The 55356-nt window shown below is 66.9% G+C and carries 59 protein-coding genes (1 of these 59 only partly in view); 33 read left to right on the top strand and 26 right to left on the bottom strand.

The annotated features are described in order from the left end of the window. Positions 1-1456: the 5' portion of a coiled-coil domain-containing protein gene (locus tag BM204_RS17890; RefSeq protein WP_091116229.1), read on the bottom strand. Its footprint begins 1589 nt before the window's first position; 1456 of the gene's 3045 nt are visible here — the first part of the coding sequence; it begins with the start codon at positions 1454-1456; its stop codon lies off the left edge, out of view. A gap of 100 nt (positions 1457-1556) precedes the next feature. Next, on the bottom strand, positions 1557-1934 hold the full coding sequence (locus tag BM204_RS17885) for a DsrE family protein (protein ID WP_091116226.1): 378 nt from the start codon (positions 1932-1934) through the stop codon (positions 1557-1559). A 22-nt stretch (positions 1935-1956) separates the two neighbouring features. Between BM204_RS17885 and BM204_RS17880 the strand changes: the two genes are divergently transcribed. The 3 genes from BM204_RS17880 to ygfZ are packed head-to-tail and all read left to right on the top strand — an operon-like array spanning position 1957 to position 3869. Next, complete coding sequence (locus BM204_RS17880; protein WP_091116224.1) at positions 1957-2451, top strand: heme-binding beta-barrel domain-containing protein; 495 nt, start codon at positions 1957-1959, stop codon at positions 2449-2451. Positions 2452-2454: 3 nt separating this feature from the next. After that, positions 2455-2922 carry a Fur family transcriptional regulator gene (locus BM204_RS17875; RefSeq protein ID WP_091116221.1) on the top strand — a complete coding sequence of 156 codons (468 nt, stop codon included), beginning with the start codon at positions 2455-2457 and terminating at the stop codon, positions 2920-2922. Further along, entirely contained in the window at positions 2919-3869 is a 951-nt protein-coding gene (ygfZ, locus tag BM204_RS17870) for a CAF17-like 4Fe-4S cluster assembly/insertion protein YgfZ (protein ID WP_091116219.1), read from the top strand. The genes BM204_RS17875 and ygfZ overlap by 4 nt, the downstream gene beginning before the upstream one ends. Positions 3870-3960: 91 nt before the next feature. Here the strand turns inward: ygfZ and BM204_RS17865 are convergent, their stop codons facing one another. The 4 genes from BM204_RS17865 to BM204_RS17850 all read right to left on the bottom strand — a co-directional run bounded on the left by BM204_RS17865 (position 3961) and on the right by BM204_RS17850 (position 7371). Then, positions 3961-4425 (bottom strand): hypothetical protein, encoded by a 465-nt coding sequence (locus BM204_RS17865; RefSeq protein WP_091116217.1) that lies wholly within the window; start codon positions 4423-4425, stop codon positions 3961-3963. 315 nt (positions 4426-4740) lie between these two features. Further along, entirely contained in the window at positions 4741-5565 is an 825-nt protein-coding gene (gene mshD / locus BM204_RS17860) for a mycothiol synthase (RefSeq protein WP_091116215.1), read from the bottom strand. 35 nt (positions 5566-5600) lie between these two features. Beyond that, a complete protein-coding gene (locus BM204_RS17855) occupies positions 5601-6569 on the bottom strand; it encodes a putative endonuclease domain-containing protein (protein ID WP_091116213.1) in 969 nt (322 codons plus the stop codon). 61 nt (positions 6570-6630) lie between these two features. Next, positions 6631-7371 carry a response regulator transcription factor gene (locus BM204_RS17850; RefSeq protein ID WP_091116211.1) on the bottom strand — a complete coding sequence of 247 codons (741 nt, stop codon included), beginning with the start codon at positions 7369-7371 and terminating at the stop codon, positions 6631-6633. A gap of 260 nt (positions 7372-7631) precedes the next feature. Here BM204_RS17850 and BM204_RS23325 point away from each other — a divergent pair, with 260 nt between their 5' ends. Both BM204_RS23325 and BM204_RS17840 read left to right on the top strand, forming a co-directional pair. After that, complete coding sequence (locus BM204_RS23325) at positions 7632-7757, top strand: ubiquitin family protein (RefSeq protein ID WP_256215778.1); 126 nt, start codon at positions 7632-7634, stop codon at positions 7755-7757. A 70-nt stretch (positions 7758-7827) separates the two neighbouring features. Further along, a complete protein-coding gene (locus BM204_RS17840; RefSeq protein WP_091116209.1) occupies positions 7828-8310 on the top strand; it encodes a thioredoxin family protein in 483 nt (160 codons plus the stop codon). Here BM204_RS17840 and BM204_RS17835 read toward each other — a convergent pair. Then, entirely contained in the window at positions 8292-9272 is a 981-nt protein-coding gene (locus BM204_RS17835; RefSeq protein WP_091116207.1) for a GDP-mannose 4,6-dehydratase, read from the bottom strand. The genes BM204_RS17840 and BM204_RS17835 overlap by 19 nt on opposite strands. Further along, on the bottom strand, positions 9272-10285 hold the full coding sequence (gene gmd, locus BM204_RS17830) for a GDP-mannose 4,6-dehydratase (RefSeq protein ID WP_091116204.1): 1014 nt from the start codon (positions 10283-10285) through the stop codon (positions 9272-9274). Before gmd ends, BM204_RS17835 begins: the two co-directional genes overlap by 1 nt. A gap of 418 nt (positions 10286-10703) precedes the next feature. Here gmd and BM204_RS17825 point away from each other — a divergent pair, with 418 nt between their 5' ends. The 3 genes from BM204_RS17825 to BM204_RS17815 are packed head-to-tail and all read left to right on the top strand — an operon-like array spanning position 10704 to position 12362. Then, entirely contained in the window at positions 10704-11168 is a 465-nt protein-coding gene (locus BM204_RS17825) for a DUF4395 domain-containing protein (RefSeq protein ID WP_091116202.1), read from the top strand. Between the two features lie 31 nt (positions 11169-11199). Further along, the gene (locus BM204_RS17820) at positions 11200-12063 is read left to right on the top strand and encodes a sulfurtransferase (protein ID WP_091116199.1); all 864 of its coding nucleotides are present in this window, start codon (positions 11200-11202) and stop codon (positions 12061-12063) included. Then, positions 12063-12362, top strand: coding sequence for a DUF1416 domain-containing protein (locus tag BM204_RS17815; protein ID WP_091116196.1), 300 nt, complete (start codon positions 12063-12065; stop codon positions 12360-12362). Before BM204_RS17820 ends, BM204_RS17815 begins: the two co-directional genes overlap by 1 nt. Positions 12363-12441: 79 nt before the next feature. On the opposite strand, the gene dtd is transcribed toward BM204_RS17815, so the two are convergent. Next, the gene (dtd, locus tag BM204_RS17810) at positions 12442-12867 is read right to left on the bottom strand and encodes a D-aminoacyl-tRNA deacylase (RefSeq protein ID WP_091116195.1); all 426 of its coding nucleotides are present in this window, start codon (positions 12865-12867) and stop codon (positions 12442-12444) included. A gap of 99 nt (positions 12868-12966) precedes the next feature. Here dtd and BM204_RS17805 point away from each other — a divergent pair, with 99 nt between their 5' ends. The 3 genes from BM204_RS17805 to BM204_RS17795 all read left to right on the top strand — a co-directional run bounded on the left by BM204_RS17805 (position 12967) and on the right by BM204_RS17795 (position 16282). Beyond that, positions 12967-13803 (top strand): beta-keto acid cleavage family enzyme, encoded by an 837-nt coding sequence (locus tag BM204_RS17805; RefSeq protein ID WP_091116192.1) that lies wholly within the window; start codon positions 12967-12969, stop codon positions 13801-13803. A gap of 230 nt (positions 13804-14033) precedes the next feature. Further along, positions 14034-14435: a hypothetical protein gene (locus BM204_RS17800; RefSeq protein ID WP_091116190.1), complete on the top strand. Its 402-nt coding sequence runs from the start codon at positions 14034-14036 to the stop codon at positions 14433-14435. 101 nt (positions 14436-14536) lie between these two features. Next, entirely contained in the window at positions 14537-16282 is a 1746-nt protein-coding gene (locus tag BM204_RS17795; protein ID WP_091116188.1) for a DUF4012 domain-containing protein, read from the top strand. A 15-nt stretch (positions 16283-16297) separates the two neighbouring features. Here BM204_RS17795 and BM204_RS17790 read toward each other — a convergent pair whose 3' ends face one another. After that, on the bottom strand, positions 16298-17737 hold the full coding sequence (locus BM204_RS17790) for a tyrosine-protein kinase domain-containing protein (protein WP_091116186.1): 1440 nt from the start codon (positions 17735-17737) through the stop codon (positions 16298-16300). A 380-nt stretch (positions 17738-18117) separates the two neighbouring features. Here BM204_RS17790 and BM204_RS17785 point away from each other — a divergent pair, with 380 nt between their 5' ends. From BM204_RS17785 to BM204_RS17750, 8 genes are read left to right on the top strand one after another with little or no spacing between them, the layout of a single operon-like run. Next, positions 18118-19254 carry a Gfo/Idh/MocA family protein gene (locus BM204_RS17785; protein WP_091116184.1) on the top strand — a complete coding sequence of 379 codons (1137 nt, stop codon included), beginning with the start codon at positions 18118-18120 and terminating at the stop codon, positions 19252-19254. Positions 19255-19256: 2 nt separating this feature from the next. Beyond that, complete coding sequence (locus BM204_RS17780; protein ID WP_218153748.1) at positions 19257-20129, top strand: hypothetical protein; 873 nt, start codon at positions 19257-19259, stop codon at positions 20127-20129. Next, positions 20108-21073, top strand: a complete 966-nt coding sequence (locus BM204_RS17775) for a glycosyltransferase family 2 protein (RefSeq protein ID WP_091116181.1) — start codon at positions 20108-20110, stop codon at positions 21071-21073. Before BM204_RS17780 ends, BM204_RS17775 begins: the two co-directional genes overlap by 22 nt. Positions 21074-21110: 37 nt before the next feature. Then, positions 21111-21776 (top strand): acylneuraminate cytidylyltransferase family protein, encoded by a 666-nt coding sequence (locus tag BM204_RS17770; RefSeq protein ID WP_218031331.1) that lies wholly within the window; start codon positions 21111-21113, stop codon positions 21774-21776. Positions 21777-21805: 29 nt separating this feature from the next. Further along, complete coding sequence (locus BM204_RS17765) at positions 21806-22711, top strand: phosphoglycerate dehydrogenase (RefSeq protein WP_218031330.1); 906 nt, start codon at positions 21806-21808, stop codon at positions 22709-22711. After that, complete coding sequence (locus tag BM204_RS17760; RefSeq protein WP_091116174.1) at positions 22708-23433, top strand: SDR family NAD(P)-dependent oxidoreductase; 726 nt, start codon at positions 22708-22710, stop codon at positions 23431-23433. The genes BM204_RS17765 and BM204_RS17760 overlap by 4 nt, the downstream gene beginning before the upstream one ends. Beyond that, a complete protein-coding gene (locus BM204_RS17755) occupies positions 23415-24257 on the top strand; it encodes an SMP-30/gluconolactonase/LRE family protein (RefSeq protein ID WP_091116171.1) in 843 nt (280 codons plus the stop codon). The genes BM204_RS17760 and BM204_RS17755 overlap by 19 nt, the downstream gene beginning before the upstream one ends. Further along, a complete protein-coding gene (locus BM204_RS17750) occupies positions 24254-25747 on the top strand; it encodes an O-antigen ligase family protein (protein WP_091116169.1) in 1494 nt (497 codons plus the stop codon). The genes BM204_RS17755 and BM204_RS17750 overlap by 4 nt, the downstream gene beginning before the upstream one ends. Positions 25748-25761: 14 nt before the next feature. Here the strand turns inward: BM204_RS17750 and BM204_RS17745 are convergent, their stop codons facing one another. Both BM204_RS17745 and BM204_RS17740 read right to left on the bottom strand, forming a co-directional pair. Beyond that, positions 25762-26598 (bottom strand): hypothetical protein, encoded by an 837-nt coding sequence (locus BM204_RS17745; protein ID WP_091116167.1) that lies wholly within the window; start codon positions 26596-26598, stop codon positions 25762-25764. Between the two features lie 590 nt (positions 26599-27188). Further along, on the bottom strand, positions 27189-28655 hold the full coding sequence (locus BM204_RS17740; protein ID WP_256215776.1) for a lipopolysaccharide biosynthesis protein: 1467 nt from the start codon (positions 28653-28655) through the stop codon (positions 27189-27191). Positions 28656-28958: 303 nt separating this feature from the next. Between BM204_RS17740 and BM204_RS17735 the strand changes: the two genes are divergently transcribed. Next, a complete protein-coding gene (locus BM204_RS17735) occupies positions 28959-30221 on the top strand; it encodes a glycosyltransferase (RefSeq protein WP_091116162.1) in 1263 nt (420 codons plus the stop codon). After that, positions 30203-31309 (top strand): glycosyltransferase family 4 protein, encoded by a 1107-nt coding sequence (locus BM204_RS17730; protein WP_091116159.1) that lies wholly within the window; start codon positions 30203-30205, stop codon positions 31307-31309. The genes BM204_RS17735 and BM204_RS17730 overlap by 19 nt, the downstream gene beginning before the upstream one ends. A gap of 21 nt (positions 31310-31330) precedes the next feature. On the opposite strand, the gene BM204_RS17725 is transcribed toward BM204_RS17730, so the two are convergent. The 6 genes from BM204_RS17725 to cysC form a co-directional block, all read right to left on the bottom strand. Continuing rightward, positions 31331-32461 (bottom strand): glycosyltransferase family 4 protein, encoded by a 1131-nt coding sequence (locus BM204_RS17725; protein ID WP_091116158.1) that lies wholly within the window; start codon positions 32459-32461, stop codon positions 31331-31333. 2 nt (positions 32462-32463) lie between these two features. Further along, positions 32464-33360 carry an SDR family oxidoreductase gene (locus BM204_RS17720; protein ID WP_091116156.1) on the bottom strand — a complete coding sequence of 299 codons (897 nt, stop codon included), beginning with the start codon at positions 33358-33360 and terminating at the stop codon, positions 32464-32466. A gap of 146 nt (positions 33361-33506) precedes the next feature. Further along, the gene (locus BM204_RS17715) at positions 33507-34757 is read right to left on the bottom strand and encodes a sulfate adenylyltransferase subunit 1 (RefSeq protein ID WP_091116153.1); all 1251 of its coding nucleotides are present in this window, start codon (positions 34755-34757) and stop codon (positions 33507-33509) included. Beyond that, the gene (gene cysD, locus BM204_RS17710; RefSeq protein WP_091116152.1) at positions 34757-35671 is read right to left on the bottom strand and encodes a sulfate adenylyltransferase subunit CysD; all 915 of its coding nucleotides are present in this window, start codon (positions 35669-35671) and stop codon (positions 34757-34759) included. Before cysD ends, BM204_RS17715 begins: the two co-directional genes overlap by 1 nt. Before the next feature lie 93 nt (positions 35672-35764). Further along, on the bottom strand, positions 35765-36775 hold the full coding sequence (locus tag BM204_RS17705; protein WP_091116149.1) for a sulfite exporter TauE/SafE family protein: 1011 nt from the start codon (positions 36773-36775) through the stop codon (positions 35765-35767). Continuing rightward, positions 36763-38529 carry an adenylyl-sulfate kinase gene (gene cysC, locus BM204_RS17700; RefSeq protein ID WP_246166593.1) on the bottom strand — a complete coding sequence of 589 codons (1767 nt, stop codon included), beginning with the start codon at positions 38527-38529 and terminating at the stop codon, positions 36763-36765. Before cysC ends, BM204_RS17705 begins: the two co-directional genes overlap by 13 nt. A 99-nt stretch (positions 38530-38628) precedes the next feature. Here cysC and BM204_RS17695 point away from each other — a divergent pair, with 99 nt between their 5' ends. The 6 genes from BM204_RS17695 to BM204_RS17670 all read left to right on the top strand — a co-directional run bounded on the left by BM204_RS17695 (position 38629) and on the right by BM204_RS17670 (position 41900). Beyond that, positions 38629-38997 carry a phosphomannose isomerase type II C-terminal cupin domain gene (locus tag BM204_RS17695; RefSeq protein ID WP_091116145.1) on the top strand — a complete coding sequence of 123 codons (369 nt, stop codon included), beginning with the start codon at positions 38629-38631 and terminating at the stop codon, positions 38995-38997. Beyond that, complete coding sequence (locus tag BM204_RS17690) at positions 38994-39953, top strand: asparaginase (protein ID WP_091116143.1); 960 nt, start codon at positions 38994-38996, stop codon at positions 39951-39953. Before BM204_RS17695 ends, BM204_RS17690 begins: the two co-directional genes overlap by 4 nt. Positions 39954-40030: 77 nt before the next feature. Continuing rightward, positions 40031-40408, top strand: coding sequence for a helix-turn-helix domain-containing protein (locus BM204_RS17685; RefSeq protein ID WP_091116141.1), 378 nt, complete (start codon positions 40031-40033; stop codon positions 40406-40408). A gap of 54 nt (positions 40409-40462) precedes the next feature. Continuing rightward, a complete protein-coding gene (locus tag BM204_RS22790; protein ID WP_091116138.1) occupies positions 40463-41074 on the top strand; it encodes a hypothetical protein in 612 nt (203 codons plus the stop codon). Positions 41075-41179: 105 nt separating this feature from the next. Beyond that, positions 41180-41452 carry a DUF2516 family protein gene (locus tag BM204_RS17675; protein ID WP_091116135.1) on the top strand — a complete coding sequence of 91 codons (273 nt, stop codon included), beginning with the start codon at positions 41180-41182 and terminating at the stop codon, positions 41450-41452. A gap of 94 nt (positions 41453-41546) precedes the next feature. After that, positions 41547-41900, top strand: coding sequence for a phosphomannose isomerase type II C-terminal cupin domain (locus BM204_RS17670; protein WP_091116132.1), 354 nt, complete (start codon positions 41547-41549; stop codon positions 41898-41900). Here BM204_RS17670 and BM204_RS17665 read toward each other — a convergent pair. Beyond that, positions 41879-43270, bottom strand: a complete 1392-nt coding sequence (locus BM204_RS17665; RefSeq protein ID WP_091116278.1) for a sugar nucleotide-binding protein — start codon at positions 43268-43270, stop codon at positions 41879-41881. The two genes, BM204_RS17670 and BM204_RS17665, sit on opposite strands and share 22 nt — an antisense overlap. Continuing rightward, positions 43270-44268, bottom strand: coding sequence for a dTDP-glucose 4,6-dehydratase (rfbB, locus tag BM204_RS17660; protein WP_091116130.1), 999 nt, complete (start codon positions 44266-44268; stop codon positions 43270-43272). Before rfbB ends, BM204_RS17665 begins: the two co-directional genes overlap by 1 nt. Positions 44269-44290: 22 nt before the next feature. On the opposite strand from rfbB, the gene rfbA reads away from it, so the two are divergent. Further along, positions 44291-45163, top strand: a complete 873-nt coding sequence (gene rfbA / locus BM204_RS17655; RefSeq protein ID WP_091116127.1) for a glucose-1-phosphate thymidylyltransferase RfbA — start codon at positions 44291-44293, stop codon at positions 45161-45163. On the opposite strand, the gene BM204_RS17650 is transcribed toward rfbA, so the two are convergent. Then, entirely contained in the window at positions 45157-46614 is a 1458-nt protein-coding gene (locus BM204_RS17650; RefSeq protein WP_091116126.1) for a sugar transferase, read from the bottom strand. The two genes, rfbA and BM204_RS17650, sit on opposite strands and share 7 nt — an antisense overlap. Before the next feature lie 335 nt (positions 46615-46949). Between BM204_RS17650 and BM204_RS22785 the strand changes: the two genes are divergently transcribed. From BM204_RS22785 to BM204_RS17630, 5 genes are all read left to right on the top strand, one after another. Beyond that, positions 46950-47102: a hypothetical protein gene (locus tag BM204_RS22785; protein WP_170259315.1), complete on the top strand. Its 153-nt coding sequence runs from the start codon at positions 46950-46952 to the stop codon at positions 47100-47102. 32 nt (positions 47103-47134) lie between these two features. Then, on the top strand, positions 47135-48139 hold the full coding sequence (gene galE / locus BM204_RS17645; RefSeq protein WP_091116124.1) for a UDP-glucose 4-epimerase GalE: 1005 nt from the start codon (positions 47135-47137) through the stop codon (positions 48137-48139). Next, entirely contained in the window at positions 48139-48912 is a 774-nt protein-coding gene (locus BM204_RS17640; protein WP_091116121.1) for an N-acetylmuramoyl-L-alanine amidase family protein, read from the top strand. The genes galE and BM204_RS17640 overlap by 1 nt, the downstream gene beginning before the upstream one ends. Before the next feature lie 9 nt (positions 48913-48921). Next, positions 48922-49836, top strand: a complete 915-nt coding sequence (locus BM204_RS17635) for an alpha/beta hydrolase (protein ID WP_091116119.1) — start codon at positions 48922-48924, stop codon at positions 49834-49836. Between the two features lie 122 nt (positions 49837-49958). Then, positions 49959-52070, top strand: coding sequence for an acyltransferase family protein (locus BM204_RS17630; RefSeq protein ID WP_170259316.1), 2112 nt, complete (start codon positions 49959-49961; stop codon positions 52068-52070). Positions 52071-52121: 51 nt separating this feature from the next. Here the strand turns inward: BM204_RS17630 and BM204_RS17625 are convergent, their stop codons facing one another. The 5 genes from BM204_RS17625 to BM204_RS23575 all read right to left on the bottom strand — a co-directional run bounded on the left by BM204_RS17625 (position 52122) and on the right by BM204_RS23575 (position 55185). Then, positions 52122-53693, bottom strand: coding sequence for a hypothetical protein (locus tag BM204_RS17625; protein WP_091116114.1), 1572 nt, complete (start codon positions 53691-53693; stop codon positions 52122-52124). Between the two features lie 249 nt (positions 53694-53942). Then, entirely contained in the window at positions 53943-54191 is a 249-nt protein-coding gene (locus tag BM204_RS17620; protein ID WP_143099823.1) for a hypothetical protein, read from the bottom strand. After that, on the bottom strand, positions 54181-54351 hold the full coding sequence (locus BM204_RS22780; RefSeq protein ID WP_170259317.1) for a hypothetical protein: 171 nt from the start codon (positions 54349-54351) through the stop codon (positions 54181-54183). The genes BM204_RS17620 and BM204_RS22780 overlap by 11 nt, the downstream gene beginning before the upstream one ends. Before the next feature lie 4 nt (positions 54352-54355). Then, the gene (locus tag BM204_RS17615) at positions 54356-54652 is read right to left on the bottom strand and encodes a hypothetical protein (RefSeq protein WP_143099822.1); all 297 of its coding nucleotides are present in this window, start codon (positions 54650-54652) and stop codon (positions 54356-54358) included. After that, on the bottom strand, positions 54616-55185 hold the full coding sequence (locus BM204_RS23575) for a tyrosine-type recombinase/integrase (RefSeq protein ID WP_369675206.1): 570 nt from the start codon (positions 55183-55185) through the stop codon (positions 54616-54618). The genes BM204_RS17615 and BM204_RS23575 overlap by 37 nt, the downstream gene beginning before the upstream one ends. Positions 55186-55356: the final 171 nt, after the last annotated feature.

The raw sequence follows: 55356 nt of genomic DNA, 5'->3' as shown, positions 1-55356 counted from the left end.
ACTCCGCAACGGTTTCAGCAGCCGATCGCGCCTCGGCAGAGGAGGCAGCAGCAGCCTCGGCCCCAGCTCGCGCCTCGTGCGCCGACGCGGCGAGCCGCGCGTGGTTCGCGGCCTCATCAGCCGACGCGGCAGCGCCGGAAGCAGCAGCAGCGGCAGATTCCGCCTGCAACCGCCCGGCCTCCTCGGCCGCCAGGCGTGCCTCGGCGGCGGCGGATGCCTGCTCGGCAGCCTCCTGCGCGAGCACCTCGGCCGCAGCTCTGTCACGTTGTGCGGACTCGGCGGTCGTCAGCGCGGCCTCGGCGGTCGACTCGGCGGTGGCACGGGCAGCAGCCTGCGACTCCGCAACAGCCTCAGCGGCCGACCTGGCCTCGGCCGAGCCGGCCGCAGCCGCCTCGGCCAGTGCCCGCGCCTCGTGGGCGGCCGCGGCGAGCCGCGCCTGCTCCGCAGCGATGTCGGAGGCAGCACGGGCATCGGCGGTCGCTGAGGAGGCGGCTTCCGCCTGGAGGCGGCCGGCGTCCTCGGCCGCCAGGCGTGCCTCGGCCGCGCCGGATGCCTGCTCGGCAGCCTCGTGCGCGAGCACCTCGGCCGCGGCCCGGTCACGTTGTGCGGACTCGGCAGCCGCCAGCGCCGCTTCAGCGGCCGACTCGGCCGCCGCACGTGCGGTCGCCTGGTCCTCCGCGAAGCTCTCCGCCGCCGACCGTGCGGAAGCTGACGACGCAGCGGCAACTTCCGCGGCCTCGTGAGCGGCGTGCGCCTCGGCGGCGGCGACCGCCAGCTCCTCGGCCTGGACCTCCGCGACCTGGCGTGCCGTGGCGGAGCCGGCGGCAGCGGCCTCGGCCAGCTCCCGCTCCGTCAACGCGGCAGCAGCAGCCTGCGCGGCCGACGCAGCAGCCTCCTCGGCACTCACCCGTGCTTCAGCCGCCTCGGCAGCAGCCCGAGTTGCAGCAGCAGCCACCACCTCGGCAGCCGATCGGTCGACCAGCGCCGCCGCCGCGGCCTCCTCCGCCTCCGAGCGGCCCGCGGAGGCGCGCTGGGCCGCCTCGGCGGTCAGCCGGGCAGCCTCCTCGGCCTCCCGACGTCTCACGACGGCAGCCGCGGCCGCTTCCTCGGCCGCCGCCAGTGCGGCCCCGTGACGCGCCGCAGCCGATTCGGCGACCTCACGGGCGGCGTAGGCCTCGGCAGCCAGCTCCGCGTGCTCCGCCGCGTCGGCCTCAGCGGTCTCGCGGGCCAGGATCGCGACAGCCGCGGACTCCTCCGCCACCAGCCGTTCGGCGGCCTGCTCGGCCCCGGCCAGCTCGGCGGCGTGGCGCAGCGAGGCGGCGTGCGCGGCCGACGCGGTCATCTCGGCGGCGCGTGCCTGGGCCTGCTCGAGGGTCTCGGTGGGGTCGCCACGATCACGGCGCCGCCACCGTCGGGGGCCGTCGCCTTCGGGGGGAGGCAGGTTGGCCGTGCTCATCGAGACGAGCCTAGTGGTTCGTCTCCCCTGATGAGGGGAGGCCTACAGGCGGAAGGCGGACCAGGCCACCCGCGTCGAGACCCAGCCGAGAAGCCACAGCTCAGTAGACGATCGCCTGCACGTCAGGCATCAGGATCTCCTCGGCGAACACCGCCGCACCGGCGACCCGCACCCCCGGCAGCAGGTCGGCCTGCCCGAGCCCCCGTCGTACGACGCACTGCGAGCACGCCGTCACCTCACCCGCTTCAGCCGCCAGCACCACCGCGAGCAGGTCGGCCACCGGCGTCGCGTGCTCGAGGCCCAGCGAGGGAGCACCCGGCACCCCCAGGAAGACGGCCTCACCGGTCAACCACAGCGACACCGCGACACCAGAAGCACACGCAGCAGCGGCGACCGTGAACGCCTGGTTGGCGCGCTCGGGGTCATCGGTGCCGCAGGTGACCTTGACGACCAGCTTGCGGGCGGGGGAGCGCGACATGCGCACAGACTAGGCTGGGGGAGTGGCTTTCCAGTTCCCTGACAACCTCCATCCCCAGTGCGGCCCCGTGGCGTGGATGCTCGGCACGTGGGCCGGCAACGGGCACGGCGACTACCCCACGATCGAGCCCTACCAGTTCGGCCAGGAGCTGATCTTCACCCACGACGGGCGCCCGTTCTTCCACTACATGGCGCGTGCGTGGATCATCGACGAGGCCGGCGAGAAGGTCCGCGACGGTGCGCTCGAGACCGGCTTCCTGCGCTGTCTGCCCGAGGGCCACGTCGAGCTGCTTCTGACGCACAACACGGGCTTCGTGGAGATCTACTACGGCACCGCCGAGTCCGGCAAGCTCGAGCTGAGCACCGACGCGGTGGTGCGCACGCACACCGCCAAGGAGTACGTCGCCGGCCACCGCCTCTACGGCAACGTCGACGGCGACCTCCTCTACGCCTACGACATGGCCGCCATGGGTGAGGCCCTCCAGCCGCACACCTGGGCCAAGCTGCAGCGACGGTGACCCGTGGCTGAGCCGAGCGAGCACGCCCACGAGACGGGGACCGGCACCGGCACCGGCACCGGCGACTGGCGCGAGCGCCTGCGCGAGAGCGGGCACCGCCTCACGCCGCAGCGCGAGCTGATCCTCGCCGCCGTCGAGCAGCTCGGTCACGCCACCGCCGACCAGGTCCTGGCCCAGGTCCGCAAGACCTCGGAAGCGGTCAACATCTCCACCATCTACCGCACCCTCGAGGTGCTCGAGACGCTCGGCCTGATCCGTCATGCCCACCTCAGCGACCGCGCCCCGACCTATCACTCGGTCAAGGACCACGAGCACTTTCACGTCGTCTGCCGGAATTGTGGGCGCGTCACCTCCGTTGGACCTACTGTGCTGACCACCCTGCGCGAGACCCTGCGCGACGACCACGACTTCAACGTGGACGTCGGCCACCTGACCGTCTTCGGCACCTGTGCCTCAGGCTGTGACGCATGACCAGCCAGCCGAGTGTCCAGCCGAGTGCCCTGCTCCACCTCCCCGGTGCCGTGTCGGGCGACGGCATCGACGCCCCCGTAGCCGCCCACTACGGCTCCTTCAACACCGAGCAGCGCTTCCTCGAGGCCGGCGAGGGCTTCGTCGACCTCTCCCACCGCGACGTCGTCCGGATCTCCGGGCCCGACCGGCTCACCTGGCTGCACAACCTCACCACCCAGCACTTCACCGACCTCCAGCCCGGCACCTGGACCCAGGCCCTCGTCCTCAGCCCCACCGGCCACGTCGAGCACGAGTTCCGCGGCGTCGACGACGGCGAGTCCTTCACCGCCCACACCGAGCCCGGCGCCAGCGGCCCGCTGATCGCCTTCCTCGAGCGGATGAAGTTCATGACCCGCGTCGAGGTCACCGACGAGACGTCGTCGTACGCCGTCACCTGGCGCCCCACCGCCGGCTACGCGTTCATCCCCCGCGACCAGCTCACCGCGTTCGCCGAGGCCGCAGGACCGCCCGCGGGGCTGTGGGCCTTCGAGGCGCTGCGCATCGCCCGCGGCGAGCCCCGCCTCGGCCTCGACACCGACCACCGCACGATCCCCAACGAGGTCGGTTGGATCGGGCCCGCCGTCCACCTTGACAAGGGCTGCTACCGCGGCCAGGAGACGGTCGCCCGCGTCCACACCCTCGGCCGCCCCCCGCGCCGCCTGGTCCTGCTCCACCTCGACGGCACCGAGAACCGCCTCCCCACCCGCGGCAGCGAGCTGCTGCTGGGCGAGAAGGTCGTCGGCGTCGTCGGCTCCTCCGCACGCCACCACGAGCTCGGCCCGATCGCCCTTGCCCTGGTCAAGCGCAACGTCGCGCTCGACGCCCAGCTGACCACGGACAACATGCCCGCCGCCCAAGAGGTCGTCGTCGACCCCGAGGTCGGCCTGCACGTCCGTCCGCGCACCTGAGCAGCCGCCGATGAAGCAGGACCACCGCGCCGTGGTCATCGGACTGGTGCCCGTCCTGACGGTCCTGACCCGACCTGCACTCAACCGCAGGTCAGAAGCTCAGCTCGACGGTCCCGCCGGGTGACGCGCTCGCGCCGGCGCCGATGTCATAGCCCAGCAGGGTGACGTTGTAGCCCTCGTTGGACGGCAGACCCTCGAAGGTGATCTCCCACGTGCATCCAGCTTCCTCGGACGAAGTGCCGCCGGTCTTGGGAACGGCCTGCATGTCGAGCTCCTCACCGCCCACCGTCGACACGGTGATGTCCATGGGCGTCGGCGACTCCCCGGCGGCGACCTCCTCCGACGGGTTGATGCTCGTGCAGGTCTGGTCCTCCAGCGGGAAGAGCGCCGTCGGCTCGTCGATGTCGCGCAGCACGACGGTCAGCGTCAGCGCCTCTGCCGTCGCCGGAGCAGACTGCTGCGGAGGAGTCGCCCCGCCGTTCGGCTGGTCGCTGTCGGAGTCTCCACTGCACGCGGTGAGAGTGAGCAGGAGGACGAGAGCACCAAGACGTCGCATTTCATGAGGATAGCGAGCGAGGTGCCGAGGCCACAGACGTTGCAAAGGGGCGAGCGCAAGGCTTGGGCGTTGTCGGGTCGCTGGTTCTGCGCCTGCCGAGCTTTCGCTGACAAGGTCTGGAAGAACCCGTAGCCCAAAGACATGGACGGCTGGGGCCGGGCTAGTCATGGAATTTCAGCGCAGCGCGCGGCGGGATACTCCCTCACATGAGAACTTTCCGACGTTGGAACCGCCGCTTCCGTTGTCACTTCAAGCACGGTTCTGCCTGCCCGCACATCAGACACTGAGCCTCAAGTCAGATCGGTGATGTGAGGCTCAGCTGGCCTGCCGCCTGTCCCGCGCATACTGCACGTGAGTGTCCGCGGAAGCGTGTGCGAACCCCAGCCCGCCGTAGACCGCGACTGCGGGTGCGTTGTCGGCCTCGACGTAGAGCAGCACCTCGTCCACGCCCAGCCCCGCGAGGTGATGCAGCCCGGCCAGTGTCAGCACCTTGCCGAGCCCGCGGCCCTGGGCAGCCGGATCGATCCCCACGACGTAGACCTCGCCCACTGCGGGGGAGTGCTGCTTGGTCCAGTGGAACCCCAGCAGCGACCCGTCGCCCGCGTCCGCGACGAGCAGGCCCGCGGGGTCGAACCACGGCTCCGCCATCCGCTCCGCCAGCTCGGCCTCGTCCATCGAGCCCTGCTCGGGGTGGTGCGCAAAGGCAGCGGCGTTGACCCGCAGCACCTCCGAGGCATCGCTCTCCACAAAGCCACGCACCATCACCCCGTCGGGGACCATCAGGACAGGCAGGGCGAGCGAGGACGGGCGCCGCATCACCCACAGCTCCCGCAGCCGCTCGAAGCCGTACGCCGCAGCGAGCGCGGCCGCCGCGGGATGGTCACCGTGCGACCACGCGAGCAGGCGGACCTCGCCGACCGCCTCGAGCGCCTGGACGAGTCGCGCGCGGCCGATGCCCTGTCCGCGGGCCCGTGGGGCGACGACCAGCGTCAGGTCCTGGCCGTCCACGAGCGCGACGAACCCGTCGTCACCTGCCCACGTCCGCACCCGCTCGGGGTGGTGCCGCAGCGCCCGCCAGGTCGCCTCATCCACGGCTGCCGCATCGTCGAACGCCTCGGCCTCGGCAGCGATCTCCTCCATGGACGTCACGGGAGCCACCCTAGAGATCGACTATCTCAGGGCGGAGGATCCGGCGTGTCAGGTGCGCCAGACCTTCCGAGCTGACACGCAGGACTGCAGCCGCGCGGGGTTCCGGTCCACCCACGCCGCTGCAGCACCTCCGCCACCCGCGCGGCGGTCCGGCAGGGGTGGTCGAAGACCTGCGCATAGCGCAGCCGCACGCTCGCCCGCCCCGCCGCGTGGTCATCGAGGTCCCGATCAGCGTCGCGTCCCGCCGCGTCCCAGGAGTCGTGCGCGAGCCTTCCGTCGAGCTCGATGACCAAGCCGAACTCCTCGTACTCGATGTCGCGGTACTCCCGCCCACCCTCGCTCTCCCGCACGACCTGGCGGCTGGCCGGCGGGAGGCCGTGCGCGCGCTCGACCCGGGTCAGGTAGCCGTGCTCGAGGACGGAGCCGGTGCCTGCCGCCACGTCGTCGAGCACCTGACGCACGAAGTCACGTCGGCGGAGGCGAGAGCGTCGATCGAGGGCCACGACCACCCGCTCGACCGTCGTACGCCGCCCGCAGATCTCCTCGGTGATCAGCCGCACCACGTCTGTCTCGGAGCCGGCTCGGCGCACGAGCGCCAGCAGGTTGTCCTCGGGGCGGACGCTCGGCGGCGACAGGTTCCATCGCACCTGCTCCGTCAGTGCCACGACCCGGTGCACGTGCATCCCGTCCGGAGCCAGCACTCGGCGGGCGCTGTCGACGGCGACATGGACGATCCCGCCCTGGCTGGGCTTCGTGCCAGCCGACTCCAGGTAGAGAGCAGCGGGGGCGGCGTAGAGCACGGCAGCCCACGCCCGTTGCCGCCAGGTGAGCGCGCCGGTGTGATTGACGTAGACACCGGTGTGGACCCGGGCCAGGTCGCGCCGACGCACCATCGCGTCGAGGTCGGGCTTCGTCGCCCTGGGTGCGAGCAGCTGTCGTCTGCTGACGACGCCGTCCTGGGCGGCGAGGGTGCGATCCAGGTCCTCCTGCTTCACGCAGGGACGTGCCCGGGCGTCCTACCGCTCAATCAGTGCAGGTCGGTGCCTGTGGAAACCCTCAGGCGTCTGCGTTCGACCGCTCGGCCAAGGTCGCCACGTCAGCAGCGCCTTCCTTCTCCTTAGACGGCAGCACGAACCGGTAGCCGACGTTGCGCACGGTGCCGATCAGCGTCTCGTTCTCGACACCCAGCTTGGCGCGCAGACGACGCACGTGGACGTCGACGGTGCGGGTGCCGCCGAAGTAGTCGTAGCCCCACACCTCCTGCAGCAGCTGCTGGCGGCTGAACACGCGACCCGGGTGCTGTGCGAGGAACTTGAGGAGCTCGAACTCCTTGAACGTCAGGTCGAGAGTGCGACCGCCCACCTTGGCGGTGTAGGTCGCGTCATCGACGACGACCTCGCCGGAGCGGATGACGTGGGCCTCGGGGTCCGCGGCCTCGCGGCGGGCGTTGAGACGACCGATGGCCAGCTTGATCCGCGCCTCGAGCTCGGCCGGGCCGCAGGTGTGCAGCACGACGTCGTCCATGCCCCAGTCGTGGGTGACGACCGACAGGCCGCCCTCGGTCACGATGAGCAGGACCGGCACGTCGGTGCCGGTGGTGCGGATCAGCCGGCTGAGGTCGCGCGCGCCGACCAGGTCCTGTCGAGCGTCGACGAGCAACAGGTCGGCCTCGGGGGCCTCGAGGAGGGCGCTTCCCTCGGCTGCGAGGATCTTCACGTGGTGGCCCAGCAACGACAGGCCCGGCAGGACCTCGGCTGATGGCTGAAGCGCGCTGGTCAACAGAAGCAGGGTGCTCACAGTGGTCTCCTCCCGATGGGGCGGGGACCGAAACGCAACACTGGGCTCCGGTCTGACGAACTCTGAGGGAAGAATACCGAAACGTGAGCGACATATCGGATCGATCCGAGTTAAATGAAACACAGGCGATCCACGTGAGGTATTGGGCTGCCGCCCGATCTGCAGCCGGTTGCGATGGGGACGACATCCCTGTTGCCGCTCCGATATCTCTCTCCGACGTTCTTCGGCAGGTCGCCAAGCTCCACCCCGACACCCGCCTGATGGCTGTCCTCGACACCTGCTCGATCCTCCTCGGCGACCGTCCCGTCGCTACCGAGGACCCCGACGAGCTGATGGTCCCGCCGGGCTCCGAGCTCCAGTTCCTCCCCCCCTTCGCAGGCGGCTGACAGCGGCTGACGGCGACCACCCGACCACACCCACCGGAATGCGCGTCAGCAAAGGATCGTTGACCACCCCGTGACACCCGGACAGCTCGTGCTCCTCATCGCCGTCGTGGCAGCCCTCGCCTTCGGCGGCTACCGCGCGCTCACCGACGGCCGCTTCCGCGGCACCCACCGGGTCCGTGCAGCTGAATCGTCACCGACGCCCCAGCCAGACCAGGCAACAGCACCCACCGAGACCCCTGCCTCCGTCCTCGCTGACACCCAGTGGTCCGGTCAGCTCGGCGACAAGGCGACGCTCCTGCAGTTCTCCAGCGCCTTCTGCGCCCCCTGCCGCGCCACCCGCCGGATCCTCACCGAGGTGGCCGAGGTCGTGCCGGGCGTCACCCACCTCGAGGTCGACGCCGAGCAACACCTCGAGCTCGTACGACGCGTCGGGGTCCTGCGCACCCCCACCACGCTGATCCTCGACGCGCACGGCGCCGAGGTCACCCGCGCCGCCGGCGCTCCTCGCAAGGAGCAGGTGCTCAACGCCCTCGCTCAGCTGGGCGACAGGTAGGCGGGGGACTCCTCCACGCCGGAGCGCAGCCGCTCCAGGTCGGTGCGCACCATGTGCCCGACCACCTGCTCGAAGCTCAGCGAGGGGGACCACCCCAGCACCCGCCGGGCGGGCTCGGTGTCCGCCACTAACGACGGCGCATCAGCGGGTCGCAGCAGCGCCCGGTCCTGCACGACGTACGACGCAGGGTCGCCGAGGCCGGCCGCCTCGAAGGCCACGTCCAGCAGGTCGCGCAGCGTGTGGCTGACGCCGGTCGCGATGACGAGGTCCTGCGGTGCGTCCAGCTCGAGCATCGCGACCATCGCCTGCACGTAGTCCTCGGCCGCGCCCCAGTCGCGCGACACCTCCAGGTTGCCCAACGACACCGAGTCCGCGAGACCGCACGCGATCGACGCCGCAGCCCGGGTGATCTTCCTTGTCACGAACCGCTGAGGCCGCAGCGGGCTCTCGTGGTTGTGCAGCGTCGCGGTGACGGCATGCAGCCCGAAGGCCTCACGGGCGACCGTGACGGCTGCCCGGGCTCGTGTCTTCGATGCGGCATACGGGCTGCTGGCCCCCGCGCCGGTTTCCTCGGCCGAGCCGGCCTGGAAGAACCGCACGTCGTCGCCGTGCCGGTCGCGCAGCTCCACGAGCGACGTCAGCATCCGCTCCACCGCCAGCCCGTTGACCTCCTCGACCAGGGACGCGTGGTCCCAGCTCGCGCCCACGGACGAGAAGCCGGCGAGGTTGAAGACCCGCGACGGCCGAACCTCGCCGACCAACGCCTCAAAACCTGAGGCGTCGCGCAGGTCGTGCGACACCACCTCGACCCCGGACAGGTAGACCGACATGGCGGCAACCGCAGAGTCCCCAGGACGCGTCGTCCCCACCACCCGCCAGCCCCGGGAGAGCAGCTCGCGGGCGAGGTAGACCCCGTCCTGGCCGGCGACCCCGGTCACCAGCGCAACCCGAGATGCGCCCATCAGGCGAGGCCGGCGGCCGGCCCTCCGAACGGCCCTCCGGACAATGCCGCGACGTCGGCGTCGACCATCAGCCGGGCCAGCGCGCCGATGTCGGTCTGCGCCTTCCAGCCGAGGACCTCGTGGGCCTTGGCCGGGTCGCCGATGAGCGCGTCCACCTCGGTCGGTCGCTCGTACTTCGCCTCGTTGAAGATCACGTAGTCGCGCCAGTCCATGCCGACGTGGGCGAAGGCCTGCTCGCAGAAGTCGCGCACGGTGGTGCCGACGCCGGTGGCGAGCACGTAGTCGCCTGGCTCGTCCTGCTGCAGCATCCGCCACATGCCCTCGACGTACTCCTTGGCGTAGCCCCAGTCGCGCACGGCGTCGATGTTGCCGAGCAGCAGGACGTCCTGGTGCCCGGCCTGGATCGCCGCGACGGCCATGGTGATCTTGCGGGTCACGAACGACTCGCCGCGCCGCGGTGACTCATGGTTGAAGAGGATCCCGGAGACGGCATACATGTCGTAGGCCTCGCGGTAGTTGATGGTCATCCAGTGCGCATAGAGCTTGGCGGCGGCGTAGGGGGAGCGCGGGTAGAAGAGGGTGTGCTCGTCCTGCGGGGGAGGCGTCGCGCCGAACATCTCCGAGGTCGACGCCTGGTAGAACCGGCAGTCGAGCTTGGCCGCGCGCAGCGCCTCCAGGAGCCGCACGGTCCCGATGCCGTCGGCCGACGCGGTGTATTCCGGGATCTCGAAAGACACCCGCACGTGGCTCTGGGCCGCGAGGTTGTAGACCTCGTCGGGCTTGATCTCGTGCACGAGGTTGACCAGGCTGACGCCGTCGGTCATGTCGCCGTAGTGCAGGAAGAGACGCTCACCGGCGGAGGCGTCGAGATAGATCGGGTCGATGCGTCCCCGGTTGAAGCTCGACGACCGCCGCACCAGGCCGTGGACCTCGTAGCCCTTCTCCAGGAGCAGCTCGGCGAGGTAGGAGCCGTCCTGGCCGGTGATCCCGGTGATGAATGCGCGCTTGGGCACGTCGATCCTGTCCTGGTCGAAGAGTGGGTCACGCGAGGATAGTGCGCAGGCTTCTGGGACGGTGGGCCCCGTGGACAAGCCAGGAGTACGCCGGGTGCTAGCCGTCGCGCTCGTCGGTTACCTCGTGGCCCCTGCTTACGACGTCCACATAATGGACCGCCTGTCCGATAGGTGAGACGTCGATGTGTGTCCACGAGCAGGCGTCCCTACTCTGGACGCATGTCCACGACCTGGTTGACCAAGCGACGCGCAGTGGACCACTGCCGCGTGCGCTCGTCCCTGTGTCGAATGTCCTGACGGGACCCCGTCTCCGACTCCGCTAAGTCGACTGGATCGCTCCAGTTAAGCCGAGTTGCCGCGTTCACACGAGCGCCCCCGGGTCCCTTGCCGTCGCCCACGACAGGACCCCAGGAGAGCCATGACCACCCAGATCGATTCACGCGGCCCGCAGTTCACCGCAGCCGTCACCAGCATCGTGCTGGCCGTCGTGCTGCTAACGGCGCCGAGCACCTTCGCCACGGTGCTCCTCGCCGCGCAGGCAGCGCTGTTCGCCGTGGGCGCCGGCCGCGGCATCCAGCACACCCCGTTGGCCTGGGTGTTCCGCACCGTCGTGCGTCCCCGGCTGACCAGGTCTCCCGAGTGGGAGGACGCTGCCCCGCCGCGCTTCGCCCAGGCCGTCGGTCTCGGCTTCGCCCTCGTGGGCGTCATCGGCTTCGCCAGTGGCGCCGGCGTCGTGGGCCTCGTCGCCACCGGCTTCGCCCTGGCGGCCGCCCTGCTCAACGCCGTCTTCAAGTTCTGCCTCGGCTGCGAGTTCTACCTGCTGTCCCTGCGGATCCTCAAGGGCTCGCGCAGCGACCGCCTCGAGACCCCCGCCACTTCCTGACTTCCGCACCACCCAACAGAAGGAGAACTCCATGACTCGCGAGAGCTCGCTCGTCACCGCCCAGTGGGTGGAGGACAACATCGACAACGCCGACATCGTCATCGTCGAGGTCGACGAGGACACCACGGCCTACGACAAGGGCCACATCAAGAATGCCATCAAGCTCGACTGGACCACCGACCTCCAGGACCAGGTCCGCCGCGACTTCGTCAGCAAGTCGCAGTTCGAGGCGCTCCTGAGCGACCGCGGCGTCTCCAACGACCACACCGTTGTCCTCTACGGCGGCAACAACAACTGGTTCGCCGCCTATGCTTACTGGTACTTCAAGCTCTACGGCCACCAGGACGTCAAGCTCATGGACGGCGGTCGCAAGAAGTGGGAGCTCGACTCCCGCGAGCTCACCGACGAGCTGCCCACACGCGACACGACGTCCTACACCGCCACCGAGCAGGACCTTTCGATCCGTGCCTTCCGTGACGACGCCGTCGCTGCCATCGGCGTGCAGAACCTCATCGATGTCCGCAGCCCCGACGAGTACGCCGGCCGCCTGCTCGCCCCCGCCCACCTCCCGCAGGAGCAGTCCCAGCGCGCCGGCCACGTCCCGACGTCGCTCAACGTGCCGTGGAGCAAGAACTGCAACGACGACGGCACCTTCAAGTCCGACGACGACCTCAAGGCGCTCTACGCCGAGGTCGGCATCGACGACTCCTTGGACACCATCGCCCTGTGCCGCATCGGTGAGCGCTCCTCGCTCACCTGGTTCGTCCTCAAGGAGCTCCTCGGCCACGCCAACGTGAAGAACTACGACGGCTCGTGGACCGAATACGGCTCTCTCGTCGGCGTCCCGATCGCCCTCGGCGACGAGCCCGGCTCTCCTGAAGGGCAGACCTCCTGATGTGCGGCGCAACTGAAGGTGGACTGTCCCTCGACGGCGTCAACGTCGCCAAGGAGGCCGTGATCCAGGGCCAGGTCCTGCGCGGCGGCACCGACCCGGTCGGCAACGCCTACGTGCGTCTCCTCGATCGCACCGGCGAGTTCACCGCCGAGGTCCCGACCTCCGCGACCGGCCACTTCCGGTTCTTCGCCGGCGAGGGGGAGTGGACGCTGCGCACCCTCGCCCCCAAGGCCGACCCGGTCGACAACGTGGTGGTCGCCGCCATCGGCTCCGTCGCCGAGGTCACCGTCACCATCTGACCCAGCATCGCGACGAGCCCCGAGTTGCCACCATCGTGTGGAGGCTCGGGGCTTCGTCGTTCTCCAGCCGGGTGACGCCTTAGCGCTCCAGCAGCAGCGTGACCGGACCGTCGTTGATCGACGCCACCTGCATGTCGGCCCCGAAGACCCCGCGGGCCACGGTCGCGCCCAACGTCTCGAGCTCGAGGCAGAACGCTTCGTACGCCGGCTCGCTCACCGGCCCCGGCAGCGCCGCCTGCCACGTCGGCCTCCGTCCCTTCCGGGCATCGCCGTAGAGCGTGAACTGGCTGACGACCAGGATCGGCGCGGATAAGTCGGACGCAGACTGCTCGTCCCGCAGGATCCGGACGTCCCAGATCTTCCGCGCCATCCACTCGACCTCGTCCAACCCATCACCATGCGTGATTCCCAGGTAGACCAGCAACCCGGGTTCATGGATCTCGCCCACGACTACTCCGTCGACCGTCACCGAGGCGGACAAGACCCGTTGCACCACTGCTCGCATAGACACAGTGTCGCTCCGTCGAGACCCTCTCGGGCCGAACGATTTCCGCAAGATTTCGTCCAACTCGATCGATCCTCCAGGATCTGCCATCCTGGCCCCATGTCAGTTGTGCCGCCGGAAGCCCTTCTCATCACCGTCGCGCCGACAGGCGCCGAGACGTCGAAGGCCGGCTGCCCGCAGCTCCCGACGACCCTCGAGGAGCTCGTTCAGACGGCCAAGGATTGCGAGGCCACCGGCGCAGCGATGATCCACGTCCACGTCCGCGACGCCGACCACAAGCCGACCCTCGACCTCGGGCTCCTGACTGCCACGGTTGAGGCACTTCACGAGTCCACCGACCTGATCGTCCAGCTTTCGACAGGCGGATCGGTGCACGACCCCCTGGAAGCGCGCCTCAAGGTCCTCGACGCCCAGCCCGACTCCTGCAGCCTCACGATGGGGACCACCAACTTTGGGGACGACGTCTTCCTCAATCCTTGGCCCTTTGTCTGCGAGCTCTACCAGCTCAGCCAGGAGCGCCAGATCGTTCCGGAGTTCGAGCTCTTCGACCTCGGCCAGGCGCACGCGCTCGTCCGCCTCATCGACAAGTTCGGCCTGCCCTTTGGCGGTCGCGTGCATTGCGACTTCGTCATGGGCGTGCCAGGCGGCATGCCGGGCACCGCCGACGCCCTGGTCGCCGGCCTCGCGACGCTGCCGTCGGAGGTGACCTCCTGGTCTGCGACCGGCATCGGCCGCACGACGCTCCCCGTAGCCCTGGCAGCCCTGTCCAAGGGCGGCCACCTGCGCGTGGGCATGGAGGATGTCCTGACGATCAGCCGCGGGGTCCCCGTGGAGAGCAATGCTCAGCTCGTCGAACGTGCAGTTGCCCTGGGCGAGATGGTGCAGCGGAGACCGATGTCGACAGCGGAAGCCCGGTCGCTGCTCCAGATCGGATGAGGACGCGATATCCAGGTCCGGACCGGGAACGTCGTCTGCAGATACCCCAGCCCGTATCCGACGATGGTCCTAGTACCGCGCCCCGCTGAGCGGGGCTCCATGTCAGCCACGTAAATTGTGCCTCCTTCTTTCGAACGCGATGTTCACGAACGGGTGGATGTGTGATCTGATAGGGACCATCGAGGCGCAGAAGCCACGTTTTCCCGTTCTGTCATTGGAAGGCTCCCACCATGAAGAAACTGATCGCGGCTCTCTTCGCTGCTGTGCTCATGTCCCTCGGTCTGGTGGGCGTCACCACCGGCACCGCCACGGCTGCTTGTCCCTACACCGGCTGCATCCCGACCTCCACGTCCGCGTCCGGCAGCATCGACGGCAAGTTCCTGACGGTGACTGCTGAAGTCTCGGCGGCTGGCAACGCCAGCCCGCGCGGCACGTTCAAGATTACGGCCGACCGCGTCGGCCCCAAGGGCTTCAAGACCCGCGGCGCCAGCGTCAACAACGCTGATGACGGCGTCAAGTTGAAGCTCCAGCTCGCCGGCGAGTGGGAGATCACGGTCACTTACGTGCCTGCTGACAACTCGGTCTACGAGAGGTCGAGCACGACCTTCACAGTCTTCGTCCGTCAGGACTGATCTGCCCCTCTTGCAGCATGGCAAAGGGCCCCACGTCACCGTGGGGCCCTTTGCCATGTCACAGAGCTCCGTCGAGATAGACGCGCAGTAAGGCTGGATGCATGAGGTTTCTCCGTGGATGGCGCCTTGCCGTCATCCTGTTGGCAGTCGTCGCGGTTGGATTCGTGGCGTGGGCGGGTTGGACCGCCTGGAAGGTCAATCAGTCGCTCAGTGCGGCGGTAGCCGACGCTCGGGAGCTTCGCGAGTCACTCGAGCAGGCTGATGAGGCTGGGATCGACGCGTCCCTGTCGAGCCTTCGGGTGCACACCTCCGCTGCCGCCGAGCGCACCGACGGAGCGACCTGGGACGCGCTGACGATCCTCCCCAAGTATGGAGACGACGCCGAAGCCATTCGGACGATCGCCCAGGTCCTCGATGACCTGGCATCAGACGGCCTAGAGCCCCTGACTGACATCACCAGTGATCTCGACGCACTGGCGCCGTCTGACGGCGCCATCGACCTCGCAGCCCTGGAAGCGCTCACCCCCAAGGTGTTGGCGGGGAGCCAGTCCTTCGAGCGCGCAGCGGGTCGACTCGAGGGCATTAATCCGCTCAGCCTGGAGCCTGCCCTGCGCAGCCGCTACCGCGAGTTGCTGGATGAGATCACCTCAGCCTCCGAAAGCCTGTCCGCTGCCACCGTCGCTACCAAGATTATGCCGACGATCCTGGGCGCGGATGGCCCGCGTGACTACCTGCTCGCGTTCCAGAACAATGCGGAGATCCGCGCGACGGGTGGCCTCCCGGGCGCCGTCTCGCTGATGCACACAGAGGACGGCCGTGCTCAGCTGACCAGGCAGGTGCCGGGCATCTCGTTCGGGCGGACGAACGCCCCGGTGCTCCCGCTGACTCAGGCTGAGCGCGACATTTACGGCGAGGAGCTGGGCCTATGGTTCGTCGACGCCAATTTCACGCCGGACTTCCCGAGGGTCGCTGCCCTGATGAAGGCCAGGTGGGAGCAGGTCTACCCAGAGGCCATCGACGGCGTGATCACCGTTGACCCTGTGTCGCTCTCCTATGCCCTGACCTCGACGGGTCCCGTGACAGTGGGTGGGCGGACCTTGACATCCGACAACGTGGTGGAAGAGCTCCTCCATGAGGTCTACCTCCGCTTCGAGGAGCCCGAGAAGCAGGATGCATTCTTCCAAGCAGCTGCGGCGGCCATCTTCGGAGCCCTGACGGACGGGGTGGACTCGCCCGAGAACCTCTTCACCGCCCTCGCCCGCGGTGTCCGCGAGCGACGGATCCGGTTGCACTCCTTCGAGCCCGTTGTGCAGGATGAGATCGCGGGCTCGACGATCGCCGGTGAGCTCGTCACGGACGACACCGAGTCGCCCCAGGTGGGCGTCTATCTCAACGACGCGACCGGCGCCAAGATGTCCTACTTCCTGCGTCACGACGTCAAGGTCACCACCACGTTCTGCAAGGACGGCGTTCAAGGTCTGACGGGCAAGTTGCACCTCCTGTCGGACGCCCCCGAGGACGCGGCTTCGTTGCCGGACTACATCACCGGCGCCGGCGCCTTCGGCACCATGCCGGGATCCCAGCTGGTGGTCGTCCGACTTGTCGGGCCAGTGGGCGGCTCGATTTCTGCGGTCGCCTTCAACAGCAAGCCGGTGGAGGCCGTGCCTGTAGTCCAGGACGGCCGTCCCGTAGTCTCGACGGTCGCTGAGCTCACCCCCGGCTTCACGCTGGACGTGACGTGGCGCATGTTGACCGGGACGGGTCAGACTGAGGATGTCGAGGTGGAGTCGACTCCGAGCGTACTACCGGTGCAGACGTCGAGCACAGCGCTTTCCGCCTGTTCGTGAGTCCACCGATGCGGTCTACTCCTCGAGCTTCGTGCGACTGCCTTTGCGCTTGACCGTGCTCGTCGCCGCAGGAACCTCGAGCGGGGCGTAGCCGTAGCCGTAGCCGTAGCCGTAGCCGTAGCCGTAGCCATAACCCCCGCGAGCGCCCTTGGTGGGAGTCCAGTTCATGACCACCCCGATCGGGTTGGCACCCACCTGGCGGAGTCGCTCCGCCGCGAGGTGCAGCTGGTCGCGGGTGGTCTTGCCATGGCGCACGATCAGCAGGGCGCCGTCGGCGAGGGATGCGAGCAGCGCAGCGTCGGTGACCGGCAGCAACGGAGGCGCGTCGATGATCACCATGTCGTAGCGCTCACGGACCGCGTCGAGCATCTCGATCATCGCGCGTGACTGGATGAGCTCGGCCGGGTTGGGCGGGATGGCGCCGCTCCCCAGCATGTGCAGGTCGCTGTCCTCGTGCTTCTGGATGGCGTCGTCCAGTGTCACCTTGCCGACAAGGATGGTGGTGACGCCGACGGCCTCGTCCATGCCGAGGGCGCGGGCGGCGCGTGGGCGCCGCAGGTCGCATTCGATCAGCAGCGTGCGGTGCCCCGCCTGGGCCATGGTGATCGCGAGGTTCACCGCGGTCGTGGTCTTGCCCTCTCCGGGGACGGCTGAGGTGACGACGAAGACCTTGTCAGGCGAGTCGACTTCCACGAACTGGAGGTTGGTGCGGAGCACGCGGAAGGCTTCCACCCGCGGGGCGTGCGAGGCCAGCTCGGTGACCAGGGGCCGCTTGCTGGCAGACCCGTCGTAGGCGATGGCACCGAGGAGGGGGGCGTCGATGGCGCTGGTGACATCGTCGACGGACTTGATCGTCGTGTCGAGGAACTCTCGGGCCAGGGCGAGCCCTAAGCCCAGGAGCAGACCGAGCACGACCCCGAGACCGAGGTTGCGGACGGGGTCGGGAGAGATCGGGGTGTCCGACCGTGTCGCAGGGTCGACGGTAGTGGCCTTCAGCAGGGCCGTGGTGGACCCCTCAGGTGTCTCGAGCTCGCGCACCATGTCGGAGAGGGCGTCTGCGTAGGCCTGAGCCAGGCGCTGCGCTTCGGCGGGGTCGGGGTCGGTGACGGTGAGGCTGATGATGACCGTCTCTGGGACGACCTCCGAGGTCACCTTCCCGATCAGCTCATCCGGGGTCAGGTCGAGATTGAGTTCGGTGATCACGGTCTGAGCCAGATCGCGGCTGTTTCCGATCAGGTCCGCGTAGGACGTCACTCGCTGAACGGAGAAGAGGCCGCCCTGGTAGGCGTCGGACTCGGTGGTGGGCGTCGTGGACACGAAGATGCGTGCCGACGAGGAGTAGATTGGGATAGCCGTGAAAGTCAGCGCTGCTGAGACGCCGAGCACGATGGCGGCCGTGACGGAGATCAGGACCCACCGGCGCCTGAGCATCCGCAGGTAGTCACGAAGGTCCACAATCGCTCCTGCGTAGGTTTGCCATTGCGCCAACTCTAGTCTAGGCAGACAGGAAGCCAGCGATCGTCGTCACCGCGAGCCAGGACCCATGCTGGCGTGGTTGTGACTCCTGGTGGGCGTCCTCGTGACCGCCATCACCCTGCATCTAGTAGTTCTGAGATGGGGTCCTTGTTGCTGCCTGTGGTGGCGGACAATGGTCAAAATCGGGACAATGACGTCCACCCGTTGCCATGGACATCTGACAGCACCGCGCATGCCGCGCGTGCGGCGTAAGTGTGAAACCGTAAGCCGTTGAGGAGTCGCTGCACCTAGCGGCCGCATCGGGGCCGAAGACGCGATGGTTGTCGTGAGCGCACACAACCATGAGAAGGGTTTGAGCAGTGGTCAAGGTCGGAATCATCGGATTGGGCAAGATGGGTTTGTCCCATTACTCGATCATCAACGCCCACGAGGACGTGGAGGTCGTAGGAGTCTGCGACTCGAGTGGCTATGTCCTCGATGTCCTCAACAAGTACACCGGTGTGGACACGTTTTCGGACTTCGAGAAGATGCTCGACGTGCAAGGGGTCGAGGCGGCTGTCATTTCCACGCCCTCGAAGTTGCACGCTCCGATGGTGCGCGCCTGCCTTGAGCGCGGCATCCACGTCTTCTGCGAGAAGCCATTCTGCCTGAAGCCGGAGGATTCAGCCGCGTTGGCTGACCTAGCCCGTAGCAAGTCACTCGTCACACAGGTCGGCTATCACAACCGATTCGTGGGCGCGTTCGGCGAGGCTAAGCGACTGCTCGATCTCGGTACGCTCGGACGGGTTACTCATGTGCTGGCCGAAGCCTACGGCCCCGTCGTGCTCAAGCCGAAAGGGTCGACCTGGCGCAGCAAGAAGGACGAGGGCGGTGGCGCACTCTATGACTACGCCGCCCACCCGCTCGATCTCTTGACGTGGTACTTCGGCAGGCCCGAGTCGGTCTCTGGCACGGTCCTCGGGCACGTCTTCTCGAGCGAGACAGAGGACGAGGTCTACACGACCATTGACTGGGGCCACGGCATGAGTGGGCAACTCTCGGTGAGTTGGTCCGACGAGTCCCAGCGCAAGATGACGACCAAGATCACGATCTGGGGAACGCACGGGCGGATCAATGTCGACCGGCAGGAGTGCCAGGTCTACCTCCGCGACGACGCCGCTGTCCCCGCCGGCTACGAGAAGGGCTGGAACGTCCACTACACGACCGGGCTGACCCAGGAGGTCGACTTCTATCTCCGCGGAGAGGAGTACTCCGCTCAGCTGGACGCCTGGATCAAGCGAATCGAGAAGGTGGAGGTCGACGGAGTGGGCAACTTCGACGACGCGACGGTCACTGACGAGCTGCTTGCTGCGATCGCTCGCGGTGGCTCCGGCGAGGTGCAGCACATCGTGAGTGGCGCATCGGTCGACGTCCCGCCGGTGCCGAGTGGTTGGTGGCGGCGCATGAAGTTGAGACTCAAGAGTCGACGATCTGCTCGCACGATGAGAAGGGCCTGACGATGGATCGACTACTTTTCGGCGACAACCAGTTCTTTGGCGTCAACCACATGTCAGAGGAAAAGGCTCGGGCACAGGCTATGCGTTTTCAGTCCGTCGACGCCGTGATGTCGGTGCTCGACTCTGCCTATGACTGTGGGGTCACCACATTCATGTGCACCACCCATGACCGGATCGCGGAGGTCACTCAGCGCATGCGCGAGCAGCCCGAGCGCTACGCGGACCAAGTTTTCTACCCTTGCATGCCCTACGCACACAAGTACGCCAACGCCATGGCGGATGCTGGCGTGATCGGTGCGATCCGTCAGTTCCTGCCGGACGAGGGCTTCTTCGACGCGGCAATGCGTGGAGGCAAGTCGTTGGCCAAGAAGGACATCGAAGGAGTGACTACCCTCCTTATCGACGCCGAGATGAAGATGTTCGAAGGACTCAAGACCCCCGTCATCTTCCTTCAGAACGTGGTGGTTGACCTTCTGCTCGGGCTGGGTTTCGTGGACGCCTTTCGCATCTTCGCCGACCACGTGAAGGCACGCTACGGCGCTGAGCCCGGCTTCATTACCATGAACCTCCCCAAGCTGCTCGATGCGTTGGACAAGGTGGGGGTCGATAACCCAATCGTTTGCGCCAACATCAACAAGATCGGATTCCGCATGTGTGGCGGTTTGGACGCCTACGTCGACGTGCTCGCGAATCGTCCCTTCCGCCCGATCGCCATGTCTGTGTACGCGTCGGGTGCGATTCGCCCTGATGAGGCAATCGAGTGGGTGACCAGCCTGCCCAACCTGGAAGCCATTGTGTTCGGAGCCTCGAGCAGGACCAACATTGAGTCAACGGTCAAACTGGTCGCCAGCGCGTGGCCCCTGTCGGTCACGTAGAAAGGAGTAGCGGCGTGCGCGTAACTGCTGTCGTTCGTGCCTACAACGAGGCGGCCCACCTTGGGCGGCTTCTCCAGGGCCTGCGGAGCCAGACGACTCCCGTGGAGGAAATCGTCGTCGTCGACTCGGGGTCGGCGGACGACACCGTCAAGATCGCGACCGAGGGCGGGTGCCGGGTGGTCCACATCTCTAAAGAGGAATTCACGTTTGGTCGGTCCCTTAACTACGGGTGTAACGCTGCCAAGGGCGAACTGCTCCTGATCTTGTCTGCGCACGTCTATCCGCTTTACGACACGTTCGTCGACCACATGCTCAAGCCATTCTCCGATCCTGCGACAGCCCTTGCTTACGGCCGGCAGGTCGGCGACGGTCGCACCAAGTACGCCGAGGCCCGGATCATGCAGCAGTGGTTCCCGACCGAGAGCATCCGCAACCAGCCGCACCCGTTCAGCAACAACGCCAACGCCATCATCCGCAAGGACGTCTGGGCCCAGATGCGCTACGACGAGCGACTCACGGGTTTGGAGGATCTCGACATGGCCAAGCGTGCGCTGGCGCTCGGCATGCGCCTGGATTACGTCGCTGAGGCTCCGGTGGTGCACGTTCACGAGGAGACCTGGTCGACGATCCGCAACCGTTACCGCCGCGAGGCTATTGCCTACAAGGCCATCATGGATGAAGAACAGTTCTCTGCCTGGGAGGCCGTCGCGCTGGCCGGCATCAACATTGCGAGCGACTACTGGCACGCGATGCGGGACCGTCAGTTGAAGACCAACCTCGTTGAGATCCCCAAGTTCAGGGCTGCCCAGTTCCTTGGTGCTGCGGAGGGGTTCCGCACCGACCCAGGCATGAGCCAGGGGCTCCGCCGGCGGTTCTACTACCCTGACCTGGCTCGTCTGTCCCCCAATGACGCTATCGGCAATCGCATCGACTACGACGACTGATGCACGCCTCAGCCAGGAAGGCCACAGCATGGACCTCGTGACCGCCATCGTCCCGATGCGGCACTCGAGCGAAAGAGTGCCTGGGAAGAACTACCGACCGCTCGGCGGCCTCCCGCTCTACCAGCATGTCGTCACGACGCTGCTCGCCACTCCTGGGGTGGGGGAGGTCGTCATCGACACGGACAGCGAGACGATCCTCGAGGAGGCTGCACGTGTCTTCCCCTCTGTGACGCTTGTGGAGCGGCCTGCGCACCTGCGAGATGGGCACACGCCGATGAACGCGGTCCTTGAGCACTCAATCGGTCATGCTCACTACGAAGCCATCCTTCAGACGCACTCGACCAACCCGTTCGTGCGAGCCGAGACGTTCGAGGCGGCCATTCGACGGTTCTTCGACAGCGAGGGGATCGACTCGGTCTTCGGCGCCACCCGCATTCAGGGGCGTCTGTGGACTGAGGACCTGACTGCTGTCAACCATGACCCAGCGGTGTTGGCGAGGACTCAGGACCTCGCTCCCATCTACCTGGAGAACTCCTGCTTCTACGTCTTCAGCAAGGCGACCTTGCGCGACGGCGGCAACCGGCTGGGGAAGAGTCCCGCCATCGTCGAGGTGGATGCCCTGGAGGCGACCGATATCGATGTCGAGACTGAGTTCAGGCTTGCCGAGATCATCGAGGCGTCCCAGCTGTTCGGCGTACGATGACGGACCGTGTGTTGGTGACATGCGCGCAGATGCAGGCCGAGCTTCCGGTGCACCTGCCGCGACTGCTCGATGCCGGTTTCGAGGTGATGGCTCCGCCCTTGACCGGACAGCAGTTCTTGTCCTCGGAGCTCGCACCGATGATGTCAGGGGTGCAGGGAGTGATCGCGGGTGACGACCAGCTGGATCGCTCGTTCTTCGAGTCCAGCCCAGACTTGCGAGTCCTGATCCGGTGGGGCATCGGGATGGACTCTGTGGACCACGACGCAGCTGAAGCGCACGGCGTGGTTGTCCGCAACACCCCGGGCGTTTTCGGGGGAGAGGTTGCTGACAGTGCCTTCGCCTATCTGCTGATGCTCGCCCGGCGTCATCACCAAGTGGACGTGGCCGTGCGCGAGGGGCACTGGCCCAAGGTCGAAGGCACGTCGCTCCGTGGATCGACCCTGGGAGTCGTGGGCCTGGGCGTCATCGGCCAGGCCATGGTGGACCGAGCACACGGATTCGGCATGGACGTGCGCGGCTTCGACCCGTACCTTCCGCCTGAGCGCGCACCGCATGGCGTGACGATCGACCTGGACCTGCATGTGCTGCTCCAAGAGAGCCGGTTCGTGGTGCTGACCTGCCCGTTGACCCGTGAGACCTTCCACCTGATCGATGACGGAGCCCTCCGTTCTATGCGGTCTGATGGCCTGCTCGTCAACGTCGCGCGTGGTCCCGTCGTGGACGAGGTGGCTCTAGTCGCAGCCCTCGAGCGAGGGGGGATCGCGGGCGCTGGCCTCGACGTCTTCGAGGTCGAGCCCTTGCCCGAGACGAGTCGGCTTCGAAGGATGGACAACGTAATCCTGGGTGCTCACAACGGCTCAAACACCCGCGAGGGAGTAGCGCGGGCGAGTGCACGGGCCGTGGATATCCTGCTTGAAGAGCTGGGTTCACGATGAAGCGTGCAGTGGTGGTGACGGGGGCGGCTGGCGGTATCGGAACTTCGATCTGTGCACAATTCAAGCGAGACGGGTTCATCGTCGTCGGGATCGACCAGCACGAGTGTCATGACGTGGATGTCTGGCTAGGCATCGATATCGGGGACCTCGCCTCCCTGCGAGCAGCTGCCATTCAACTGAGCGACCAGTTCGCTCTGGCGGCGATCGTCCACAACGCTGCAGTGCAGCCGTTGGCCGCTGCGGGTGACACTCCCTACGAGATCTTCGTCGAGACCATGCGGGTCAACGTGCTTGCGGCCGACAGCCTCGTGCACGCGACTCGAGAGAACCTCAGCCGCGAGCAAGGCTCGGTAGTGGTCGTGAGCTCGGTGCATGCGAGTGCGACGACGTCAGGCATCAACGCCTACGCCACCTCCAAGGCGGCTCTGGAGGGATGGGTCAGGTCGGCAGCCATCGACCTGGGCCCTCAGATCCGCGTCAATGCCGTCCGTCCGGGCGCGATCGATACGGCCAAGCTACGTGAGGGTTTTGCTCGTTGGGGTGCCGAGGATGCGAAGCAGCGACGGCACGTGCTGGAGACGCGTACGCCTCTTCGCCGCATCGGCCAGCCCGACGAGATCGCCTCCGCTGTGGCGTTCCTCGCTGGCCCAGGCGCTAGCTTCATCACGGGATCGACACTCGTGGTAGACGGCGGAGCTTCAGCATGCCTGGGGACCGAATGAAGTGGCATACCGTGCCGGGTCCGCACGGACGGCTCTTCGAGGGGCCTCACTGGATCCCTGAGGCACGCGTGTTCCAGTGGGTCGACATTTTGGCAGCGACGCTTCACCGCTGGGACCCCTACAACAACGAGGCGGCAGAGACCCGCGAGACCGGACTTGAGTTTGCCACGGTGGCCCTGCCGTTGGACCATGACCGCATTTTGGTCGCGTCTCGGAGCAGCCTGCACGTCTACTCCTGGTCCGAGAGCACCATGATCACGGTCGGTGAGTGGAAGTTTCCGCACGATGTCCGCTTCAACGACGGAGCGCTCACGCCCTGCGGGGACATCTACGTGGGGACGATGTCGATGGACAGAAGACCGCTTGGGGCATCTCTCTACAAGTTCGACCTTGCGGCGTCCGTGCTTGAGCCGGTTTTCACAGGGGTAGGCATCTCCAACGGCTTGTCCTGGGATACGGACACCTCCGCGTTCTACGTTGACTCACTGGTGCCACAGATCGACCGTGTGAACAAAACGGAACACGGGCTCACTCGCGAGCCATGGCTGCGCTTGGACGAGGATGACGAACCGGACGGCTTGGCGGTTGCTCCGTCCGGCCACGTGGTGGCAGCGCTCTGGGGACGCGGATGTTTGGTTGTGGGAGCGACGTCGCCCCGCAAATTCGTGACCGCTACGGTTCCTGACGCCTATCCAACCTCGGTTGCCTTTGGCGGTGTTGATGATGAACTTGTCCTGGTCACCACCGCAGGGCAGTCCGCGGCAACCGACCGTAAGGCGCGCGTGTTCGTCGGTGACGCCGCCGAGCTGGTGTCCGGCTCGTGACTAACTTGAGGCTTGACCGCTTCGCCTTCGTGGCCGTAGGGCTGGCGATCGTCACGGGCGTCGTAGCGACCAGGGTCGGGGTCGCAGCCATCTTCGTGTGCTTGGGTCTGGGCATTCTGGCAGCAGCCATCCGCACGAGCAGGCGCTTTGCCCCCCCGGCGCGAGATGGCTACACGGTCGTACTGCCCCTGCTGCTCATGCCGACCGTCCTTGGATTGACGGCCTTTGCAGAGCGGCGCATCACGTTCGTCCTCGCCGGCCTGATCATCTTGGCTCTGACCCAGAGCCGTCGACGCGAACACACGTTCCGTCAGCCTCTCATCGTCGCGGCCCTCGTGCTGAGCTTGCTGTTGCCGGCCTCGCGTTACTTGACGACGCTCTACGTGCAGGTCTGGCACGCAGAAACCCTGATCCTGATTCTTGTCTGCGCCCGCCGATATCCGTTCCCGAGTGTTGTGAAGTCCTTACTCGATGGCGTCGGGCTCTTTCTGATCGCGAACGTCCTGGGCTACCTCGCGGGCGTTGAATCTCCGGCGGCCGCGGGAAGGACCTTCTCGCTGGACTCCAGCACGGGTGGCATTCGTGTCTTCTTCCCTTTGACCAGCAGCCTGGCTGTCCCGCCGCTGATGGCTGCCATCTTTGTCGCCGCTGGCCTGATCTGCCTCGAAGGTGGTCGGGCCGTTCGTGTCTACAGAGCAGTTGCTCTCTTGGCAGGCATCTTCATTATGGTGGCGGCGAACACGCGGGTAGCTCTGGTGGTGTCCGCCGTGGTCCTGGTGGCGTCCGTCGTGGCGCCTTTGATTTTCGCCCGGGCGTCCGTTTACCTCGCTGCTTTCCCGATGGTCCTTCCGTTTGTCTATCCCTTGCTCGCGGTCGTCGTGCTGCAGCCAGTGATCCATGTTGCTGCTTCCCTGTTCCCCTTCCTCAGCCGAGGCGATACGGAGGCGGACGTAGCGCTAGAGGGAAGAGATCGCATCTGGAGCATGGCCATAAGCTTCTGGCAGGAGCAGGTTGACTTCATACACCGGTTGGTGGGGTTCGGCGAGTTTGGACAGCGCAGTTCAGGAGCCTCAGCCGCATACGCGAATGGTGACCCGTTGCTTCTTGGCTTCTCGTCCCACAATTCCACCTTGCAGCAACTTTTCGATGGGGGACTGGTCGGAGTTGCCAGCCTGGCCTTCCTAGGTCTCGCGGCTGTCATCACGTTGCGGCGGGGGGCATTGCTGCCGAGCCGCGTACATCTGATTGCACTGTGCGCTGGAGTTGCGGCGCTCCTCGGCGGTGGGACGGAAGTCACGCAGGCTCCCGGTTACGCGGTCGAGACGTTCTGGGTTTTCGCGTGTCTTGCGCTGGCTGCAGCGACGCAACCGAGCCGAGGCGCCGTCACCAAGGATGAGTTGGCGGCGGGCGCCGATGGTCTCACCGCGGCTCCTGAACGGGTCGTTACGTCAGCAGGGAGCGCGCACGGGACCTCCACCAGCAACCGCTAGCCGAACACCGCCGGCTACTGCTGCGGCGTCGCCAAGCGTCGAGCGAGTGCTGGGATGTAGGAGTTGGTGACTGTGCGGAAGGTGCGGCCTCGTTCCTCGCCGTAGGCCAACAGTTCCTCGACCGCGGTGCAGTGCTCTGCGTAGTAGTCGGCGTAGTCGGTGTCGCGGAAGAACGCCGGATGGGCGTCAAAGACGCTGTTCATCAGATCGTCGCTGTACTGATGAGCCCGCGAGTGGGACCAGAAGTACTTCTCGTCGGGCTTGCGGCCATCTGCGCCACCTATGTCGATGCGCTTTGCGAGAGTGATGGCAAGCGGGACCATCTGCTGAGTTAGCACGTTGCCCGTGACCCTAACCTCCAGGGTCTCGAGGGTCGGCGCGTGCCACTCCTTGCTCGACAGCTCCAAGGGAATCATCCGCCCGTGGGCCCACGGCAGGTTGGCCGCAAGGAGCCCGGCGCAATATCCAGGGACCACCAGGAGGCTGTCGTACTTCTCGGCAACGAGTCGAAGGTCGCGTCGGAACTCACCCGCATATGCGCTTGGGCCGAAGTGAAAAACCGGATCGCCGAAGCAAATGTGGGTTGGACGCAGGCGCTCCATGAGTTCGCCGTCGCGGATGGCTGAGTTGCAGACGATGCGATGGGTCCACATGGTGTGGTCCCCCACCAGCGAGCCTGCGCTGGGGCCGGTCCCGAGCGCTAGTGCGGCGGACGTCGCCCACTCGCTTGACGCGGAGGCCAAGGAACCCGGCAGGAACTCTCGGGGGAAGGTGACTCCCAGTCGCTTCGCGACGTTGAGATAGCCCTCGCTGTCCACGTCCTTCGCGAACGCCGGGTCGACGACCGTCACGCGGGTAGGGCTCAAGAGAGCACGGACATAGGTGCGTGGCGTGACTTTCCAGACCAGGTGGTGCACTGGTTGGCCAGGAGCTAGGACTCGCTCAGCGCCTGCTACGTCGATGGAGGAGTCCAGGTATGCCGGAATCTCCGGGACATGGCCAGGATGGGCGGCATGCGCGGACCATCGTCCCAGATACCACGTCGATCGCGTGGCGAAGTCTCCGGCGTTGTGCTCGCCCACCGCCGGCATGGGCAGGAAGCATGTTCCCTCGCTCAGCGGAGGCGAGAACGTCCACATGAGTCGCCGAGTCATGCGCCGCAACGTGTGTCGCACTGCCGCCCGGATTCGGTGCCGTCGACCGTAGGCATCGGCGTTCTGATTTGAAGGAGTGCTTGGCGATGTCATCGGCGTGTCCATGACCTTTCCATGACCTGGTGCTCGTAGTCCCCTTGTCCGGGATGACACTCACTGCCCTGTGAGCCGCGCAGTCTCCGGGTCGCGAGGACCCTGGGAGGTGGCGCTCGCACATGCGTTCGGCGACCGCCAACTGCCAGGCAGGAGCCTATCGTGAGGACGCCCGGCGCTGACCCGCGTGTGGCTCACCGAGCAAACCGCAAGCGGCGCCGTTCGTCCCGAAGTGTGCTGACGGCCAAGGCGACCACGACACATGACACGGTGCTGAGCGCAACGACTCGGATCGTGCCGGGCCAGGTTGCGGCCAGGGTGGCCGACACCAGTAGTAGATAGGCACTGTTGGTCCAGGGCTGCCTCCGCAGGAGGTCCTGCCACGGGATTGCGCGGGTCCTGGCCTCGAACCACAGTGCCGTGCCGGCCAGGGTGGAGTATCCGAGAGCGGTCCCGACAACCGCCCCCCACAGGCCCCAGATGCTGTTGAGAGTGAGGTTGAGGCCGACATTGAGGGTGAGGGCCGTCAGGGAGATCACCGGAGCCCGCGAAGTGATGCCAGAGATCAGAGTCAGGCCGTTCATGGGGATGAAGTAGAGACCGTAGGCCAGAGCGCCCAGGGAGAGCAGGGGGAAGATCTCGTCGTGAGAACGAAAGGCTGGAGGCAGGATCACCTCGATCGCAGCGAAGCCCGCAACGAGGAAGACACCGTGCACGACGAACGACACCTTGAGGTGGCTCCTGACGATGCGAGGTATGTGGGCCGAGCCAGGTGGATTCTTGGCATAAAGGGGCATGAAGGCCCGGCTCACCTCGTTGAGCACCAGGCTCGTGACAGCGGCGATCTGGTAAATGGCTGAGTAGACACCGACAAGTGCGCTCGACACGAACATGGCGAGGATGAGTCGGTCGCTGAGCGAGAGGCCCCACTGGGCCAGGTAGTGCGGGACCAGTGGAAGGCCCTCCCTGGTGACTGACCACGCCGTGTACTTCGGGTTGCGGGAGCCCGGGGTGTGGAGGCGTCGAAGCGCCAACTGGCTGACGGCGATGGCAACAAGTCCCGCGACCAGGTCCCCGGCCGCCCAGCCCGTAGGGCCCCATTGCAGCACGGCGACCATCAGCACACGCGTCCCCACCTGGGTGGCCAGGATCGTCAAGGCCAAGGTGGCATAGGGGACGACCTGTCTCGACGCACGCAGCACTGCATAGGCGTACGTCGTGCCCGCCGCCAGAAGGCACGAGCCCACACACTGCAGGATCCAGGCGCCTTGCAACGGAATGGGGACGAGGGCGAGAACGGCGGCCAAGCTCGCCGCGAGGACGAGCGGGACATAGAACGTGACCCTCCTCGCTACCCGGAGGTAGTCGGCCAGCTCATCCCCTGCTCGGAAGTAGGCATAGGTGATCCGCGGCTCGAGACCGAGAGTCAGGAACATGACCAACAGCGACCCAACCGCCGTCAAGAGGGCCACCTGGCCGTAGTCGGAGGGGGACAGGACCCGCGTGAAGGCGACGAGCAGGATGAAGCCGCTGGCCTTCTGCGCGGCGGCCACGAGGGTGTAGCTCGCTGCCGTCCATGTCGTACGAGTGCCGGGTCCTCCGTCGCTGGATGAAACATCAGGGTGACTCTTGGAGACAGATGCTCCGCGCGATCGCTTCATCACCTGGGTCCCATCATCGAGCGCGTTCGTCCTGTCCGATTGCACGAGTGTGACGACATCATCTCGAACCCAGGCGGCCTGGACCCCGCGCGGGGTCGATTCTGTGCCTCGAATCGGGAGACAGGTTCCATGGATGATGACCGAGGCCTCACTTGCCTGCAGCTGGTGCCCCGATTGTCAGCAGTGCGACTTCGCCGGCGCCTCGGTGGTCTGCATAATGGCGCGCGTGACTGACAATGGTGACGCCCTGGAACGTGCACGGCTCAAAGGCAGTTCCCCTGACCCCGCCAAGGGTGCTCAGCGGTGAGAGTCCTGGTCGCAAGCAAGTTCCTTCACCACGTCGGCGGAGTCGAGACCTATATCTCGTGGTTAGGACGGCACCTCGAGCGCGAAGGCCACGAGTTGGCGTTCTTCGGCATGAACCCTCCTGACGGTGACCGCGTGATGCCAGACCTGCAAGGGCCCCTGTTCCTGTCGCCGAGCCGAGACTACTACGGGTCCGTGGCGACCAAGGTCAGGAGCGCAGCAACCTCCATCTACTCATTCTCTGCCGCTCGTGTGATGGAGGAGGCGCTCGACGCCTTCCGACCAGATGTTGTCCACTTTCAGAGCACCTGCTACCAGCTCACTCCCAGCGTCGTGCGCGCGGCGACCCGTCGCGCTGTTCCCACACTGACCACAGCGCACGAGTACAAGTTCGTCTGCTCCAACCAGCGGCTCTGGGACGACGGGCGCGGGCAGCCGTGCGTCAAGTGCGTCGATGCCACCACGAGCCAGAGGGTGAGGAGCATCATCGAGACCCAGTGCGTGAAGGGCTCCCTGGCCAGTTCCATCGTCGCTGCAGCGGAGCTCCCTGTCTCGAACGGGGTCTGGCGACGCAACTCCGGGATCGTGCACGCGCCGTCACACTTCATGGCCGACCTCCTCGAGGGACGAGGTAGCCCGGTCCGCGGCAGGGTGCGTTACCTCGACCTGTCGTGGGGGGACACGGCCCATCTGCCAGGATCGCATCGGCCAGACCGCCAGGATGTGACGTACATCGGCCGCTTGTCGGTGGAGAAGGGGGTGGACACCCTGATCCACGCCTGGCCGCATGTCTCCCGTCACCGACCGGATGCGCGGCTCAAGCTCTACGGCAGTGGGGCGGACGAACCCCGCCTGCGGGAAGCGGCGCTGGGCGTCGAGCGCGTCGAGTTCTGTGGGCGATACGAACGCGAGTCCCTGACAGAGATCCTCGCCTCGTCGATCGTTACGGTGCATCCGTCCAAATGGGCGGAGAACAGCCCCTACACCGTGCGCGAGAGCCTGCAGCACGGAGTGCCGGCCATCGTGAGCGACCAGGGCGGGCTCCCCGAGATGGTGGAGGCAGCGACCGGGGCGGTCTTTCCGGCCGGCGACGTCGATGGTCTCGCTCAGGCGATCACGAGAGAGATCGACTCCGGGAGGGCCGGACAGCCGGACCTCCTCGACGCCGTGGCTCGTCGTTTCGTCACCGACGCTCAGCACCTGTCGCGACTGGAAGAACTCTATGGCGAAGCGCAGGACCTGTGCGCAGCGAGCAGATGACGCCGGGCGCCGGCTCAGGCACCCCTGTGGTGGTCGTGTGCTTCACCGGCAACTCTGGCTTGACTGACTACTCCGTGTCGATGTGCCGTGAGCTCACACCCGCGCACGACGTGTTGCTCATGACGGCGGATTCGATCGAGCCCTTCTACCGCGACCTGGGCGTCCCAGTCGAGACCGCGTTCCGTCGGTCGCGCCACTACCTCCAAGACCTGTTGCGGTTCTTGCGGCGCGTCCCCCGTTTGAACGCCTGCTCGGTCGTGTTTCAAGGTCCGCTTAAGCTTTCCTTTCTCGACGCGCTTGCGGTGCGATACCTCAGACGACGTGGCGTTGTTGTGGCGGTGGTGGTTCACGACGTTGTCCCGCATGCTGGCGGGAGGCTGGCAACGGCCTCCCTGCACTTCTACTACCGTTCCTTCCCCAAGCTCATCGTGCACTCGGAGGACGCGGAGTCACGGTTGAGGGAGGTGGGAGTCGATGGTGCGGTGCTGGTCGTGCCTCATGGTCGCTACGACATCTTCGACGTCGATCACCTGACGCGCGCTGAGGCGCGAGCCGCGTTGGGCATCGACCCAGCTCACCGGGTGGCGCTCTTCTTCGGCAACCTGGAGGAGCGCAAGGGGCTCGAGTTCTTCGTCGAGGCTGCACGCGAGAGCACCGACCCGGCCCTGCTGTTCCTGGCCGCAGGTCAGGACTTCGTCTCGGCCCAGTCTCCCCAACTGCGTGCTGTGGTGCGGGGTGACGAGGTGCTGCCGAGGCTGCGGGTCGACTTGGGTCGAGTGCCTCATCGTGACGTCCAGAAGTACTTCCGAGCAGCAGACGTCGTGGTGTTGCCCTATCTCGAGGGATCGACCAGCGGAGTGCTCAAGCTCGCCATCGCATTCGAGGTGCCTGTCCTTGCGACCGACGTGGGCGACATCCGCACCGAACTGCCCCCGGAAGGTCGGCTGCTCACCGGCACCCTCTCCGCACGATCGCTCTTGGAGGGGATCGCTGACATGCAGCACCAAACGACGCCCCAGATCCTCGATGACAGGCTCGCGTGGCGGACGATCGTCCCTCAGATGGCCACCTTCTTGCTGGCCGAGTGACTGCAGGCCCACTGTGCCTTGCTAGACACCCCGGAGGAGGCCCTCGTAGGCGTCGACGACACTCTCCCAGGAGAAGTTCGCGACGATGTGGGCTCGCTGAGCTGCTGCCTGGTCACGCAGCGCGCGTCGGTCCTCCACGGCGATGCCGAGGGTCCGCTCGAGATCTGCCGCGTCCCCCTGACGGAAGTAGATCCCCAGGTCGCCCAGGATGAAGCGGTTGGTCTCGATGTCGGAACAGATGATGGGCGCGCCGAGGAACGAGCTCTCGAGGATCACGGGTGAGAGGCCTTCGAGGTCTGACGGCTGGACGTAGGCGTAGCAGTTGCTCATCAGGGCGTGCACCTCCGGCCCGTAGAGGTAGCCGGGCATCAGGATGCGTGGGTCTGTCGTCTCGCGCAGACCGTCCTCGTACTCCGAACGCGGCTTGGAGCCCCCCACCATGACCAGCTGCTTCTTGGTGTCCAGTCGTTCGAAGGCCGGCACCAGGTAGTGCAGGCCCTTGTCCGGAATGAAGCGCCCGACGAAGAGGAAATACCCGCCAGGCTCCAGGCCGAGGCGATCCAGCACCTCCAGTCCACTGGCGTCGTAGTCGACGTCAGAGCCGTAGGCGATGAGGTCGTACTGCTTGCCGAACCGTTCCTCGAAGTACTCTTTCGCAAAGACGTTGTCGAAGGCTACGGCGCTGTGAACCCGTCCGGTGAGGGCCGTGGTGGCGCGCAGGTAGAGCTTGCCGAGCGCGGACCACTTGTCGCGCTCCCACTCCAATCCGTCCTCTGTGAGGACCGTGCGCTTGCCGAAGACCCGCAGGAGGAGTCCGAACGGGCTGTTCCCGCCGTTCTGCATGTGCACGACGTCGGCCCTGTTGAAGGCGATGATGTCGACGGCGACGCGCAAGGAGTGCCAGAGCGCCTCGAGACCGGAACGCCGGAAGGTACGGATCGTGCGCACGGTGACGCCCCGGAAGTCATGCGGGGCGATCCGGGCTTCACCGAAGTAGCCGCGGTTGTAGGCGACGACCCGATGGCCGCGAGCGGCCAAGCGAGGAAGTAGCTCAACTGCGAACTTGTCGGCGCCGGCACTACCCTCTCGCGGGGGCAGGCTGCGGAAGCCGAAGGATGCGATGCGCAGGGAAGGGCGGGACGGTGGCGCCATGCCTAGTCGAGGTATCCGTCGAAGTAGTCCTCGACATACTCGGCGAGCGAGACTCGCCAGTCCCGCATGAGGTTCATGTCCAGGAGATCGAGCTTGTAGTTGATGAGACGTTCGGACGGAGGACGTGGCGCGAAGTACTCCTCCTTGAAGTGGTCGGAGTTCACCGGCACCACCTTGACACTGTCCGCCAGGCCGAGCGCCTTGACCAGCTCGACGGCCACCTCGAAGCGGCCGGTCTCGCCGCCGCACACCATGTTGTAGAGCCCGTAGTGCTCGCTGGTGGCCAAGGCCTCCAGGTTGGTGGCGAAGTCGATCGTGTAGGTGGGGGTGCCCAGCTTGTCGTCGACCACGGACAGCTCGGTGGCGCCAGCCTTGAGCTGCTTCATGATCTTCATGATGAACTTCTTGTCCTTCGCAGGACCGCCGCCCATCATCCAGCCGGCACGGCAGATGAAGTGTCGCGAGACCCGCTGCTGCACGAGGACCTCACCGAGGTATTTTGAACGCGCGTAGACACCGAGGGGGTTCGGCTTGTCCCAGTCGTCGTAGGTCAGCTGCTGGCCGTCGAAGATGCCCGCAGTGGAGATGTAGACCAGCGGGACGTCGTACTTGTTGGCGAGGGTCGCCGCGTGCTCGACGCTCACGGTGTTGGTGAGGTAGGCGTCCTCCTTGTTCTCCTCGCAGTACTCCAGACTGGTGTGGGCGCCCAGGTGGATCAGGAGATCCGGCTGGAAGGCAGTCACCGCGCTGTCGTAGGCCTGGAAGTCCCGGAAGTCGAGGTAGGAGAGCCACTCGTCGTTGACGTCGATGTCGGAGCATTCGACGTCGTGCTTCTCACTGAAGACTTTGTGGACTGCGTGTCCAAGCATGCCACCGCTGCCCGCGACGTAGACCTTCATGCGAGTCGACTCCTTGTGATCACTTCAGGACGTGTGTGCCCGATGGACATGACGCTACGCGAGACCCGCGACTGACCTCGCCAGCCTTCGTGTCGTGCAGGTAACGAATGCGCCGAAGACGATAACGCTGCTCGCGGAGTCGATGGTCAGCTGGCGTTGTTGATCATGCCAGCGCCGACGGTGATGCCGGTGGCCTCGTCGATGAGGATGAAGGAGCCGGTGGTGCGGTTCTTGGAGTAGGGGTCGCACAGCAGCGGCACCGTGGTGCGCAACTGGACGCGGCCGATCTCGTTGAGACCGAGCTCCTTGGTCTCCTGGTCGCGGTGCAGGGTGTTGATGTCCAGGCGGTATTGGATGTCCTTGACGAGGGCACGAGCGGTCCGGGTGGTGTGCTTGATGGCCAGCTTCTGTCGGGGCTTGAGTGGCTCGTTGGTCATCCAGCAGATCATCGCGTCGATGTCCTGGCTCGGCTTGGGAGCGTTGGCAGGGCGGGCGATCATGTCGCCGCGGGAGACGTCGACGTCGTCCTCGAGGCGGACGGTCACCGACATCGGCGGGAAGGCCTCGGCGATCTCCTTGTCAAAGAGGTCGATGCCGGCAATCTTGGACGTCATGCCGCTCGGCAGGACGACGACCTCGTCGCCCGGCTTCATAACGCCGCCAGCGACCATGCCGCCGTAGCCGCGGTAGTCGTGGTGCTCGTCGGACTTGGGGCGCACGACGAACTGGACCGGGAAGCGGACGTCGACGAGATCGCGGTCGGAGGCGACGTGGATGTGCTCGAGGTGGTGCATGAGCGTGGGGCCGGAATACCAGTCCATGTTCTCGGAGCGGTTGACCACGTTGTCACCGGCGAGCGCGGAGATCGGGATGACCTCGAGGTCGGGGATGTTGAGCTTGGTGGCGAACGCGCGGAACTCGGCGTGGATCTTGTCGTAGACCTCCTGGGAGAAGTCGACGAGGTCCATCTTGTTGACGCAGAGCACCAGGTGGGGGACCCGGAGCAGGGAGAGGATCACCGCGTGGCGGCGCGACTGCTCGGTGAGGCCCTGTCGGGCGTCGACGAGCACCAGGCCGAGGTCGGCGGTCGAGGCACCGGTGACCATGTTGCGGGTGTATTGAACGTGGCCCGGGGTGTCGGCGATGATGAACTTGCGCGCCGGGGTGGCGAAGTAGCGGTAGGCGACATCGATCGTGATGCCCTGCTCGCGCTCGGAGCGTAGACCGTCGGTCAGCAGGGCCAGGTCGGTGTAGTCGTAGCCCTTCGAGGCGCTGGTGGCCTCGACGGCTTCGAGCTGGTCCTCGAAGATCGACTTGGAGTCGAGCAGCAGTCGCCCGATGAGCGTCGACTTGCCGTCATCGACGGAGCCGGCGGTGGCGAAACGGAGCAGATCCATCAGAAGTAGCCTTCCTTCTTGCGGTCCTCCATGGCTGCTTCGGAGAATCGGTCGTCGCCACGGGTGGCGCCTCGTTCGGTGACGCGGGCGATGGCGACCTCGTCGATGATCTCGGGAATGGTGCTGGCGGTGCTCTCGACGCATCCGGTGAGGGTCAGGTCGCCGACGGTGCGGAAGCGGACGGTGCGCTCCTCGACGCTCTCGCCTGCCTTGGTGGGGTTGAAGTCGCTCTCGCTCAACAGCATCCCGTCGCGCTCGAAGACACGGCGCTGGTGGGAGAAATAAATGGTGGGGATCTCGATGCCCTCGCGGCCGAGGTAGTCCCAGATGTCGAGCTCGGTCCAGTTGGAGATCGGGAAGATCCGCATGTGCTCGCCCGCGTGGAGGCGCCCGTTGTAGAGGCTCCACAGCTCAGGGCGCTGCATCTTGGGGTCCCACTGGCCGAACTCGTCGCGGTGGGAGTAAACGCGCTCCTTGGCGCGGGCCTTCTCCTCATCCCTGCGCCCGCCGCCGAAGGCGGCGGTGAAGCCACCCTCCTCGAGGGCGTTGAGCAGGGTGCCGGTCTGGTGCCGGTTGCGGCTGGTCTTGCCGTCCTCGATGACGATGCCGTTGGCGATCGCCTCCTCGACGCTGGCGACGATCAGGCGCACGCCGGTCCGGTCGACCCACCTGTCGCGGCAGTCGAGGACCTCGGGGAAGTCGTAACCCGTGTCGACCTGGAGCAGGGGAAAGGGGATCTTGGCCGGGTAGAACGCCTTCTCCGCCAGGCGGAGCATCACGATGGAGTCCTTGCCCCCGGAGAACATCAGGACGGGCTTCTCGAACTCGGCGGCGACCTCACGGATGATGTGGATCGACTCCGCCTCCAGCTGGTCGAGCTGGCTCAGCTGGTAGTCGGCATGCGTTTGCGTCATGGGGTTACAGGGACCTCTCGGTGGACAGCAGCCCACATCGTAGCCACGTCTCAGGGGCGCGGCGACAACGCGCCGAATGTCGAGTGGGTTGCGTCACTTATCAGGGCTTGTTCCAGGCGACGCGGAGCGGCGTCCCTGGTCGATGCCTTCCAGTTCGGCCACGGTGGGGGCCCCGAACATGGGAAGCCCCTGCTCCTTGCGCAGCACCCCCCAGACCAAGGGGACCAAGACGATCATCGCCAGGCCGATGCCGGCGATCAGGATCGGGTGGGTCTCCTCGACGCCGAGTGGAGCCCAGCCTGCCTTGTCGAGCAGGGCGACGCCGGACATGGTCAGCACGACCACGATGCCGCGGCGGATGAACGACTGCGGGACCCGAGGGGCGAGCTTGCTGCCGAGGAGAGTGCCGGGGACCGAGCCGAGCACCAAGGGGATGAGCAGGCCCCAGTCGAGACCGTTGAGGACGATGTTGGAGATCGCGGCGGCCATCACGAGCGGGACGGCCTGCACCAGGTCCGTGCCCACCAGCTTCACCGCGGAGAGACCGGGGTAGAGCATCAGCAGCGCGACCATGATGACCGAGCCGGAGCCGACGCTGGTGATGCCGACGAGGAGCCCGCCCAGGGCGCCGACCAGGAGCGTGGGCAACGGGCGGATCTGGGGATTGGGGTCCTCGGCCTGAGCGCCGGAGCGGACGCGGCGCAGGTTGATGTAGAGGCGGAGCGCATAGGTGGCCGCCGCGAGGAGCAGCGCGAAGCCGATCGACATCTTGAGGACGTAGTCGAGCTGGTCCTCGTCGGTCGTGAAGCCTGCGACCAGGTGCGGGCCCAGGAGCGCCATCGGCACTGAGCCGATGACGAGCCACTTCGCCAGGTCGAAGTTGGGCGACCCCTCGCGCGAGTGCACGATCGCGCCGCCGGTCTTATAGACGGCTGCCGCGGTGAGGTCGGCCGTGACGACGGTGGCGGCATCGCCTACACCGAGGAAGATCAGGGCCGGTGTCATCAGCGCCCCACCGCCCATGCCGGTCAGCCCGACCACGATGCCGACGATGAAGCCGGCGGCGAGGATCGAGAAGAAGGCGGTGGTGATCAGGTCGTCCATGGGGTGATCCTCTCGGATGCCGTCAGCGCAGGGACGACGACGCGCAGCAGGGAGTCGATGTGCTGGCCGCACGCCTCGGCCGCTTCGGGGCCTCGACCGTAGGGGTCGCCGACGTCGAGCCGCTTCTCCGCGGTGCCGCGCCGCTCACCGACCGCGGCCAAGAGCTCCCGGCCGGTGAGCTCGACGTTGCTGGCCGCCTCTGCGAACTGGCCGAGGGTAAAGACCTTCCGGAACTGGCGCGGGTGGTCGTCGAGGATGAACGTGCGGTGCGTCGCCTCGGCGGTGAGAACCACGTCGGCTTCCTCGAGGAGCTCCGTCGTCACTCTGCGGCTCCGGAAGCCTTCACTGCTGGTGGTGCGTCCGGCGAGCGAGTGAGACATCGCCGCGTCCATCGCGTGGTCCCGGAAGCCGTGCGTGCCGGCGCTCGAGAACGCGACGTTGCTGTCTGGTCCGGCCAGGGAGCGGGCGGTGAGCTCCATGTAAGGGGAGCGGCAGATGTTGGCCGTGCAGACGAAGAGGACCTTGATCGGCTGCTCGACCACCGATTCGTCCGTGAGGTCGAGGTAGCCGGCGTCGCGGAGGGCCAAGATGACGTCGTCGAGGGCGTCCTCGATGGTGCGGCCGGTGGTGTCGACGCGGATGTCGGCGTCCTCGGGCTCCTCATAGGGCGACGAGATGCCGGTGAACTCGGGGATCTCGCCCGCGCGTGCCTTGGCGTAGAGGCCCTTGCGGTCGCGTCGCTCGCACTCCTCAAGCGGGGTGGCGACATGGACCAGGAAGAACGCACCGCCGGCCTCGTCCACCATCTGACGCACCTGCTGACGGGTCTCGTCGAACGGCGCGATCGGGCTGCAGACGGTGACGCCGCCGTGACGTGCGATCTCGGCAGCCACCCAGCCGATGCGGCGGATGTTGGTCTCCCGATCGGCCTTCGAGAAGGAGAGGCCTGCCGACAGGTTTCGCCGGACGACGTCGCCGTCGAGGCTGGTGAGGGAGCGCCCACCCTGTTCGAGGACCTTGTCCATCAGGGCTCGCGCCAGGGTGGACTTGCCGCTGCCGGAGAGTCCGGTGAAGAAGAGCACCAGGCCCTGGTCCTCGGGCCGGGGCCGGTCGGACGCAACGATCGCGGCGACGTCGATCGAGAACTCCCCGCCGTCGGTCAGACCGTGCACGGGGTCGGGTCCGGCGTAGGTATCGACCACCTTGACACCGAGGCGGTGGTCGACATCCGCGTCGTCGTGCGAGGCGAGCGGGACGGCGACCACAGCAGCATCAATGCCCCCGGTGGCTGCGAGGGTCGCGCGGATCAGGGCGACCGGTGAGAGCTCAGGGGTGCCGTGGCCGACCAGGACCACGAGGACGACGGGACCGAGCGTTCTGAGCTCCTGGAGCTGAGCGTCGGTCAACGCGTCGACCACGGGGACGAACGTGCGACCGGCGTAGCGTTCGCGCACCTGCGCAGGGGAGAGGTAGTAGCGCCGGAACGGACCGTACTGAGCGTGGGTCAGGGCAGCTGCGGTCCAGCCAGCATCGCCGAGCGTGACACGAGCCAGTGGCAGGCCCTCGGGGTCGACGAGCTCCACGGCCCCGGCGGCCGCAGCCTCCTCGGCGACGCTCGCCGGCAGGGTGAGGGTGACGGGGCTGCCCTGCTCGTTGAAGGCGGAGATCGGTGCGAGCGCTCCACTCATGAGCAGCTCGAGGTCGTCGAGCTCGCGCTGTGACGGGCAGTGTTGTGGGACGCGGGGGTTCGACACGGGCGCCATCCTCTCACCGGGGCGAGCCTGGGCGAACCGCGTGCCCCACCGTTGGTAGCGTCTGACTGCCAGACGTCGATGACCCGTGGAGGACCCCCGTTGAGTGAGCTGTCGCAGGATCGTCCGTGGGGGTCCTGGCACGTGATCGAGGATGGCCAGGGCTACAAGGTGAAGCGCATCGTCGTCCACCCCGGCAAGCGGCTGTCTTACCAGACCCACCAGCACCGCTCGGAGCACTGGGTGGTCATCTTCGGCATCGCCACCTGCGTGGTGGACGGGGTCGAGGTCCAGGCATCGCCCGGTCAGTGCATCGACGTCCCGATGGGAGCCGCGCATCGGCTAGAAAACCGTCACTCCGAGGACCTGCAGATCATCGAGGTCCAGCAGGGCGCCTACACCGGTGAGGACGACATCCACCGGCTCGAGGACGACTTCGGCCGCGCGAGCCAGCAGGACACACAGGCGTGACGTCCCCGGTGGTCGTCGCCGAGATCGTCCGCTCGGGGTTCGTCGAGGGACACCACTACGGCTCGGTCGTCGCCCTGGACCGCGGAGGCGAGGTTGACTGGCGGCTCGGGGTCGTCGACGAGCCGATGCTCCCCCGGTCCTGCAACAAGCCGCTCCAGGCTCTCGCGATGGTCCGCCTCGGCCTGGACCTGCCCGATGACCTCCTGGCCCTGGTGTGCGCATCCCACTCGGGCGAGCCCTTCCACATCGATGGTGCCCGTCGGATCCTCGCCACAGCCGGCCTGGACGAGTCACTGCTCCAGACTCCGCCGGACTATCCCCTCGACGACGAGGCGCGCATCGAGGTGATCCGGGCCGGTGAGGCGAAGACGCCGATCGCGATGAACTGCTCGGGCAAGCACAGCGGGATGCTTGTCACCTGCGCGATCAACGGGTGGGACCTCGCCACCTACTGCGACCCGGACCACCCGCTGCAGCGGGCGATCCTCGAGACGTTCGCCGACCTCACCGGCGAGCCGGTGACCGTGGTCGCTGTCGACGGGTGTGGTGCGCCGCTGTTGTCGACGTCGCTGATCGGGTTGGGGCGGGCCTTCCGGACGCTGGCCGTCGCGACGGACGGGCCGGAGGCTCGCGTTGCCAACGCGATCCGCCGGCACCCGGAGTTCGTCTCCGGGACGCGCCGTGACGAGCTCGCGCTGCTCACCGCAATGCCGGGGTCGATCGGCAAGGCCGGTGCTGAGTCCTGCTACGTCGTGGCTCTCCCCGACGGGCGGGCATTCGCCCTCAAGACCGACGACGGTGCGCCGCGGGTGCGACCGGTGCTGATGGCGGCTGCTCTCAAGCGCAGCGGGGTCGACGTCGAGGCATGGGTCGACGGGGCTGCTGTGCGGGCCACCGGGGTGTTCGAGCTGCTCGGTGGGGGAGTGCCGGTGGGGGAGATCCGGGCGACCTTCTGAGGCTTTGGTCTCGGTTGTGGGAGACGTCACGCTGCCTGAGTTTGCATTTTGCTAACTAGAGTTAGCACTATGGAGGCATGGCGAAAAGCAAGGTCGGTAGTGCGGTCGAGTCCCTCGGCGACTATCTCAAGGAGCAGCGGGTCGCGTCGCGGCTGTCGCTTCGTCAGCTCGCGGAGCAGGCCGGGGTGTCCAACCCCTACCTGAGCCAGATCGAGCGTGGTCTGCGCAAGCCTTCCGCCGAGGTGCTCCAGCAGATCGCGAAGGCCCTGCGGATCTCCGCGGAGCAGCTCTACATCCGCGCCGGCATCCTCAGCCCCCAGGACGGCGTCGGCGGCTCCGTCGAGCTCGCCGTCCTCAACGACCCGGGTCTCACCGAGCGGCAGAAGCAGTCGCTGCTCGACGTCTACTCGTCGTTCCTCGCGCTCAATGGCGCGTCGCCAGCGGACGACGACTGACCAGCACGACCCGCCTCACCCACACCGCACCACCAACACAAGGAGAAAATCGACATGGTCAAGGCCAAGTTCGACATCAAGACCCTGGAGCTTCCCCCCGTCGCGGCCAAGCCGCTCTACGCCGGCGTCGGCGTCACCGACCTCGCGGTTGAGATCGTCCGTGACTACGTCGCGGACTTCCAGAAGAAGATCAACGACGCTCAGAAGACCGTCACGAACTTCGAGCCCAAGGCGCTGCGCGACCAGGCCGTATCCGTGGTCAACTCCCGCGTCGCCGAGCTCCAGGCCGAGGCCCTCGCGATCCCGACTAAGGTCCAGGCCACGGTCACCGAGAACGTCGCGACCGTCACCGACACCTACGCCGACCTCGCCAAGCGTGGCGAGGCCCTCGTGACCCGCGTGCGCAAGCAGGAGTCCACCAAGGCCACCACGACCGCGGCGAAGACCACCACCGCCAAGGCCAAGACGACCACCACGCAGGCCAAGAAGGCGACCAGCACCACCGCCAAGAAGGCGACGACGGCTGCGAAGAAGACCGCGACCGCCGCCAAGAAGTCGGCGGCACCCGCCACGAGCAGCGCGAAGGCGACCACCACGGCCGTCAAGAAGACCGCCACCAAGGCCGCCGAGGCGACCACCGAGGCCGCGGCCAAGGTCGGCGACTGAAGAGAACCTGACGACGGACAGCTCGCGCTGTTCTGACGTCATGCGAGGCCCCCGGAGGTATGAGCTCCGGGGGTCTTGCCACCTCACTGGATAGGATCTGGCCCCATGGGATCGCTCGAAGGACAAGTCTCGCTGCTCATCGCCCTCGCGATGCTGGCGGTGAAGATCTTTGCGTTCGTCAGCTCGCTGACGTTCTCCGGCGACACCTACGAGGCGGCCGGCAAGCTCACCAAGCCGGCGTGGACGATCATCCTCGGCCTCGGGGCGGTCCTGCAGCTGTTGTTGGTCAGCACGATCCTCAACCTCGCCTTCACCGTGGCGGCCCTGGTGTTCATCGTGGATGTCCGCCCGGCGCTCTCCGGGTTGCGCCGACGCTAACTTTGCCCTTTTCGCCCCCGAGGACACCACTGATGTGAGTACCCTCATAGGGTCCGGGCGTTGCTCGGAGATCCGAATACTGGGGGGTATTTCAATGATCGGCGATTGCGACACACGTCCGTGGGGTTCGTGGCAGGTCCTCGACGAGGGCGACGGCTTCAAGGTCAAGCGCCTCGTCGTCGCTCCGCACCAGCGACTGAGCTATCAGACGCACGAGCACCGGGCCGAGCACTGGGCCATCGTGAGCGGCAAGGCGACCTGCGTCGTCGACGGCGAGCTGATCCTGGCCGGGCCCGGCCAGTCGATCGACGTCGAGATCGGTCAGCCGCACCGGATCACCAACATGGAGGACGAGACGCTCGTCCTCATCGAGGTGCAGATGGGTGCCTACACCGGCGAGGACGACATCTGTCGCCTCGAGGACGACTACGGCCGCATCCCGGCCTGAAGGTAGTCCCGCAACGCGTCCAGCTGGTCGCGGGCCACGAAGCCGCTTGCGGCGATCTTGGCCATCGCCATCGTGCTGCTGGCCGGACGCGGTGCGGTGGCCCTGCCGGCGGCATATTGTTCGGTCGTGATCGGGCGCACGTCGTCGGGTGAACGGCCGCACAGCTCGAAGACCGTGCCGGCGATGTCGGCCCACGACATCGCGGGGCCGGCGTTGCTGACGTGGTAGGTCCCGTGCTCGGCCCTGCTGTCGACGAGGTGACGGGTCGCGCGGACGAGCTCGTTGGTGAAGGTGAGCCGGCCGACCTGGTCGGACACGACGTCGGGGGAGACGCCCTGCTCGGCCAGGCGCTGCATGGTGCGCACGAAGTTGTTGCCCTCGCCGATCACCCACGAGGTGCGGACCAGGTAGTGCCGCGTCGCGGTGCCGACGCCGAGGTCGCCGGCGGCCTTGGTCTGTGCGTAGACGCCCAGTGGTGAAAGTGGCTCGTCCTCGACGTGCTCGGGCCGCGTGCCGTCGAAGACATACTCCGACGAGTAGTGCACGAGGGTGAAGCCGTGCTCGTCGCTCAGTCGGGCCAGGGTCGCGGGCGCGGCGGCGTTGGCCGCCCACGCCGTACGGCGCCCCTCGGGCGTTTCTGCTGCGTCGACCGCGGTGTAGGCGGCGGCGTTGAGGACCAGGGCGTAGTCGTGCCACGGCCAGGCGGCCACGGCTGCCGGGTCGGTGACGTCCAGCTCGGCGAGGTCGACGCAGTCGGCGTCGGGGTAGTCGACCTGGAGCGCGCGACCGAGCTGGCCCTGGGAGCCGATGATCAGCGTCTTCTTGGGCGCCATCGGCGTGACCTGGTCCAGGGCCGGGTTGTGACGGTCCTTCTCGGAGATCTCGCACTCCTCGAGCGGGATGGGCCAGGGGATGGCCACCGTCGGGTCCGCGAGGTCCAGGGCAGGGTAGGACGTGCCGGGACGCCAGTAGTCGTTGACGAGGTAGGTGTAGGCGACGCCGTCCTCGAGGGTCTGATAGCTGTTGCCGACGCCGCGGGGGACGAAGACCGCCACCGCTGGGTCGAGCTCGAGGTGGAAGGTCGTTCCGAAGGTCGCTCCCTCACGCAGGTCCACCCATGCGCCGAAGATGCGCCCGGTGGCCACGGAGACGAACTTGTCCCACGGCTCGGTGTGGATGCCACGGGTGGCGCCACGATCGGCGTTGAAGGACACGTTGTTCTGCACGGGGCCGAAGTCGGGGAGGCCGAGGGCGAGCATCTTCTCGCGCTGCCAGTTCTCCTTGAACCACCCACGCGCGTCCTCGCGGACGTCGAGGCGGACGACGAGCAGGCCGGGGATCGGGGTCGTCTCGACGACCGGCTCGCCCATCACTGGCCCTTGGCGGCGTAGAAGGCCTCGGTGGCCTCCTTGTGAGGGCGCCACCATTGCTCATGGGCCTGGTACCACTCGATGGTCCGGGCGAGGCCCTCCTCGAAGCGGTCGAAGGTCGGCGCCCAGCCGAGCTCGGTGCGCAGCTTGGTGGAGTCGATGGCGTAGCGCAGGTCGTGCCCGGCCCGGTCCGTGACCAGGTCGAAGTCGTCCGCACCGCGGCCGAAGTGCTCCAGGATGCGGCCCACGACCTCCAGGTTGTTGCGCTCGCCGTCGGCGCCGATCAGGTAGGTCTCGCCGATCCGCCCCTCCTGGAGGATCAGCCACACAGCCGACGAGTGGTCCTCGGCGTGGATCCAATCGCGCACGTTGGCACCGGTGCCGTAGACCTTGGGGCGGTCGCCGTCGATGACGTTGGTGATCTGGCGGGGGATGAACTTCTCGACGTGCTGCCAGGGGCCGTAGTTGTTGGAGCAGTTGCTGATCGTCGCCGGCACGCCGAAACTGCGCACCCACGCCCGGACCAGGTGGTCGGAGCCGGCCTTGGCCGCGGAGTAGGGACTGCTCGGGTTGTAGGACGTGGCCTCGGTGAAACGCTGCGGGTCGTCGAGCTCGAGGTCGCCGTAGACCTCGTCGGTCGAGATGTGGTGCAGGCGGGTGTCGTGGCGACGGCAGGCCTCGAGGATCTGGAACGTCCCCACGATGTTGGTCTGGATGAAGGGGCCCGGCTCGGTCAGTGAGTTGTCGTTGTGGGACTCCGCGGCGAAGTGCACGACCGCGTCGTGCTCGCTGACGAGCTTGTCGACGAGGGTCCCGTCGACGATGTCGCCGACGACCAGGTCGACCCGGTCGGTCGGCAGGTCGGCCAGGGACTCTCGGGACGCGGCGTAGGTGAGCTTGTCCAGCACCGTTACTTCTGTATCCGTGGTCCGGATGAGGTGGTGGACGAAGTTGGAGCCGATGAAGCCGGCGCCGCCGGTCACGAGAATTTTTTCCACGCGATCACCCTAAGGTCTGCTCATGCGCGGAATCATCCTGGCCGGCGGTACTGGCTCCAGACTTCATCCCATCACCCACGCCATCAGCAAGCAGCTGATGCCGATCTATGACAAGCCGATGATCCACTACCCGCTCTCGACGCTGATGCTGGCGGGCATCCGTGAGGTCCTGGTGATCACGACGTCGCACGAGGCCGAGCAGTTCCGCCGGCTGCTGGGTGACGGCTCCCAGTTCGGCATCGAGATCACCTACGCCGTCCAGCCCTCACCTGACGGACTGGCCCAGGCCTTCGTGATCGGTGAGGAGCACATCGGGGCCGAAAAGGTCGGCCTCATCCTGGGCGACAATATCTTCCATGGCGCCGGCCTCGGCACCCGGCTGCGCCGGTTCACCGACATCGACGGCGCGGCGGTCTTCGGCTACCGGGTGGCCGACCCGTCGGCATACGGCGTCGTGGAGTTCGACGCCGGCGGCCGGGCCCTGTCGCTGGAGGAGAAGCCCGAGCAGCCGCGGAGCAACTACGCGGTCCCGGGCCTTTACTTCTACGACAACGAGGTCGTGGCCATGGCCAAAGACCTACAGCCGTCGGCGCGCGGCGAGCTCGAGATCACCGACCTCAACCGGCTCTACCTCGAGCGAGGGCGACTGATGGTGGAGGTGCTGCCCCGTGGCTCAGCCTGGTTGGACACCGGCACGTTCGACGACATGAACGACGCCAGCAACTTCGTGCGGGCGATCGAGAAGCGTCAGGACGTCAAGGTGGGCGCGCCCGAGGAGGTCGCCTGGCGGATGGGCTTCATCGACGACGCCGGTCTGGCTGCGCTCGCCGAGGGGCTCATGAAGAGTGGCTACGGCGCCTATCTCATGGACCTGCTGCGCGACGAGCGTCAGTAGGCGCCACGGGAGCGGAAGACTGCGCCCGTGGTCTTGGCCAGGATCGACAGGTCCTGGAGCATGGACCAGTTGTCGACGTAGTAGAGGTCGAGCCGCACCGTCTCGTCCCACGACAGGTCCGAGCGGCCCGACACCTGCCAGAGCCCCGTGATCCCGGGACGCACATGGAGCCTCCGCCCGGTGTCGCCATCGTATTTTGCGACCTCGCTCGGCAGCGGGGGGCGCGGGCCGACGAGGCTCATCTCGCCACGGAAGACGTTGAGGAGCTGGGGGAGCTCGTCGATCGACAAGCGGCGCAGCCACCTTCCGGGGCGGGTGACCCGCGGGTCCTCGCGCATCTTGAACAGCACCGAGTCGGCGCCGCCATCGGCCGCGAGTCGGGCCAGCTGGGCCTCGGCGTCGGTCACCATGCTGCGGAACTTGAGGCAGGAGAAGCGTTCGCCGCCCTTGCCCACGCGGCTCTGACGGAACATAACAGGCCCGCGGTCATGGAGCTTGATGGAGAGCGCGGCCATGACGAAGACCGGGCTCAGTGCGGCGATGAGAGCCGCTGAGCCCGCGAGGTCGAAGAGACGCTTGCCCCAGCGGGCCGCATCGGTGGCCCGGGGTGAGTCGATGTGGACCAGAGGAAGACCGCCCACCGGACGCATGCGGAGACGCTCGCCGGAGACGTCTGAGACCGACGGGGCGACGACGACCTGGACGTCCTTGCCCTCGAGATCCCAGGCGATGCGGCGCAACTGTCGCGAGGAGGTGAGAGCGCCGCTGGCGAAGAACACGATGTCAGCTTCGGTCGTCAGGACCACCGAGGTGGCGTCGTCGCAGTTGCCGAGGACCGGGATGCCGGCGCCGGTCTCTGAGGCGACCTCGTGCGCCGGGGTCAGGGCACCAATGACGTGGTAACCGAGCCAGGACTCGCGGCGCAAGACATGGACGATCTCGTCGATGTGTCCGGACGAGCCTGCGATCACGACCCGGTGCAGCAGGGCGCCGCGGCGGCGGGCGGCGTGAACGGCTCTTCGCACAATGAATCTGCTCAGGACCAGCGCCGGGAGGCCGATGGTGAAGATGAGAAGGAAGAACCCGCGGGAAAGTTGGTACTTCGCCATGAAGCAGCCGACGCCGATGAGACCGGCGGCGATGAAGCTCGCGCGGACCACCCGTTTGTATTCGTCGGGGCCGGCGTCGAAGACGCTCTTGGCGTAGCCACCAACCAGCGCGATGCTGGCGATCCAGCCGAGGACGATCAGGGGACCGACCATCCACAAGCTCGTGGACACATCGGCGGGCGTCTCGAAGATGTGCAGGCCCTCGCGTCCCATGGCGGCCAGGATCGCCGAGCCGGTGATCACAGCGGCGTCCAGGACGAAGGCCGTCACGGGCAGGTACTGAAGCGCGCGAGACGGGGCGTCCAGGTGCAGCCGGGGGCGGCGTTCGGAGATGATCGTCATGGCTAGTCCAAACACGGGGTTGTTCCGAGGTGGCCACACTGCCACAAGGGGGTCGAACCGCCGAGAGAGCAGGTGTTGGCTCCAATCCGTGATGTCAATCTAGGCGTTTTAATTCCAGGCTGCACGTTGGTGAGGTTTCCGATCCGTAAACATTGCACTTCTCGGGCTCGCTGTCTCGCTGGTCCAACGCGCCAGGCCTGCCTTCGTTATCACTTGAGCTGGGTATCCGTGGCGGTCCAGACCACCGATCCCCCGCGGACCTAGTCAATTCGGGTCACGCAGGCGTGCGCGGTAAGTCGACGTGTAGATCACCACACGAGGGGCACACTGGGAAGATGATCGTGTTGCTGTGGGCCGTGATGGGTCTCCTCGCCTGGAGTGCGTTGGCCCTCCCGCTCGCCGTCGTCGTCGGACGAGCGCTGCGGACGTCCGGGACTCCTGGCGGTGGCGCGCCCGAGGCAGCCCCCGGCTTCATGCTCGCCGCCTGAGCACTCCTCCCAGGGCCGTTAAGGTTCCTGACATGAAGGTTCTCGTCACCGGCGGTGCCGGCTACCTCGGGTCGATCACGGCCAAAGCCCTCGAAGAGGCCGGGCACACCCCGGTCATCCTCGACTCCCTGCTCAACGGGCCACTCGTTTTCGTGCGCGACCGCGCATTCTACGAGGGCGACATCGCCGATCGTGAGCTGCTGCGCCGGATCGTGGCCGAGCACCCTGACCTCGACGCGACGATCCACATGGCTGCCCGCATCGTGGTGCCGGAGTCGGTGGAGAAGCCCTATGAGTACTACCGCGACAACGTCGCCAAGTCGCTGGAGCTCTTCGACGAGCTGGTCGCCCTGGGCAAGCCACGCATCGTCTTCTCGTCGTCGGCGTCGCTCTATGCGACCAAGGACGACTTCGAGGTGACCGAGGAGGACGCGCTCGACCCGCAGTCGCCGTACGCCTGGACGAAACGGATGATGGAGCAGGTCCTCCAGGACATGGCGGTGGCCACCGACCTGCGCGCCGTCATCCTGCGCTACTTCAACCCGATGGGCTCCGACCCGGACCTCCAGTCCGGCATCTATGCGAAGGAGCCGTCCCACGTCATCGGGCAGCTCGTGATGGCTGCGCGGGGATTGAAGGACAGCTTCACGATCACCGGCGTCGACCACCCGACGCGAGACGGCACGGGCATCCGCGACTACATCCACGTCTGGGACCTGGCCCGGGCGCACGTGAGGGCGATCGAGAAGTTCGACGAGGTGCTCGCGGCCGTGGACGCGCCGAGCACGATCATCAACATCGGCACCGGCTCAGGGGTGACCGTGCGCGAGCTCGTGGCGTCGTTCCAACGGGTCTTCGGCAGCGAGGTGCCGCTCTCGGAGGCACCGCCGCGCCCCGGTGACGCCGTGGGGGCCTTCGCGAATGTCGACAAGTCCGCCGAGCTTCTCGGCTGGCGCACCGAGCTGTCGCTCGACGACGCCATCGCCTCCGCGCTCGCGTGGGGCGAGAAGCGTCAGGAGATCCTGGGCTACGAGTGATGCGTCAGGTCCTGCTGGTGGTCGTCGCGGTCCTGTCCTTCGGCGCTCTGCCTCCGGCGGGTGGTTCCGAGGCTCGCGCCTTGGCGGCCCGCACGCCCCAACCGCCGTTGACTGGGCAGGTGGTGGTGATCGATGCGGGGCACCAGCTCGGCAACTACCACTTCCCGCGCCAGATCAACCGGCAGGTGCCGGCGGGCGGGTTCACCAAGCCGTGCAACACCACCGGGACCGCGACGAACGGTGGCTTCCCGGAGGCCACGTTCACGTGGCGGGTCGCCAGCAAGCTGCGGGCGCGGCTGGTGGCCCTCGGGGCGAAGGTCGTGATGACCCGGCACAGCAACCGGCAGGACCGGTGGGGGCCGTGCGTCGACGAGCGGGGGAGGGCCGGGAACCGGATCGGTGCCGACCTGAAGATCAGCATCCACGGCGACGGCTCCTTCGCCCGCGGTGCACGAGGATTCCACGTCATCGCCCCCACCGACCGTCGCAGATGGACCCACGACATCTATCGCCCGTCGCGGGCGCTGGCCGTCGACCTCCGCCGCGCGATGCTCGCCGACGGTTTCCGGGTGGCCAACTACGTCGCAGGCGGGGACGGGCTCGACTTCCGCTCCGACCTCGCCACGCTCAACCTGTCCGACGTGCCGAGCGTGGTGGTCGAGCTCGGCAACATGCGCGACCGGCGCGATGCCCGGCGGATGACGAGCGACACCGGGCAGGCGGCGTACGCGTCGGCCCTGGAACGCGGCGTCCGGGGTTTCCTCCAGCGATAGGTTCTCGGCATGCCTCTGGATCTTGGGACCAAGTCCCTCCTCGACTTCATCGCCGCCGCTGGTTATCCGCCCCTGCACGAGGGGACGCCCGAGGCCGCCCGCCGAGCCATGCGCGCCATGTCCGTGGACATGGTGAAGCCCGAGGACGTCATCCCCGTGGGGTCGGTGGAGGCGACCTCGGTCGCGATCTACCTGCCGGCGCGGGTCTACCGGCCCGAGGGAAGCGGGCCGTGGCCGACGCTGGTCTTCCTGCACGGTGGTGGGTTCGTCATCGGCGACCTCGACACCCACGACCAGATCTGCCGTCGACTGTGCGCGGGCGCCGAGACCGTGGTCGTGTCGGTGGACTACCGACTGGCGCCTGAGGCGCCCTATCCCGCTGCTGTCGAGGACGCCTCGGCCGCCGTGGTCTGGGCGGCGGAGCACCTCGCTGAGCTGGGTGGGGGAGACCTGCTGGCCGTGGGCGGCGACTCGGCGGGCGGCAACCTCGCGGCGATCGTGGCGCAGAAGCACCGCGACCTCGTGGGCGCGCAGGTGCTGATCTATCCGGCCACGCACGTGCTGGGCGACTATCCGTCACGGACCGAGAACGCGTCGGGCTACCTGCTCGAGATGTCGACGATGGAGTGGTTCTTCGCGCACTACGGACCCTCGATCGAGGAGGTGGACACTCCTGAGGTGTCGCCGCTGCTCGGCGACCTCGCCGGCGTGGCGCCGGCGGTGCTGGTCACCGCTGAGTTCGACCCGCTGCGCGACGAGGGCGAGGCCTACGCGGATGCGCTTCTTGCGGCTGGTGTCGCGGTGGACCGGGCTCGCTATGACGGATTGATCCACGGGTTCCTCGACATGGCGGCCGTCAGCCCTGCTGTCGAGGCGGCGCTGGTGGACCTGACGGCTCGGACCAAGGCGCTGCTGCACCCCTGAGTTACGAAGCCGGACAAACCGAGCAGTTGGTACGGCTCTGTCACGGGCTAGAAGCCAAGGACGTGGCGATCGGCTGACATACTCTGCCGGGCACCGACCGTCCGATTTACGGAGAACATCTCGTGCTGCATCCCAGCGAACTACTCGGTAACCGCAAGGGCTCAGGCCGCTGGGACATCCAGGGGCTCCGCGCCTTCGCGGTTCTGGCTGTCGTGGCCGACCACCTGACCGGGTGGCCCAGTGGCGGCTTCGTCGGTGTCGACGTCTTCTTCGTGATCTCCGGCTTCCTCATCACCGGGCTCCTGCTGCGCGAGCACGAGAAGGACGGACGGATCTCGTTCTCGGGCTTCTACCGTCGACGCGTCAAGCGCATCATCCCGGCCGCGCTGCTGGTGCTGGCGGCTACGACGATCGCTGGCTACCTCACGTTCAACAGCACTAGGGCAGCACAGACCGCCACGGATTCTCTGTGGGCCGCCCTCTTCGGCGCCAACTGGCGGATGATGAGTCTTGCCACCGACTACTTCAACGCCGACGGTGCGGTCTCTCCGGTGCAGCACTACTGGTCGCTGTCGATCGAGGAGCAGTTCTACTTCGTGTGGCCGGCCCTGATGGTGGCGCTCTACCTCATCGCGCGGCGCGGATCACGGGTCGTGGTCGGCACGGCGATGGCGGTGATCGTGGGTGCCTCGTTCGCGTGGGCCGTGATGGAGACCGGCGACAACCCGACCCGCGCGTACTTCGACACCTTCGCCCGCGTGTGGGAACTCGGCGTCGGTGCACTGCTCGCGGTCTGCGTCCCGCTGCTCTTCAAGATCCCCGACGCCCTCCGGCCCGTCCTGGCGTGGGTCGGCCTGGCCGCGATGACAGCGTCACTGTGGCTGGTCTCGGCCGACCAGGGGTTCCCCGCGCCGTGGGCCGCGTTGCCGGTTATCGCAACGGCCCTGGTGATCGCGGCTGGCACCCATCGCAACCACCGCCAGCAACAGCGGCTGCTGTTTCCGCTGACGAATCGGGTCAGCAACTACGTCGGGGACATGTCCTACTCGCTGTACCTGTGGCACTTCCCGATCATCGTCATCGGCACGACGCTGTGGGGCGACTCAACTGCAGTCACCGTGGCTCTCCTGATCGCGATGCTCGTGATCAGCGTCGCGTCCTACGAGCTCGTCGAGGACCCGATCCGCAAGTCCGAGTGGCTCACGCCGGCACCGCCGGGCCGGGGCGGGTCCTCCCGGAAGAAGAAGAAGTCGGGATCGCGTGGCTGGCAGGCTCCTTCAGGCCGCTTCACCGTCGTCGGGATGGGCTTCCTATTCTTGGTCGTCGCCACTCTTGTCGGCTTCGCCCTGCGTCCTGTGGACCCACCCACCTCGGCGCTGGGCGCGCTGCCCCCAGCAGAAGCTTCGCCTAGTAGCAACGTGGACCCAGCGCAGCCGACGCCGAAACTCGCGGCGCTCCAACTGGAGATCAGTAGCGCACTGAGTGACACCTCATGGCCCGACAATCTGAGCCCCAGCATGGACGACTCAATCGGCGCACCAATCGCGCCGGCCGAGATCAGTGCCTGTGCAGACCTGCCAGACGGCCCGGCTGGTCCGGCCGACTGCGCCTGGGGGCCCGAGAACGCCCGTCACACGGCGGTCCTGGTGGGGGACTCGGTGGCCATCGCCTACGCGGACGCGTTGCGCGCCGCCACCCTCGCTCGAGGCTGGAGATTTCTATCCCGGCCCGCCACGGCGTGCCCCTTCGTTGACCAGGCTGTGAACGTCGGAGAGGCCACCTTCAATCCCAACTGCGAAGCCATCAAGGCAGCAACAGTTCGCGACATCAAGGCCCTAAAGCCGGATGTGCTGTTCGTCGCCAATCACCGGTGGTCCGCCCCTGACTTCTACCCCGACGAGTGGGTCGATGCCAGCAAGCGCGAGCTGGCCAAGACCGGTGACGCTGTTGGACGCGTCGTGGTCATCGCCGGACCTCCTCCGACACCGGACCCAGCGGAGTGCTACACCCCGGCTAGTTCCCCCGCCGACTGCACCGGTGGCCCAGCCGAGACCTGGCAGGCCATGTACGAGGCGCAACAGGTCGTCGTCGAGGACGTGGGTGGGTTGCAGGTCAACACGACTGACTGGTTCTGCTACCGCACCCTTTGCCCGCCCTACATCGGCGGAGTACCGGTCCGACCAGACAGCAACCACGTGCTGCCCGCGTACATGACCGGCTCATCCAGCCGGTGATCGCAGAGACCCTGAGGACGGCCGGAGTATTCAAGGCCGGTTAGGCGTCGGTTAGGCGCTGGCGCGCAGCACCACGATGTACTCGCGGTTGCCGAAGCTGGCACTGCTCGGGTCGCCGGGTGTGGCCGTCGAAGGCAGGGCGCCCGAAACTCCTGCCTGCACGAAGGCCCGGGCGTTGCCCTGGGCAGCGATGGCGAGATCGGTGGAGCCGATCAGCGGGTTCGCCCGCTGCCCGGTGGGGAGGGTGAGCCCGACATTGACCTGCCCCACGACGGCCACATGGTAGACGCCCTTCGTGACCACCTGGCCGATGGTCACTGACCGTGCAGTGGTGGCTGAGGTCGCAACCACAGTGCCCCCGTCAGCGAGGAGTGCGCCAGGTTTGCCGAGTCCGTCGTCGGCGTACAGGCCGAGGCAGACCACGCCGCTCGCCCCAGCGGCTGCAGTGATGTAGATGCCGATCCGGTCCATCGTGCAGTCGCGAGCGATGGGAAACGGCACGAAGTAGACCTGATCGAGGACCGGCCCGAACGAGGCACTGTTGTTGACGAATGGCTGCGTGTAGTAGGTCCCGACCGTCATGCGGGGGCCAATTGGGGCCTGCCGGTCAGCGATGCCCACGGGCACATCGAAGGACATCCGGTCGTCAGGCAGGGTCGCGCCAGGGCGCATGGACAGGATGTCGCGCGCGGTTCCGTTGTCCTTGTAGTTGCGCCACACCACCCGACCGTCTGGCCGCAACTCCCATGCGACGTGCCGCCGGTCGGCAGCGGGCAGGAAGTTGTGCATGGCGTAGGTGGGCAGGTCGCCAACGAGCAGTCGGCCGGGGTTCTCGCTGCCGAGCCCGCCACCGACCCATTCGTTGTAGCCCATGATCTCGCGAAGGTTGCCAGACGTGGTGTTCGTGACCCAGGTGCCGTAGGCGACACCACCCGAGGTGTGGCAGAACTCGTTCACACCGTTGGCGATGGGCTTGGCTGAGTTCCAGTTGAAATCACGCAGTAGAACCGGCGTGCCGGTCTGGCCGGCCTTGAGGCGGACCACGGCATTGCGGCCCGTCAGGACCGGGGTCTGCGAGCCAGCGGGGATCTGGATGACGCCTGCGGGCAGGGTGGTCTCGGAGCCAGCGGCGATGACGTCTGCGCCGTCCACGTCGACACGGGCACCGCCCATGCTCTCGAGGGTGATCGCGTACTCGCCAGCGCCAGCGCCAGTGCCGGTGCGGTACGGGTTGGCGTTGCACTCGTACTTCAGGGACTGGATCTTGACGACACCGACGTTGAGCCCGCCCGCGCCCTTGATCCAGATCGCGCCGTTCCCCTGTGCGTCAGAGGAGAAGTTGTCGATGTCGCTGATGGAACCGTTGGGTGCCATCTGCATGAAGAGGCCGGCGCCGGAGCCGTACATGCCTCTGCAGTTGACGATAGGACCGGGCACCATGCCTCCCGGCAGGTGCCAACAGTTCCCGGCGAACCCGTAGACGGCGACGTTCTCTGCGCGGTTGCCGTCCGACCATTGCAAGGCGGTTCCGGCGGCGTTGCGGTAGTTGATCCCGTTGCCGCTGGTGTTGTCGAGGTCCTGCTGGACCGAGAAGTCGGCGATGTCGCTGATGACGTAGTTCACGCCTGCGCCCGACTCGGTGAAGATGATGGCGTCGTCGTTGACGTCCCACAGACACCGTCGATCTTGCGGATGGTGGTCTCGGTCCCGACCGCGCGGATGATCGTGCGGACCTGGCGGCGGGAGAGGTCCCCGTATTTGGCCTCGAGCGCGCGGATTGCCGCGTGGACCCTGCGCGCAGGCCGAGCCGGTCGGACCCTGGACACCTGGTGGCCCCGCGGGGCCCTGGGCGCCCGCCGGACCTGGATCGCCCTAGGCGACCTCGTCGATGGTCTCCTCGACCTGGTCGGCCTCAGGATCACAGTCGGGGGTGTCGGGGTCCTTCACACAGTCGACGAGCTCCTGCGACTGCCCAGCCACGACGTCACGCTCAGTGTGGGCGGTGTCGCGGCCGTCGAGCAGGAGCGCGATCGCGATCCCGGACGTGAGGGCGATCAGTGCGACCAGGACGATGCCCATGGGCTGCATCCCCAGGATGAGGCGACGCTTCTCAGGCGTCATCGGGATCTTCTCCGAGTTCGGTGAACTTCTTGGCCTGGCGGCGGATCTTGTCTTCCTTCTCGAGCATCGCCGCGGATTTCCGCGAGGTGGTGATGGCAATCGTGATGGAGGCCGTCGCGGCGATGAACGACGCGACGACAGTGCCGAGAACGGGGTCCACACCGTCACCGACCCCTCCGGCTGCGTCGCTCCCGGTGACGCTGCCAGGCGAAGCCGGACAGCAGGACGGCGTAGGCGATGAGCTCGACCCACGAGAACGAGTCGAAGGGGATGCCGAGGTTGAAGGCCTTGAATTGGCCGGCGAGCACGTAGGTCATGACCCCGCCGAGGCCGATCAAGATCACCCTGATCGGCCACGTCCGCTCGTGCCAGGTCGCGCCGACCCAGTGTCCGGCGAACAGGAGCGCCAGCATTGTCTCGAAGGTCAGGACTGCTCGTAGTACGTGGTCGAGCTCGGGCATGGAGCCTCCATCGCTGGTGGTCGTGAGTGGGGTGCTCGACCACCAGCGAGGAGGACCTGGCCGTCAGGCGCCCCCGGCCAGGTACGCCGCGACGGTGTGCACGGTGTGCACGGCGTGACGGTCGAGGTTGTGCCGTGCCCGGTCGTAGCGGGTGGTGATCCGGGCGTCATCGTCACCGCGGTCTGAAGGAACCGGGTCGCCTCGGCCCGGGTCATCCCGACCACCGACACCTCGTCGAAGTAGACCTTCGGCATCCTCACGTACTCCGCAGGGCTAAACGGGATGTGCTGGTCGATTACCAGGTTCCGGTAGAACATCCGCAGCATGCACAGCGCGCCGTGCACGGAGGCCGGAGCGTTGTTCCGGACCTCTTCGAGGTGGCGGGCGTAGAGCTCGAGGTGCGGCCTGGTGACGTCCCGGAGCGGGTCGAGGCCCTGGTCCTCGCACCACTGGAAGTAGAGCCGGAGACGGAAGCCGTAGACCTCGCGGGTGTTGCCGGAGTAGCCAGCGAGGAAGGTCGCCGCGTGGAACAGCGGGTCGGGGGCGACGATTCAGAGGACTTCGAGGATCGTCACCTGCCGTACTAACGAGCATGTTGAGCGGTGCGTCCGGGACTGCCCAGGCTCTGGTTGACACTCGGGGTGGGTGGTTCTCAGGCAGCGTCTGCTGCTGAGTAGATGGTCTCAAACTCGATCGGGGTCAGT

The sequence above is a fragment of the Nocardioides psychrotolerans genome (assembly GCF_900113685.1).
Lineage (GTDB): Bacteria > Actinomycetota > Actinomycetes > Propionibacteriales > Nocardioidaceae > Nocardioides > Nocardioides psychrotolerans.
Note: the sequence above shows the minus strand (reverse complement) of the source record. Positions and strands in the feature narration are given on the sequence as shown.

What these genes read in the sequence shown, in the direction of transcription:
- BM204_RS17885 (WP_091116226.1), bottom strand. Translation starts at nt 1,934, where the DNA reads ATGTCGCGCTCCCCCGCCCGCAAGCTGGTCGTCAAGGTCACCTGCGGC.
- ygfZ (WP_091116219.1), top strand. Translation starts at nt 2,919, where the DNA reads ATGACCAGCCAGCCGAGTGTCCAGCCGAGTGCCCTGCTCCACCTCCCC.
- BM204_RS17865 (WP_091116217.1), bottom strand. Translation starts at nt 4,425, where the DNA reads ATGCGACGTCTTGGTGCTCTCGTCCTCCTGCTCACTCTCACCGCGTGC.
- mshD (WP_091116215.1), bottom strand. Translation starts at nt 5,565, where the DNA reads ATGGAGGAGATCGCTGCCGAGGCCGAGGCGTTCGACGATGCGGCAGCC.
- BM204_RS23325 (WP_256215778.1), top strand. Translation starts at nt 7,632, where the DNA reads ATGGCTGTCCTCGACACCTGCTCGATCCTCCTCGGCGACCGTCCCGTC.
- BM204_RS17835 (WP_091116207.1), bottom strand. Translation starts at nt 9,272, where the DNA reads ATGGGCGCATCTCGGGTTGCGCTGGTGACCGGGGTCGCCGGCCAGGAC.
- BM204_RS17825 (WP_091116202.1), top strand. Translation starts at nt 10,704, where the DNA reads ATGACCACCCAGATCGATTCACGCGGCCCGCAGTTCACCGCAGCCGTC.
- BM204_RS17820 (WP_091116199.1), top strand. Translation starts at nt 11,200, where the DNA reads ATGACTCGCGAGAGCTCGCTCGTCACCGCCCAGTGGGTGGAGGACAAC.
- BM204_RS17815 (WP_091116196.1), top strand. Translation starts at nt 12,063, where the DNA reads ATGTGCGGCGCAACTGAAGGTGGACTGTCCCTCGACGGCGTCAACGTC.
- dtd (WP_091116195.1), bottom strand. Translation starts at nt 12,867, where the DNA reads ATGCGAGCAGTGGTGCAACGGGTCTTGTCCGCCTCGGTGACGGTCGAC.
- BM204_RS17805 (WP_091116192.1), top strand. Translation starts at nt 12,967, where the DNA reads ATGTCAGTTGTGCCGCCGGAAGCCCTTCTCATCACCGTCGCGCCGACA.
- BM204_RS17800 (WP_091116190.1), top strand. Translation starts at nt 14,034, where the DNA reads ATGAAGAAACTGATCGCGGCTCTCTTCGCTGCTGTGCTCATGTCCCTC.
- BM204_RS17795 (WP_091116188.1), top strand. Translation starts at nt 14,537, where the DNA reads ATGAGGTTTCTCCGTGGATGGCGCCTTGCCGTCATCCTGTTGGCAGTC.
- BM204_RS17780 (WP_218153748.1), top strand. Translation starts at nt 19,257, where the DNA reads ATGGATCGACTACTTTTCGGCGACAACCAGTTCTTTGGCGTCAACCAC.
- BM204_RS17765 (WP_218031330.1), top strand. Translation starts at nt 21,806, where the DNA reads ATGCAGGCCGAGCTTCCGGTGCACCTGCCGCGACTGCTCGATGCCGGT.
- BM204_RS17760 (WP_091116174.1), top strand. Translation starts at nt 22,708, where the DNA reads ATGAAGCGTGCAGTGGTGGTGACGGGGGCGGCTGGCGGTATCGGAACT.
- BM204_RS17755 (WP_091116171.1), top strand. Translation starts at nt 23,415, where the DNA reads ATGCCTGGGGACCGAATGAAGTGGCATACCGTGCCGGGTCCGCACGGA.
- BM204_RS17740 (WP_256215776.1), bottom strand. Translation starts at nt 28,655, where the DNA reads ATGAAGCGATCGCGCGGAGCATCTGTCTCCAAGAGTCACCCTGATGTT.
- BM204_RS17725 (WP_091116158.1), bottom strand. Translation starts at nt 32,461, where the DNA reads ATGGCGCCACCGTCCCGCCCTTCCCTGCGCATCGCATCCTTCGGCTTC.
- BM204_RS17720 (WP_091116156.1), bottom strand. Translation starts at nt 33,360, where the DNA reads ATGAAGGTCTACGTCGCGGGCAGCGGTGGCATGCTTGGACACGCAGTC.
- BM204_RS17715 (WP_091116153.1), bottom strand. Translation starts at nt 34,757, where the DNA reads ATGGATCTGCTCCGTTTCGCCACCGCCGGCTCCGTCGATGACGGCAAG.
- cysD (WP_091116152.1), bottom strand. Translation starts at nt 35,671, where the DNA reads ATGACGCAAACGCATGCCGACTACCAGCTGAGCCAGCTCGACCAGCTG.
- BM204_RS17705 (WP_091116149.1), bottom strand. Translation starts at nt 36,775, where the DNA reads ATGGACGACCTGATCACCACCGCCTTCTTCTCGATCCTCGCCGCCGGC.
- BM204_RS17685 (WP_091116141.1), top strand. Translation starts at nt 40,031, where the DNA reads ATGGCGAAAAGCAAGGTCGGTAGTGCGGTCGAGTCCCTCGGCGACTAT.
- BM204_RS22790 (WP_091116138.1), top strand. Translation starts at nt 40,463, where the DNA reads ATGGTCAAGGCCAAGTTCGACATCAAGACCCTGGAGCTTCCCCCCGTC.
- BM204_RS17675 (WP_091116135.1), top strand. Translation starts at nt 41,180, where the DNA reads ATGGGATCGCTCGAAGGACAAGTCTCGCTGCTCATCGCCCTCGCGATG.
- BM204_RS17670 (WP_091116132.1), top strand. Translation starts at nt 41,547, where the DNA reads ATGATCGGCGATTGCGACACACGTCCGTGGGGTTCGTGGCAGGTCCTC.
- BM204_RS17665 (WP_091116278.1), bottom strand. Translation starts at nt 43,270, where the DNA reads ATGGGCGAGCCGGTCGTCGAGACGACCCCGATCCCCGGCCTGCTCGTC.
- rfbA (WP_091116127.1), top strand. Translation starts at nt 44,291, where the DNA reads ATGCGCGGAATCATCCTGGCCGGCGGTACTGGCTCCAGACTTCATCCC.
- BM204_RS17650 (WP_091116126.1), bottom strand. Translation starts at nt 46,614, where the DNA reads ATGACGATCATCTCCGAACGCCGCCCCCGGCTGCACCTGGACGCCCCG.
- BM204_RS22785 (WP_170259315.1), top strand. Translation starts at nt 46,950, where the DNA reads ATGATCGTGTTGCTGTGGGCCGTGATGGGTCTCCTCGCCTGGAGTGCG.
- galE (WP_091116124.1), top strand. Translation starts at nt 47,135, where the DNA reads ATGAAGGTTCTCGTCACCGGCGGTGCCGGCTACCTCGGGTCGATCACG.
- BM204_RS17640 (WP_091116121.1), top strand. Translation starts at nt 48,139, where the DNA reads ATGCGTCAGGTCCTGCTGGTGGTCGTCGCGGTCCTGTCCTTCGGCGCT.
- BM204_RS17635 (WP_091116119.1), top strand. Translation starts at nt 48,922, where the DNA reads ATGCCTCTGGATCTTGGGACCAAGTCCCTCCTCGACTTCATCGCCGCC.
- BM204_RS17620 (WP_143099823.1), bottom strand. Translation starts at nt 54,191, where the DNA reads ATGACGCCTGAGAAGCGTCGCCTCATCCTGGGGATGCAGCCCATGGGC.
- BM204_RS17615 (WP_143099822.1), bottom strand. Translation starts at nt 54,652, where the DNA reads ATGCCCGAGCTCGACCACGTACTACGAGCAGTCCTGACCTTCGAGACA.